We start from the raw sequence: 56152 nt of genomic DNA, 5'->3' as shown, positions 1-56152 counted from the left end.
GACGGTGTCGCAGCAAGCATCGAGTACGCCGTCGCCGTGCTGGGCGTGAACGACATCGTCGTCTGCGGTCACTCCGCGTGCGGAGCCATGACCGCCCTGGCCGAGGAACACGACCTCAGCGCCACGCCGGTGATCGCCGGCTGGCTGCGGCACGCGGACGCCGCGACCGCCCGCGCAGCTGCAGAACCTGGCACGCCCGAAGTCGCCACCCTGGTACGGGCCAACGTCCTCGCGCAGCTGCAGAACCTGGCCACCCACCCGTCGGTGGCTCGCGCCGTGGCCGACCGGACGCTCACCCTGCGCGGCTGGATATTCGACATCGCAACCGGAGCCGTCGAGATGATCGACGGCGCCGCGGCCGCGGCATGACCCACCACCCCACCGAACTCGCCGGCCGCTCCTCAAGGCCGGTATCGCAGAATGGAATCCCTCTCATGACACACGCCCAGTTCGACCCCACCGCACGCCAGATCCTTGCCGCCACCGCCGTCGAGGCCAAGACCCGCAAGGACCTGACCTGGCAGCAGATCGCCGATGCCGCAGGCCTGTCGGTCGCCTTCGTCACCGCGGCGGTGCTCGGCCAGCACGCTCTGCCGGAGAAGGCCGCCAACGCCGTCGCGGAGCTGCTGGGCCTGGATGCCGACGCGGTGTTGCTGCTGCAGACGATCCCGACCCGCGGATCGATCCCCGGCGGAGTTCCGACCGACCCGACCATCTACCGGTTCTACGAGATGCTCCAGGTCTACGGCACCACTCTCAAGGCCCTTGTCCACGAGCAGTTCGGAGACGGCATCATCAGCGCGATCAACTTCAAGCTGGATGTGAAGAAGGTCGCCGATCCCGAGGGCGGCGAGCGCGCCGTCATCACACTTGACGGCAAGTACCTTCCGACCAAGCCATTCTGACGGACCGTCCATTGATTGCGGCGGGCCGGAGCGCGACACGGTTCCCTCCAGCCCGCCCCCTCTCTCTTCCCCCCGGGACACCGCCTGCCCACCAGGCGCCCCCTTCCACCGGAGGCCTCCGCATGGACTTCGCCCAGCGCACCATCGACCTCGCCCGCCAGAACGTCGAAGAGGGCGGGCGCCCCTTCGCCACCGTCATCGTCAAGGACGGCGAGATCCTCGCCGAAAGCCCCAACAAGGTCGCCCAGACCTCCGACCCCACCGCACACGCGGAGATCCTCGCCATCCGCGAGGCCTGCAGGAAGCTCGGCACGGAGCACCTGGTCGGCGCCACCATCTACGTGCTCGCCCACCCCTGCCCCATGTGCCTGGGTTCGCTGTACTACTGCTCCCCCGACGAGGTCGTCTTCCTCACCACCCGCGATGCCTACGAGCCGCACTACGTGGACGTCCGCAAGTACTTCGAACTCGACACCCTCTACGACGAGTTCGCCAAGGACTACACCGAGCGCCGCCTGCCGATGCGCCACGAACCGCGGGACGCGGCCGTCGAGGTCTACCGGCTGTGGCAGAAGCACAACGGAGGCAATCGGCGTGTCACCGGGGCGCCGACCGCCGCGTAGGAGGCGACGGGCCGCACGTGCAGCGCGGTAGCCCGACGTCTCCGTTCGCGTTCCGGCGCGGTGGTCGCTTCGGCGTCCGCGGCGCCCGAGCGCCCTGCGCTCCCTTTGCCGTTCCTGCGGCCCCGGCCCGCCGGTCGTCGTCGGGCCCCTCCCTCTGCCAGCGCCTCGACGCCACCGTCCGCGCCCTCCGCCCCCGCCGGACAGCCGACCGCGGACCGCGCATTCCGGCACGGTGCCGCCGGCCTGCGTCCGCGTCCCGGCCAGGGCCGACAGCCCAGGCACCGCGACACGGCCGCGCCGCAGCCCCGCCGATGATGCCTCCGTCCGGCCTGCGGACGCGGCACATCAACCGTTCGGCCGACAGAACAGTCCACCGCACTGCTCCACTGTCCGAGCCACTTCACCCACCGCGGCGCCCGTGCGCGACGTGAGGGTGGATGGTGCAGATCACCTGCTTCCGCCCGGCGTCCCGCGGTGCTGCCGCTTCCCGCCCGTCGAAGGGCTCGGGAACCGGCGGCCATTCGAGCCGAAAGAGGATTAATGACACCTGTACGACGCTCCACCCGCCTGTTCGCGGCACTGGCGGGCGTGCTCGCGGTCACGACCGCCTGCACCACCCAATCCGGCAGCGACAACAGTGCCCAGCAGCGTTCCACCCCTGCCAAGGCCGGCACCCCCTCACCCGTGAAGTCTCCGGCGCGTTCGCCTTCCACGGCGCACTCCCCCGCAGAACCGGCCACCGGTCCGGACCTCCTCGAAGCGGCACGCTCCGGTGACACAGACGCCGTGCGCGAGGCCCTCCGACGCGGCGCCGATGTGGAAACCCGCGACGAGAACCGCCGGACCCCGCTCCTACTGGCGGTCACCGGCAACCACGTCAAGGCGGCCCAGACCCTCATCGAGGCCGGTGCAGACCCTGACGCGCTCGACCAGCAGCACGACACGCCGTGGTTGGTGACAGGAGTGACCGGCAGCGCCGCCATGGCACGGACCTTGACCGCCGCCCACCCCGACTACACCGTCGTCAATCGATACGGCGGCACCTCCCTCATCCCCGCATCGGAGCGAGGCCACGCCGAATACGTAAGGGAGGTCACCACCAATCCGCAGATCGACATCGATATCAACCACGTGAACAACCTCGGCTGGACCGCGCTCCTGGAGGCCGTCATCCTCGGCAACGGCGGCCAGGACCACCAGGAAGTCGTCAAACTGCTCCTTGAAGCAGGAGCCGACCGCTCCATCAGCGACAGGGACGGTGTCAGCCCACTACAGCATGCCCGGCGACACGGCTACACCGAGATCGCGCAACTGCTGCGTCAGTGAGAACGCCGACAAACCGCCACAGGGTTCTGTGGCACCCGCTCGCGCACCTTCCGCCCGTACCGGTCGGGCCTGCGGACCTGCCGCCAAGGCCTGAGGCCTCCTCAGGTGCGGCGATGGCGGGCCTGTGGGCCGCGAGGCGTGCCTCCTCGGCTGCGCGCACCCTGACGGCCTGGCGCAAGAACTCCTCCGCGGCTTGACGGCACGTACCGGCTGTCCTCGCGCCCGTCCAGCCGGCGCCTCCCGTCACGTACGCCCTCCCGCGCCTCCCACATCCGCCCCGGCATCCACGAGTCGCTGAGTCCTCCCGCCTGCAGCGGGCATCCCGTCACGTCGTGCGCGTACCGATGCGACGGGGCACTGCCGGGGCGGAAACGCAGAACCGGCCGTTAGGCCAGTTCGCCGTCCCGGGCCACCACCCGCCCGCCATGCACCACCATGTCACGCGTCGGCATGTCCACCACAACCTGCGGCAGGCATTCGGCGCGCATCAGGACGAAGTCGGCCGGGGAGCCCGGGGAGAGGTCGGCACGGGGCAGTCGCATGACGTCGGCGCCACCGTGCGCGCCCACCTCGTAACAGGCCGCCAGTTCCTTGTCGAGGCGCACGTCCGTGACCCAGCCGAGCAGGTGTGCCCGGTGCAGCATGTCCGCGTTTCCGAACGGGCTCCAGGAGTCGCGTACTCCGTCCGAGCCGAGCCCGACCCGCACGCCGTGCTCCCGCAGCTTCGCAATCGGCAGGACGAGCGACTCGTTGGGCGCCACAGTGGTCAGGGAGATGTCCAGGCTGCCCAGCTCCTCCGCCGTCTCCGCCAGTTCGGTGTCGGAGAGACCGGGCAGGCAGAAGACGTGGCTGACAGTCACCTTGCCCTGGAGGGATAGGGCCCGGGTGCGGTCGATGATGCCGCGCAGCACCGTCAGGCCCGTCTCGCCCCGGTCGTGCAAATGGATGTCCACGCCGACGCCGTACCGGTCCGCAAGGTCGAAGACGAGGTCCAACTGCTCGTCCAGGGCCTGGTCGAAGCTGATCGGATCGATGCCACCGATCATGTCCACGAGCCCACTGCGAGCCGCCTCCTTCAGCAGTGCCGCCGTGCCGGGAGCGCGGACGACGCCGTGCTGCGGGAAGGCCACGATCTGCACGTCAAGCGCGTGCTCGAGCCGTTCGCGTGCCTGCGCGACACCTTCCACGCAGGTGAGACCGTAGGCCGGAGCTATGTCGGCGTGGGCCCGCATGGCCCGCGTCCCGCGGGTCACGGCGTGCGCCATGAGCCCGTGGGCCCGCTCGGCCACCGGCCGCCGCTGACTGCGGAACAGCTCCACGTCCTGGGCGGTGAAGTCGGCGATGGTGTTCGCCGGCCTGCGTGAGACCCAGGGACCGCCCCACGTCGTCTTGTCGGGGTGGATGTGCGCGTCCACGAGGGACGGCAGGGCGATACGGCCGCCGCCGTCGATCACCTTGGCGCCTCGGGGGGCCCGGGCGCGGGTGATCAGGCCGTCGACGACGGTGAGATCCACGGGGTTCGTCGCGCCGAAGGGCCGCACATCACGGAAGACCACTGCGTTGCCGGGCCGGCTCCTGGAATCGGCCCGGGCCGAGGGTGCGGCCGCGGACAGTGCGACACCGGTGCCCGCCAGAGAGGCGGCGCCGGCGAGGACGCCTCGACGGGTGACACGACCGGGCGGGGGCGGGGCGGAATCGACACACATGGCGGGCTCCTCGACGCTCGATGTCCAATGAGGGCTAATTGGTATACCGAATATGGACACGGAACAAGGCCTCACGTATTTTTCGCGTGCGAGTGCTCGACACGCAGCAGCTCATCACCACTCGCCGCACATCTTTTGGTATACAGATTTATGATGGGGCACTGCTCAGCTCGTACCGCAGCCCGGGTGCAGGAACGCTCGAATGCCACCGCCGAGGGGCCGCTGCCGAACCACCGTCGCCGCGCGGCGATAGGCGCCGCCGATGGCTGCGATGGCTGACATCTCTTGGACGCCTCAGACCACGGCCTGGCACAGTGGGTGCCGTGGGATCTCCCCCTGACGGCGGGGGTGATCCCGTAGACGTAGGGAGCGATTCTTGTCATCTGCCGAACTGACCAGCGTGGAGCACCAGCACCTGGAGCGGACCGTCCAGCTGGCGGCCGAGGCACTGCGGGCCGGGGACCAGCCCTTCGGCTCCGTCCTGGTGAGTGCCGATGGCCAGATCCTCGCCGAAGACCGCAACCGCGTGCGCAGTCTCGGCGACAGCACGCGGCATCCGGAGTTCGAACTGGCCCGCTGGGCCGCCGTGCACCTCACGGCGGCCCAGCGGGCCGCGGCCACCGTCTTCACCTCCGGCGAGCACTGCGCCATGTGCTCGGCCGCACACGGCTGGGTCGGCCTCGGCCGCATCGTCTACGCCCACTCCGCGGCCCAGTTGACACAGTGGCTGACCGAGCTGGGCGTACCGTCATCACCGGTGCGTTCCTTGGCAGTACAGGACGTGGCGCCCGGCCTCGTGATCCAGGGCCCTGTCCCGGCTCTGGCCGACCGTCTGCGGGAAATGCACCGCGCCTTCCACCTGCCGCCCCGCTGAGAGGGCTGTCCAGATCCGGGCCGCAGCGGACGCGACCGGGGAAATCGACTGGGGTGTCCCGGCCGGCACCACCACCATCGTGCGTCCTCATCATCCCGCAGCAGGCGCCCGCACCGACCCACCGCCGGCCCGTGCGCCAAGAGGGAGCCTGAACAGCAGAACACCGGGGCGAAACACCCTGGCCGAGCCTGCTCGCCCGCCTGGTGGAGGTGGTGCGGGAAGCGAGGGACCGGGCCGCTCGAACGGTGGGCTCACCAGCGAGCTCCACCTGGGCGCGGACGGCCGCTGCCGCCCACCGTCCCTGGTTGTCACCCGCGGGCAGCGGGCGGACTGCATCCAGTTCCACACGGTGCTGGAGAAGATTCGCATACCGCGGCTCGGGCCGGGCAGTCCGCGCAAGAGCCCGACAGCCTCGCGGTCGGCAAGGCGTACAGCAACACCGCAGCAGCCGTGGTCATCCGGCTCCGCGCGGCGGCCGACATCTCACGCAAGGCCATGTTTGTGGGGCCGAACCTGAGGCAGTGGATGTCGGAGGCGTCGTCGGTCTGTTCGGCACACCGCTTCGCCTCGGCGATGTGGGCGTCGACCGCGGTCTGCTGGTCGGGGCGGGCGGCAATGACGGACGCCCCGAGGTGGAGCCGCCCGGTGACGGCAACGGCCTCGGCCGCTCGATCACCTCGATCGCCAAGCTGCTGGGCACCGTCCACCGAAGCCGGACGCTGTGCTGCCCCTCAACGGCGACAGCCGGCCTGGCGCCCGCCGAGGTGACCTGCGGCACGTACGGTCGCGCTCCGTGTTGGGTCGAGGTGAAGGCCGGAGCGGTCTGTTCGACGGGGCAGCGCGTGCGGTGGGGCGGGGTGATGGGTTCAGCGGCGGGAGTGAGGGCGCGGGCAGTTCGCCGGGGTCTGCCCGGCCGGGCGAATGAGCCGGAGAGATTTTGCGCTGGGATGGTTTGCCGATGCCTTGTCATGCACATTCATCCAGACGGGTCTACCCGCATAGACAGGACCCGCCCGTCACCGTAATGCACCACTTATTCAGCAGGAGATCGCCTTGAGTGCATCCACTCCGCTGCGTGCAGCCCTGACCGGGGTTGTTCTGGCCGCAACCGCTCTGATCCCCCTTCAGGGCACCGCGCTGGCAGCGCAGACCGAGACGGCCGAGACCGCCACCACCCCGGCGTCCTCGGTCTCCGGGATAGAGGACGCAACCGCTCTCGCCCTCGCCAGGTCCCTGGCCGATCCGGCCTGGAAGAGACAGGTCCGCACAGCCGCGGTGGCCGCGGACTCGGTGGACCTGCGGGCGCTCACCAGCGGCTCCACCACGGCCGCCGGCAAGAGCCTCGCCGCAGAGATGGCCACTGCCGACCAGGGCGTCGCCGCCGCCAAGGGCCTGGGCAGCGACGTCGGTTCGCTGCTGCGCCTGGGTCTGGCGGACGCCTCGATGAAGACCGGGCTCACCGCGGGTACGGCTCCGCTGGTTGCCGCCGCCCCGTCCGACGACGCCGCCACGTTCACCGCGTACGACAGCCGGGGCACCGCCCACGAGCTGGCCGTCGACACCGTCCCCGACCGGCCTGTCTACCTCGTCGACATCGACGGCGCCAAGGCCGTCACCGCAGGGCTGAAGGTCGTCAACGAGGTCCTGGAGTCGGAGGGGCTCGACGTCCCGGTCCCGGCCGCCGAAGTGAGAGCCGGAGCGCCCCTGGCCGCGACGGGCATCGACACCACCCTGATCAACTCGGTGCGGATCTCCGACGTCAAGGAGCCGGGAATCAAGGGTGATGCCGAGATCTTCACCCTCGTCACCGGCTTCGGCAAGGACGGCAAGCCGCGCGTCGATACCGTCGAGATGCCGTACCTGAACAAGGCCGCCACCACGTACTACCCGAACCAGGTCCTCGTGAACTGGTCGAACTACAAGTACAGCATGGCCGACGCGGTCATGATGGAGGACGACGGCGACACCAACTACCAGGCGCTCGCCAAGGCCATCGTCTCGGTCCTCCTGACGATCACCGACCAGGGCGCGTACATACCCCTCGCCGACGCACTCCTGGACGCCGTCCCCACCTCCTGGTGGACCGACGACCCGGACTACGTCGACTCCTGGTACACCCTGGCCAAGACCACCAGCGGCACGCGCAACGGCGCGGCAGCCAACGGCTGGATGAACGTCTCCCCGTACTACGTGCCGGCGCTCTGACCCGACACACACCGAACCAGCACCCCTTCCCCGCCGGCCGGCCTTCCCCCACGGGCCGGCCGGCCCTCGCTCAGCGCCAGAGAGGCGCCATCAGCTCCTCGCCCCCGACAGCCCTCCCCCGCCCTGGGAGAAGACCCGCCCACACCCGGCTCAGGCTTGCCCCGGCCCCTCGCCCGCGACCGGCGACACCCCGGGGAAAGCCGACCCCAACCCAGATGCCGGTACAGCGAGAACGGGCGCGGCGTGCGCTCGTTGCTCCGTCCGGCGGGCAGCACGGGCCCGTAGAAGAGGGACTGCGCGCTCGGCGCCTCGTTGGCCTTCTCCACGCGCAGGCTGAAGGGCATCGGCACGTCCACAACGTCGCCCGGCCGCCAGTTGCGGTGCAGCGTCCGCCGGTGCCGCGCCCCTCCAGTCGTCCAACAGGCCGACGCCACAGGTCAGGCCGACCCGAAGGCGACGCCGGTCAACCCTGCCTCGCATCCGGCCGCCCGGTCACCGGGTCCCAGGTGGGGCCCTCGCCCGACGCGGCCGGGCGCGCGTCATCGCGCGCCCGGAGCCCGGCTCGCCGTCGAGCAGCCAGGCGCGCGCCTCGTAGCGCAGAGATGGCCTCCCCTCGTGGCTGAAGGTGACCTCCTGGGCGTACACGAATTCCTCGGCGAGCGTCGGCTACCCGCCGCGGCCCCGACCGCCCAGGTGCCGAGGAATCCGATCAGCGGCGCCAGCAGTGCATGCGGCGCAGGTGCTTCATCCGGCCGGAAGGCGTCAGGACACGGGTGCTTCTGGGCGGGGTCGAACATGCTGTGCGCTCCTGGGGCGAGGCCGGTGCCGGATGGCAGCCCAAAGCGTGTTGACCTGAAGCGTCGTCGACGCGGCTGGTGGCTGGTTGGCGAGTGCGGTGTGGAGCGGTGGTGGTGCGTCGCCTGCCCTGGCTGCCCGGTGGGTCGACGGTGTCGATGCCGACGCCGAACGTCCCTGCGTACCGGTACACAGGTCCACGTACCCGGGGACCGCGGAGCGGGCCGCCAGCGTCGCGGCCTCGCCGATGTGGCCATGGCCGGGGTGGTGGCTGTCAGAGGCGGATGCGGTAGACGCGCCTGGTGTCTTCGTGTTCGGCGAGGCACCAGAGCGAGCCTCCCCCGGCCCGTGGCTGGTAGCTGAGGTCTTCCGGCCCCAGAGTGAGCTTGCCACGCGGCGCGGTCATCTTCGCGCCCCAGGGCCTCTGCAGCCAAAGACTTCCCTGCTTCGGGCCCTTGGGCGCAGCGGGTTTCACGGGGGCGTTGGCCGAGTAGTACGTCCGGTCACCGACGCAGACCGCGCCCTGCACCCTGGCGATGCGCAGCGGCCAAGTGGAGGCGGCCCGCTCTGCGGTGATGTAGCCGGCGCTGTTCAGGTTCCAGCGGACCGCCACGCCGTCGCGGCTCTTCTCGAAGTACTCGCTGACGACAAGCGACTGAGCGGCCCCCTGGGTGCGGTCCAGGGACACCTGGGAGTACGCCAGGTTCGCCGACCAGCCGGCGGGCCGATACACATGATGCAGGGGCATGACGTACCGGTAGCCGTGCGCGTAGTACTTCTTGTCTCCGGCGTGATAGCCGCACCAGCTCTTGGCGCGCTCCCGGGTCTCCCCCGTCGACCCGCGGGACACCTTGAGCATCCTGGTGGTGTCGAAGACATACAGGCCCCGGTTCCTGTCCGCCACGTACAGCCACTTCCCCACCCATGCGATGCCCCCGGCGTGGAGGGTGGTGACCTTGAAGTCGAAAGGCTCGCCCGACTCCTTGGTGGGCTCGACCAGCAGGACGTGGTCGTACCGCGGGCGGCTCGACGCCCCGGTTCGGGTGACGTCGATGACGGACACCTTGGCGCCCTGGTTGCCGGCCGTCTGCTTGTCGTACCAGGAGACGAGGGCGACCGTCTTGCCCCCACTGCCCGGTACGGAGCCGCCATAGGCGTCGTGGCTGGTGGTGATGCCCTGTGGGTACCAGCGCTTCCCGTGGGCGTCCTCGCGGTACGAGGACCTCGCGTCCCACCCGAAGGCGAAGTCGAACCGGTCGGGCTTCGGGGCGGAACCCGGGCCGTCGCGCCAGTCACCGGGCGCCGAGGCGCGCCGCTCGGCCCTGTCGAGCACGTCGTCGACGAGGTCGGCCACGCCGAGCCGCTGCCTCGTGATCAGCCCCTGAGTGGCGGCCGCCCACGTCGTGCCGGTCGGCGCTCCGTCACGGTCGTACATCCTCAGCCCGTACCCCGGCTCCGCCGCCCGCGCCACGGACGGTACGAGCAACCCTCCGGCCGTCACCGCGAGGGGAACGGCCGCGATGCCCTTGAACAGAGCTCTGCGTGTGGTGTCCATGCCCAGCGACAGTAGGGGCGCACCGGCCGTTCCGGCCCTGCCTGTCCCGTCCGGGACATGTCCGGGACAGGGGCGCCGGCCGCAGGACCGCCGACAATCCGGCCGCTGCCATCGAGTTCACCGGACCGCTTGAGCGGCTGGAGGCTACACGGACCGCCCGTGCCGTCCTGCACGAGGTACAGGCACCCCAGAGGATCACCACTCTCCTCAAGCGATACCGGGCCCTGAAGAGCCGGACCAGGGCCCGGCCCCGCCGCGCGGGCGGCTCCGGCTGAGCTGCACGGCCCGCTCCGGTTCCGCCCGCCCGCCGGCCCCGCCCGCCGCAGACCGGAGTCAGGCCCAGTACTGGTGGGCCGAGTAGGTCAGGTAGCCCGCATCACCGCCCTGGTAGTACGTGGCCTCGTCGACGGGGGCGATCGGAAGTCTGCCACGCAGCCGCTCGACCAGGTCGGGGTTGGCGATGAAGGCGCGGCCGAAGCTGATGAGGTCGGCACAGCCCGAGCCAGTGGTCGGCGGCCCCGACCCGGGTCATCGGGGGCATGACCACCCGGTTGGGCAGCGTCAGTCCGCCGAGCCGGTAGCTGATGAAAAGGGTCGCCACGTCAGGGCTCCTTCGCGGTCCGCAGCGCCCGGACCGTCCAACGGCTGTACGCCGCAGGCCTGTCCAGCCGCACCATCGTCGAACTGCTGCCCTGCGTCGACGCGCCCAGCGAGGAGAACTCCGACTCCGCGCCGGAGAGCGCGACCCGCTCTGCGCGCATATCGCCGATCTCGTACAGACCGGCAGCGGCGGCCGCGTGGCGCTGTCGGATCTGCCCGGCGCCGCACGCTCGGCTCAGGCCGTCGCAGCGGTGCTGCGGGAGAACTGCGGCATGGACAGCAGGGTCACCGAGGTCATCGACCCGGAGGGGCCGACCGAGGTGCTCGCCGCCGTGCAGACCGCCATCGACGCCTCCGAGGGCGGAGTCGTCCTCTTCTACTTCATCGGCCACGGTCTGGTCGGCCCCGGGCGGCAGTTGTACCTCGCCACATCGGGCACTTCCTCGGCCGACGACACCGTCCACGCCGTCCCCTACGACCAGGTGGGCAAGCGGCTCGGTGAGGCCGCGGCAAGCACGGTGGTCGTCCTGGACTGCTGCTTCTCGGGCCTCGCGCAGGCCGCGCCGCAGGAGTCGTACCGCGAAGTCATCACCTCGGCCCGCCCCGAGGGCAGCTTTCTGCTGGCCGCGGCGACGCACTACGCGGCCTCGTTCGCGCCCGCAGGCGCGGAACACACGCTCTTCAGCGGGGAGTTGCTGCGGCTGCTGACGGAAGGAGCCTCTACGCGGCCTATCTGACGGAGACGCCGGTCGAGGTCTCGGCAGGGCATCGTGAGCCGGTGCTCAACCTGGCGTTCAGCAAGGACGGAGATGTGCTGGCGACCAGCCAGCGCCGCGGGCGGATCCAGCTGTGGGACATCTCGCGCCGGAACGTGCCCGTGAAGGCGGGGACATTGAAGCTGAAGGGCAGCGCGGCCATCGCCTTCCACCCGCGCGCCCGTCTGCTGGCGGCGCAGACGGCCACGGAACTCGCCCTGTGGGGTCACCGACCCCCGGCGGCCCGAGAGACTCGCCGCGCGGGGCATCCCCGAAGGCACCACGTACACCCTGAGGTTCGCTCCGGACGGCCGGACGCTGGCGGCGGGGAGCGCCGAGGGCCGCCTGCGGCTGTGGGACGTTTCGAAGCCCTCGGCGCCGCTGCTGCGGACGGACCGTACGGTGGCTTCTGCCGCACTGATCTCGCTGGCGTTCCGCCACGACGGCCTGCTGGTCACGGGCAACGGCATCAGCGGGAAGGGCGCGGCGGAACGGCCGGGCGAAGTGCGGTTGTGGAACGTGCGCGACCGGGCGCGGGCACGGTTGCTGGACACCGCCACGACCCCCTCGGTGATGGCGGTCGCCGCCCACCCGACACGGGATCTGCTGGTCGCGACCGGTGCGGAAGGGAAGATGGCCTGGTGGACGGTGGAGGGCGGCCGCCGGCACCTCCGCAGCGCGGACACGGCCGAGGGGGCCGATCCGCGTCTGCGGTTCGCGCTGCCCAAACCGTGGGAAGCCCGTTACTTCCTTCCAGGGACCGATCGTCCGGTGCTGATGGCGCACCGGTGGACGGAGGGCACGGAGGACCACGCGTTCCGGCTGTGGGACTTCGGCGGGGACGCGAAGAGGCCTCCGGTGCCGGGAGCAGAGATCGCGGTGAAGGCCTCGGACGTGCGCACGGCGGTGTCCGCGGACGGCAGGCTACTGGTCGTCGGCGGCTGGGCCGCCGGCACGGTGCAGGTGTGGGACATACGGGACGTCCGCCGCCCGGTGCGGCGCGCAACGCTCCCCGCGGTGCCGGTCGCGGGGTGGGAGAGCCTGTTCTTCCTGGGCGACCGGGGGCTCGCGGTCGTGGACCGGGTCGAGCCGGGGCGGGGCAGGCCAATGGACCTGCGCATCTGGGACCTCACCGACCCCGCCGAGCCGGTCAAGGGCCCCCTCCTCAAGGACGCGGCCGTGGGGCAGGCAGGTTACGTGCCCTCGACACGGCTGCTGATGCACGACGCTCCAGCCCAGCGGACCCAGCTCTGGGACATGCGAGACATCCGCAACCCCGGAGAGGCGGCCCTGCTGCCCGCCGCGTCCGGCGGCTATCAGCCGGTCGGGAAAGGCGTCCTGGCGACGACGCTCACCGACGGAACCGTGAAGTTCTGGGATGTGAGCGACCCGTACAAGCCCCGGGAGATGGACGAGATGCGCTTCGACCGGGCCCTCACGGACATCAGGCCGTCGCCGGACGGAAGGTGGGTCCTGACGGGCGACCCCTACCGCATCTGGGCGGCAGAGAAGGACGGCAGATGGCGCACGCCGGCGATCGCCACCGTGGAAGGCGTGAAGGACCTGAAGCTGCTGCCCGACGGCAGCCCTTTCATGGCCGTGGTTCCGGACGGCGATCTGGAAGGGCGGTACTCGAAAGGACCCACCTACCTGATCGACTTCGACACCGACCGGATCTACCACCGGCTGTGCACCACCCACCCCCTCAGCGTCGAGAAGAAGCAGTGGAAGGCACTGCTCCCACACCTGGACCACCGGCCGTCCTGCGACTGACTGTTCTCACCACACGGGCAGAGGCTCACCGCAGGAGCGCGACCCGATTCCCCTGCGACAAAGCCATCAGGAATCCACGGCACCGTCACCGTCGCAGCCATCCGGCTCTGGCTCCGTTCGTGACCTGCCGAATACAGCGCGGCAATGCCGCAGACCTTCGCGTCTGATTCCCGCCAGCACGCCAAGGGCCGGCCGCCGACACTGGCCCCATGACCGCGTACACGCCTCTCCCCATCCCTCCCGCCGCACTCAAGGAACTCCGCGACATCGATGACGCCGGGCGGCCGCTGCGGCCGTACACCGCGCGCGAGGACGGCGTTCCCCTCGATTGCGTGGGCAGCCCGCTGCGCTGCTGCCTGCGGGCCATCGAGCCCGGCGAGCGGGTCGCCCTCGTCTCATACGCGCCGCTGCGCCGCTGGGCGACGGCAACTGGGGCCGACCCCGGAGCCTACGACGAAGCGGGGCCGGTATTCATCCACGCCGACGAATGCGCACAGCCACGGGAAGCCCAGGGCTACCCCTTCGCGCGACCGGGGGCACTGCGCACCATCCGCCGCTACAACGCCGAGGGACACATCGTCGGGGGCCTCTTCTTCGAGATCCCGGACAACGCCGACGTCGGGTTCGACCGGGTCTTCGGGGAAGCGTTCGCCGAGCCGGAGGTGGCACTGGTACACGTGCGGGCCCTGGAGTACGGCTGCTTCCAGTTCGAGGTAAGGCGACCGTAGGCGACGCCCTGCGGACGGCCGCCCGCAGGCTTCACGGCCATTGTCATTTCCGCCAGTACCAACACGTTGTCCGGCCTGAACCGCCGGACTGGCTGATGGTCTCGGCGTTGCGGATCGCGCTCATCGCGGGGGCCCTTTCTCGAAGTGGACTTCACCGATGTGCCAGCCCACCAGCACGCCCCCGGGGCCCGGCAAAAGAGGCATCGTGCCACCAGCAGCTCTACGCCCGCACCGTGTTCGGAGGACTCATCCCGAGAACCTGACGGCTCAGCAACTGGGTGTCTCCCGCTGCGCGGGGTCGGCGGCGGGCGAAGGCCGGCCGGCGCGGTTCGTCGCGCTTGCCCTGGGCGGCGGCAGCTCGTGCAGCCGTGCCAGCCGCTCCCGGGGAGGTACCTCGCCCAGCCATGACCAGTCGGCGATCAGCACACTGATGTCCAGTCCCATGGGCGTGAGCGTACTGACCGCCGCCGGCGTCAGCCGCCGCGGCGATGCTGCTGACCCGTCAAGAGTCGAACCGCAGGAATCCGCGGCCTGGCAATGACGGCACCGAGCCGGGAGCTCCCCCGCCGGGGAGTGACTGCGGCGGGTTCAGTCGAGGACGTCGTACTCGTCGGCCTTCCAGTCGGCAAACAGGGTCAGCGCCTTCTCGGTCTCCGCGCGCTCGGGCGAGGTGGAGGTGGCCGGCCACCAGTTCTCCACGTGTTCGGCGTTCACGAGCACGAAGTCGCGGTAGCCGTCGAAGTCGCCGGGGTCTTCGGCAACACCGATGTGGATGGGTGTGTCATCGGGCAGGTCTTTGATGGCTTCGCGGAGCTGTGCGGCGTTCCATACCTGCGGGGCGTGGTCAAAGGTGTCGGCCATGGGCACAGGATGCAGGACCACACCGGAAGTCCACGTGAGGACACGGCTGTATCCCGGGCCAGAGCGCTGATCCGGGGTACAGGGGGCCGGGGTGAAGAGCTGGTCACCGGGTAGTGAACCGAACCCCGCCGGTGGACACGGTACCGGGCCGGTCAGGCCGTGGTCGGCCCGTGTCGGGGAGGTCCCAGTCGTCGGGCAGGTTGAACAGGCGCTGTGCCCGGCGTTCGTTCTCCTGCCGTAGCGCGGTGGCCCACAGCGGGGGGTCTTCGCGCGGGAGGCAGGGGCAGACCATGCGGTGCGCGGTGCGCGATGCGGCACTGGGCGCCGGGGAGGGGTTCGGCGTCCCACAGGTTCCTTCGCCCGGTCGGATGTCCTGCGCGACCCCCAGCGCGTACGCCCTGGGGGGCTGCCCACTGGAAATGACCTCGATCAGTACGCGGCCCACCCGGACTGTCACCCGGGCGTCCTCGGGAAGATTTACTCCGTCCGAGGCGGCCGCAAGTCCGGCCCCGTGTTCAGACAGCGTTCCCCCTCGGCATGCGACATCGGTATCCCTGCCCCATTCGAGGGCTTCCCGCACTTCCAGGACTCTCCCGGGGTTCGGAGGTTCGTCTCCCACGAACCCGACGACGGGCTCGCGGCGGTCCTCGCCGACGCGACGCAGGCGATCACGGAGGCCGCGCTGGTGGTCGCCACCGGAGACCTGGCGGACATCGGCGAGCCGGGTGCGTACGAGCGGATGGGCGAGGTCCCGGACACGCCCCCCACCCCGGTCTACTGCCTCGCCGGCAACCACGACCGGCAGGACACGTTGCAGGCGTGCCTGCCCCGCCCCAACGTACACCTGGAGTCCGCCGTCGGTGTCGGGAACTGGCTGATGCTGTTCCTCGACAGCGACGCGCACGGCCGCGAGGTCATCGGCGAGGTCGTTGTGCAGGCTGGTGAGGCTGTTGTTGAGAGCAGCGTTTTCGGACTTGGCTCGCTGGAGTTGGTCGGCGAGCTGATGGTTGTGGTGGGTCAGTTCGCCGACGCGCGTGGTCAAGTCTCTGTTGCTGAGAGCGTCGAGTTGTTGTCCGAGCCGGCGACGCAGGGCGCGTGACGCAGCCGTTCTCGCTCTTCTCCGAGCTGTCGGATTCGGTGCGGAGAACGGCTGGAGCCGCGGGCTGGTCCGGGCCCGCTCTCCGGCGAGGCGCTCGTCGGGGCGCCGGCCTCGCCGACGCCTGTGCAGCGGCTGCGGGTAGCCGTCGGCTGAGAAAACGCTTGGACACCGCGGGCGCCCCGCGGGACACTGCGATTCCTGGCCTCCCCGTACTCGCGCGGATGCGTCGCCACGAGCAGCGCGGGGGCTCCGCCGTCGTGCCCCGCCTCCGGAAGACGACCTGGGCGAAGGCACTCACTCGAACCGAAGCTCCGCACGGACATGGGGCAACGGCTTCTCCCCGGAGAAGCGCGTGACGAGCTGCCGCACGACAACACAGGGGTGGATGGGATTGCCTGAATCACGCGAGGTTCCGCCCGGCGGGGGCTCGGTGCTCCTCGCCCTTCGTTACTACGGGCGGGAGTTGGCCCGGCTCCGGCGGCTGACGGTGCCCGCGATGCTGCTGCCGGCGCTGGGCAACATCGGCATCAACTACATCGCGCCGCTGCTCGTCGCGAAGCTGGTCGGCCGGATCGCCGGCGACGCCGGAATCGCCATCGGCCCGACGCTGCCCTACATCCTCGGCTTCGCCGGCGTCCTGCTGCTCGCGGAGGCGCTGTGGCGCGTCGGCCTGCACTGCCTGAACCGCCTTGACGCCCTCGGCATCGAGCACCTGTACGTGATCGGCATGGACGAGCTGTTCGCCAAGGACGCCACGTTCTTCCACGACAACTTCGCCGGGTCGCTGACAAAGCGGGTCCTGAGCTTCGCGTCCCGCTTCGAGGAGTTCGTCGACACGCTGACGTTCTCGGTCGTGGGCAGCTTCGTGCCCCTGGTGTTCGGGTCGGTGGTGCTCTGGCACTACGAACCGCTGCTCGTTGTCGGGCTCTTGGCGATGATCGCGCTGACGGCGCTGTGCGTGACGCCCCTCATCCGCCGCCGCCAGTCGCTCGTCGACCAGCGTGAGGAGGCGATCGCCCGGGTGTCTGGCCACGTCGCCGACAGCCTGATGAACATGGACACGGTCCGGGCGTTCGCCGCCGAGGAGCGCGAGGCCGCCGAGCACCGTTCCCGCGTCGCGGTCTCGCGGCGGCTCACGTTGCGGTCGTGGGACTACGGCAACCTGCGCATCGACACACTGGTCGCACCGATGTCCGTGCTGACCAACGCGCTGGGCCTGCTGCTCGCGGTCGCGATCGGCGGGGGCGGGCACGGCGTGGAGGCGATCGTGGTCGCCTTCACGTACTACACCAACGCAACGCGGATCATGTTCGAGTTCAACCAGATCTACCGCCGCCTGGAGAGCTCGATGACGGAGGCCGCGCAGTTCACCGAACTGCTGCTGCGGCCACCGACCGTTCTCGACCCGGCATCGCCGCAGCCGCTGCTGTCCCGGGCCGCCGACGTCCACTTCGAGCACGTGACCTTCGCCCATGCAGGCGCCGAGCCGCTCTTCGAGGGCCTCGACCTGGCTGTGCCCAGCGGGGCGAAAATCGGCCTCGTCGGCCGGTCCGGCGGGGGCAAGACCACGCTCAGCCGGCTGCTGCTGCGGATGACGGACATCGACGCCGGCCGGATCCTGATCGGGGGTCAGGACATCAGTGCGCTGCGCCAGGCCGACCTGCGCAGCCTGATCGCCTACGTGCCGCAGGACCCGGCGATGTTCCACCGCACGCTGCGGGACAACATCACGTTCGCCCGGCCGGACGCCACCGACGCCGAGATCCGCCGCGCGGCCGAGGCGGCGCATGTCACGGAGTTCGCCGACGCGCTGCCGGACGGCTTCGACACCATGGTGGGCGAGCGCGGTGTCAAGCTGTCCGGCGGACAGCGCCAGCGGGTAGCCCTCGCCAGGGCGATCCTTCGCGACGCGCCGATCCTGCTGCTCGACGAGGCGACCAGCGCCCTGGACTCCGAGAGCGAGATCCTCGTCCAGGAGGCGCTGTGGCGGCTCATGGAGGGGCGGACGGCGCTCGTGGTGGCGCACCGCCTGAGCACGGTCGCCACCATGGACCGGCTCGTCGTCCTCGACCGCGGACGGATCGTCGAGCAGGGCACGCACCAGGAGTTGCTCGCGTCGGACGGCGCCTACGCGAAGCTGTGGCAGCACCAGTCGGGCGGCTTCCTCGACGACACCCCCGCGCGGGCCGACCTGCACTGAACGCGAGCCCTGCGGGTGTGGCCCCGCGCGTGCCGACACCCTCGTCCGTACTGGTCGCACGGTTCTGCCTGGTTCGTGGGGGTTACCCCGGCCCGGTGCCGCTGCTGCCGGCCCGGGCGGTTCGACCCTCATGCCCGGCCGGCGCCGACGGGCCGCCACGCTTCATGAAGTGACCCCGCACAGGCAGCGCTGCAAGGCCCGACGAAGAGGGAGTCAAAACGGACGCGCCGGACAGCCCTGATGCCGGCGCTTTCGTGACGAGGAATCCGGCACGGAGCAGGACCACAGCCAGGAACGTCTCCACACAGGCACCGCCCGGCGGGGCCCATGTCGCGGCCCGGCGGTGCGGGACTCATCCACTGGCTCAGGCGCGCCCGTGGATCCGCCAGCCGTGGTCCACCGGCCCGATGCCGGCCCCCAGCGCGAACCCCGCCGCGATCGCCACGGTGACGTAGTCCTTGGCCCGGCGTACCGCATCCGGTACCGGGTGGCCCTGCGCCAGGCCTACCGCGATGGCCGAGGCGAGCGTGCAGCCCGTGCCGTGGGTGTGGCGGTTGTCGTGCCGCAGGGCGCGCAGCCAGTGCTCCTCCTCGCCGTCCGTCAGCAGGTCCGCCGCCTCGCCCTGCAGGTGTCCGCCCTTCACCACCACCCAGCGGGGCCCGTACGTGAGCAGCCGCGCGGCGGCACGGCGCATGCCTGCTTCGTCCGTCACCGTGATGCCGGTGAGCTGCGCGACCTCGTCGAGATTCGGCGTGGCCACCGTCGCGACCGGCAGCAGCGCGGTCCGTACGGCATCCAGCGCGTCATCGGCCAGCAGCTTGTCGCCGTGCTTGGACACGCTCACCGGGTCCACGACGACCGGGGCCGCCACGTCCGACAAGAGCTCGGCGACCACCGTGACCAGCTCGGGCGAGGAGAGCATCCCCGTCTTGACCGCCTGGACACCGATGTCGTCCACGACACTGCGGTACTGCGCGCGCACCGCCTCCACGGGGAGTTCCCATGCGCCCTGCACGCCCAGGGAGTTCTGTGCCGTGACCGCCGTGAGCACGCTCATTCCGTGGGCGCCGAGCGCCAGCATGGTCTTCAGGTCGGCCTGGATTCCGGCTCCTCCGCCGGAGTCGGATCCGGCGATCGTCAGCACGCGGGGCGGCGCGGTCATGCGTGGCTCTCCTCTCGGTTGCAGGTCCATGCCCGGGCGTATGCGCGGGCCGCTGTTCGGGGGTCCTCGGCGGCGCAGATGCCGGAGACGGCGGCGGCACCCATCGCCCCGGCATCTCGCAGGCGTGGCAGGTCGGCCGGGGTGACGCCGCCGATGGCCACGGCCGGCAGGTCACTGAGCCGGGCGAGGCGGGCGAAACCGGCATGGCCGAGTGCGGCCGGGGCATCCGCCTTGGTCCGGGTCGCGTGCAGCGCGCCGATGCCGATGTGGTGGACGCGTGCCGGATCCCCGGCGGCGGCGCGCAACTCGTCGGGGGTGGCGGCACTCAGGCCCAGGACCGCGTGCTCACCGATCAGTTCGCGTACCGCGGCCGGCGGCAGATCCGACTGGCCGACGTGGACCCCGGTGACGCGCGCCCCGGCTGCCCGGGCCGCCAGGAACACGTCCACACGGTCGTTGACGATCAGCGCCACCCGTTCGGGGACGACCGCGGCCACCTCCAGAACCGTACGCAGGAACGCCCTCCCGGCGGCGTGCTTCTCCCGGATCTGCACGGCGGTGACGCCTCCGGCCACCGCCAGGGCGACGGTCTCGGCCACGCTCCGGCCGCGGGCCGCGCACTGGGCTGCGTCCGTGACCAGGTAGACCGACAGATCCACCGGTGTCACGGTCACGAGAGCACCGCCGGCTCGGCGAGGTCGGATTCCTCCAGCGCGGCGAGCGCGTCCAGGAACGAGACGGCGAAACTGCCGGACCCGCAGGCCTCCTTCGCGGCGAGCTCGGCGGCGACCGTGTACACGGCCACGGCGGCCACCGTCGCGGCGAACCGGTCCTCGTCGACCGCCGCGAAGGCCGCCATCACCGCACCCAGCGCACAGCCGCCACCTGTCACCCGGGTCAACAGGGCATCCCCATGGGCGATCCGGGCACAGCGCACCCCGTCGGTGACGAAGTCGACGGGCCCCGACACGGCGACCACGCAGTCGGTCGTACGGGCCAGCGCGCGTGCTGATTCCTCGGCGGCCTCGACGCCGTGGGAGGAATCCACGCCGCGACCGCCATCGCCCGCGCCCGCGAGCGCGATGATCTCGGACGCGTTGCCCCGGATCACAGCCGGCCGCAGCTTCAGGAGCTCTCGTGCCAGCGCGGTGCGTACCGGCAGGGCGCCGACCGCCACCGGGTCGAGCACCCACGGCGTACCGGCCGAAGCCGCTGCCCGCGCGGCCTCGACCATGGCGGAGCGCTGCTCCGCGTGCGGGGTGCCGAGATTGACCAGGACGCCTGAGGCGATCCGGGCGAACGGGCCGGCCTCTTCGGGAATGTCGACCATGGCCGGTGAAGCGCCCAGCGCCAGCAGGACGTTGGCGGTGAATCCAGTGACCACCGAGTTGGTCAGGCACTGCACCAACGGGGAGTCCGCCCGCACGCGTGCGAGGGCCTGTGGGACGAAGACGGCGGGATCGGCAGATGTCGAGGGCATTCGGATTCGCTCCGTGCGGGAGGGGATGGTGTCGGGACGCCGGGGGACGGCGGTCAGTCCTGCGGTCGGTGACGCAGCCGCAGCGGGGCGTATACCGCCAGGGCCACGAGGAACGCCACGTAGTACGAGAGGTCGGCGCCGTGCAGGGCGGCCGACACCGGGCCCACGTACAGACTGGTGTCCATGAACGGTACGGCGGCGGCGAAGGCGACGACGAACGCCAGCAACGGGGGCCATCCGGGTTGTGCCCGGGCGGTCTCGGCGGCGAGGTCGATCGCGGCGCCGCCCCTCGCCCGGGCCCGGGCGAGCCAGTCGACGACGATGATCGCCACGAAACCGGGAATCCAGTAGCCGACGAACAGCAGCACGTTCTGGAAGCGGGCCGTGGTGTCGGCAGCGTGCATCCACAGCACCAGAGGGAAGCCGAGCACGGCGGCGAGGGCGGCCGCCGCCGGGCGCGGAAGGCGCACTCCCACGGTCTGCAGCGCCAAGGAACCGCTGTAGTCGTTCATGGCGTTGCTGCTGAGGGCCGCCAGCGCCACGGCGAGCAGCCCGAACGCGCCCAGCGCCCCGCCGCCCAGCAGCTCGTCCACACCCGCGGCGGTCTGGTCGGTCAGCACCGAGGCACCCCACAGGCCGAGTGTCTGGACGGCCACGAAGGACGCCACAAGGCCGAGCAGCGTGCACCAGAACATGCGTGGGCGCGAGGTGGTGCGCGGCAGGTAGCGGCTGAAGTCGCTGGCGTATGGAGCCCAGGACAGGGTCAGACTCAGCGCGATGGTACTGGTCAGGACGAACGCGCCGACCTGGTCGGCGCCGTGCGCGGTGCCGCTGCCGCTGCCGGCGGGGTGGACACCGTCGAGCAGCCGCCAGGCGATCAGCGCGAATGCGGCCGCGAGCACGAAGGTCATGACGATCTGAAGCCGGTGGATGGCCTCGTAGCCCAGCACGCCGAGGACGCCCTGGGCCACCAGCATGACCAGGACACCGAGCCAGAACGGCCAGCCGCACAGCCGCGCGAGCGCGTCCCCGCCGAACAGCCCGATCAGCGCGTCCCAGGCGACCGAGGACAGCCACTGCAGGATGCCGGGCACCGCCACGCCGCGGCCGAAGGCCAGCCGGGCCAGCGGCAGCTGCCCGGCACCGGTCTGGCTCCCCCAGGTGCCCAGGTAGGCGGTGGGCACCGCGCCGAGGACGGTGCCCAGCACGACGGCGGTGAGCGCGGCTGCGAAGTCCAGGCCGAGGGCGATGCCCACGGTGCCCGTGAACACGCCGGTCATGGTCAGATTGGGAGCGAACCATACGGTGAACAGGCGCCCGGGACCGCCGTAGCGGTTGCTCTCGGGGACCGGCTCTATACCGTGCGCTTCGACACGGAGGTCGCCGGGGGCCGCCGGCATCCGTCCGTCGAAGACGGTCTGCCGGCCGTCGGCGGGCAGACCGCCGGATACATGCGCCAAAGGCATGGAAGACATCCCTCCGCCAGTACGAACTGGTTCAGGTTCGACGGGTGTGATCTCAGCCCTCGGATGGGGCACCCCGTGTCCGGTACGACGGACAGACTAACCCGATCGCTCCGGCCCTCACATCGCCGGGACCAGGTACTCCGAAAGGATCTCCGACAGGAACAAGGGGCTGCTCGGCCCGGATGGTCTTGCCGTCGCGGTCGCAGCGGGCGCCCCAACGGGAGGCGAGCCGGGCCACCGGGAACAGTCCGCGGCCGCCCTCGTCGCTGGTGCGCGCAGCGCAGGTGCGGGGCGCTGAGACTGCCGTCGGAGACCTCGCGGATGCGCAGGGAGAGCGGGCCGCACGCGTGCCGGATGGCGTTTGCCGGCCAGCTGACTGACTGACCATCAGTTCGGTGGTGAGGACGGGTGGTTGCAGACCTTCGGTCGGCAAGCTGACGGGTGGTGAAGATACGCGCGCGGGCGACCTGCGCGGGGTCGACCGGCAGCTCCCGGTGGACGGCCCGTCCTGCTTCCAGAACGCGGGGGCGGGCAAGGAGCGGGGCCGCGTCACCGGTTCGGGGCCCTGACAGCAGGGTGGTCGCCACGGCACCGCAGAGCTGCTCGAGCGATCGTACGGGGCCGGCCATGGTACGGGGCAGCTGGTCGGGCCCGGCGTCCATATCCCGGTCCGGTGCCTGGAGGAGGCCGTCGGTGCACAGCACGGGGACGGAGCCTTCCCCGAGTCGGCGTTCAGCGGTCTCGAAGGGCAGCTCGCCGCGCGGCCTGCCCCAGCGCCTCAGCGTCATCGCAGCACATGACCACCGCGATGCCCTCCCTCCGCGTGCTCGCTCACTTCTGGCTGAGTTCGATGTGCTCGGTCAGGTTGCCGACCTCCCTGCCGAGTTTCTGCACGGGGTCGGCGAAAGCGGCCAGGGCGGACTCGATGTCGACCGCTACGGCCGTGTGATGCTCCATGATGGCTGCGTGCTCCAGCCGTGCCCACACGGCGGCTTCTGCCACCAGCGCGTCGCGCTGAGGACTGGCAACCGGGTGCTGGGATGCCTGGGTAAGCAGCTCGCGGGCTCTCTGGGCAGGGGTGATGTCGTTCATGGACCGAATCTTTCCAGCGGAGGCGGGGCGACGTGCGGATTCGGGGGCGGGACACCCGGAGCGAGCCGGTGGTGGAACTGGCGCAGCGTGCAGACGAGATCGCCGTGACCGGCGACGATCCCACGATCTCCCTTGGCCGGCCGGGGGCTCGTCCCAGACACGGCTGGCCATGGCGCGGCGGGGATGCCCGGGCGGATGATCTCGGCACATGACCGTTCAGCCGTCGGCCCGCAGGGCGTGGAGCAGCATCGGTAGCGAGGAGTGCAACTCACGCTGCCAGTACGGCCAGCCGTGGGTCCCCGGTCCGTAGAAGTGAGTGGTCACGCGCTTCGCACCCTGGCGTCCGAGCTCGCTCGCAAGGGCCTGGTTCTGCCTGTTGAAGTCCGCCTCGAGCGCGCTCGAGGTGCCCGGCGGGTCCAAGGGGCCGGTGGTGCCGTCGCCGCAGGACAGGTAGACGGGGATCGACTTGAGGCGCTTGGCCAGGTGGAATGGGTCGTGGTCCGCCCAGATGTCACGTTGCGCAACCGGGTCGCCCCAGACCCTCAGCGGGTCATTGCCCTGACCGGCGAAGAATCCCATGATGCGGTTCACCGACTCGTCGTTGAGCAGCGGGTGCACAGAGCCGGAGTACGCCGCAGCCGCCTTGAACATCCCGGGGTGCCGGGCGGCATACAGCAGGGCGCCCTGGCCACCCATCGAAAGTCCCGCCACGACGCGGTTCCTGCTCGCGCCCCAGTCGTGCTCAAGGAGGAGGCGCAGCTCCTTGGTGTGGAAGGTCTCCCACGCCGGGTCACCGCCCTGGCCGTAGTTCCACCAGTCGCTGTACCAGCCGTCCCAGCCGGCCTCCGGCATGACCACGAGGACGTCGCGCAGGCTTTCGGTCCGCGCGACGTCGGTCCGACTGGTCCACGACGTGTAGTCCCCGCAGCAGCCGTGCAGCAGCCAGAGGGTCGGCCAGCGCCGGCTCCGGTCGCCCGGATCCCAGCCATCGGGCGTGAGCAGACGAACGTTCACCGTCCGGCCGCCGAGGGCCGGTGAACGGACCGACAAGTCGACCTGCCGGTCGGCGACCTGGGTGACCGCGACCACCTCGGCACCCCGGGACGAGGGCCCGAACCCGCCCGCTCGCCCGGCAGGTGACACCGTCGACGCGGTAGCTGGCGCCGACGGGGTCGACGCCAGGGTGAGCAGCAGCGCGGCAAGGACGAGCAGGAGGCGGGCTCGGCGGATCGGGACGGCGGTCATGGCGGCTCCTGGCGGTCGAAGGTCGTCGGCTCGGGCGTTCTCGGACCGGGCCGGGTCAGCCCCGGTCGGGCAGGATCAGCAGTGCGTCCCCGACGGGGCGTTCACCGGCCGCGTCGGACGGGTCGTTGATCACTTCTCCGTCGACCACCATGGTGGTCGACCCGCCACCGTCAAGATTGACCGCGTCGCGCAGGCCGAGTGCCCGGGCGACGGCGGCACTCTCGGGGATGCTCAGCCCGAGCGCGTCCGTGCTGCGTCCGTCGGCCGTGACCAGTACGGTCCTGCCGGCGGCGTCCACCCCGGCCAGCGTGCGTGGATTGCGCTTGTGCACCCAGCCGTAGTAGAAGCTCGCGTTGCCTGGCTGCACCATCCCGTCGGTCGCAGCCGTGACGTGCAGGCGTCCGTCGCGGACCAGTTCGGGACCGCCGTTGAGAATGCTCGTCGCCGGTGACGGGGAGACTTTACGGCCGCTGCCGTCCCGCAACGTCCTCTCGACCCGCAGGGGCCGGCCGGCCTGCGCCAGGGCGGCCAGCTCGGCGACGCGGGTGCCGGTCGCCTGCACGGAGCTGCCGCCGGCCGGCAGCGGTCCGCCGCGTGGTGAGCGCAGCTCCAGGACCCGTCCGCGGGTGTCCAGTACGGCCTCGAGGCCGTCGCCCTGCGGCGTCTGCCGACCGTATTCAGGCGTGAAGGCGACGAGCTCGTCGCGGTCGGTGCAGGTCACGTCGTGCAGGGGCAGCGAGGTCGGAGTGTCGTCGGCGGTGCCGCCGCAGTTCCTGATCAAACCCGGCACGCGGTCGATGCCGTCCAGAGGTTGCGACGCGTCCCGGCCGACGACCCGTCCCTTCCAGGTGAACCGGGCGACCTCGCTGTGCCGGCCGGAGTCGCGCATCACCAGGCCGGGGCGCCCGTTCACCGGCTCGCTCAGCAGCCGGCCGTCGTAGACGCCGACGCCCGCCGGATCGCCCGGCGCTCCGGCTCGCGGGTCGAGGACGAAGAACCCGGCGTTGACCGCTGCGGTCGCGCCGGCCGCGGCCGCCAGCTCACTGGTCTTCTCGCGGTTCTCCAGATCGGGACCGTACGACGCCTTGAGCCCGCCGCGGAACCGGTCCGGGTCGATGGTGAGCACGTCGATCCGCCACGGGCCACGGTCCTCGGGGTTGCCGTCCCAGCCGGTGTACACGACGGACCCGGCGTGCCCGGCCCCTTTCAGCCGGGTGAGCTCGGCCGTCGCGGCGGACTGCGAGTCGAACTGCCCGACCCGGACCCGCCACCCAAGCGTTCCAGCGGTGTAGTCGGCGACGGCCGGAGTCGTGACTTCCTCGACCCGGGCGTCGAAGCCGTTCCCCTGAACATCGGCAGTCAGCTCGTCGGCGCTCGCCCGGTCCTTCAGCGCCGTCGGCGGCGCGTCGGGGTCCGGCGAGGTGGCACCGCCGGGTATGGAAACCTCGACCGTCCACGCAAGCGCCGGGGCGTCGCCACCGCGCACGATCCGCGTGAGGGTGACACCGGGCTGCAGCGTCCGCGTGCTGCGGGTCTCGGTCAAGCCGACGGCGCCCAGCGGCAGGGCACCTGAAGGCCGCGGCTCGGAGGAGGCAGGCGCCGGCAAGGCGCCCACCAAAGCCAAGAGGGCCAGGACCGTGGACGCGCCGAGCAACTTGCTGTTCACGTACCCCCCTTGGAAAGATCGGCCCAGCAACGGTGCGTGCGACAGTGACCACCAGTCAAGACGTGTGCACGTCAATACTCTCGGTTCGTTGTCCTGGATCCGCTTGAGCACGGACCGAGCTGGAACCTTGGCTGCACGTTCCCGTTCGCGGCGACGTACAAGTCGCCCGGATTCCCTGCCGCCAACAATGGCTTGAACCGGGCCAAGAACATCGGCTACGCCGGACTGGAGTGCGTGCGGACGGTTGGTGGCGAAGGGTGACGGCACCCGCGATCACCGTACAACGACACCACCTACGATGACCCGAAGTGGCCCGCGCTGCTCAATGAAGGACATGATGCGTGACGTTCTGCCTGCCTGGGCCGCCATCACTGACTGGCTGGCGGTGCACGCGCCCGCCTCGCACGCAACCTTGCGGCCGGGCGCGGCCGTGGCCGCCGTTCGTTCCGCCGAGGACGAGCTGGGGGTGGGCCTGCCCGCCGACCTGGTGACGCTGCTGATGATGTGCGACGGAACGGTCGACGCCTCAGCCCTGGATCGCGACCCTGACCAGTACGCCCCGGGTCTGTTCCTTGCCCAGCACCATCTGCTGCCGCTTGAGGCGATCGTGGCAGTCCGGAACAGCGGAGGGAATGCCGAGCAGTTCTGGGGTGCCTGGGTACCTTTCGCTGTCGCTGACTACTCCCTTGCCCCGTGGGGCGGCCTGGCAGTCGAGGCTGGAGGTCGCCTCGCCACCTTCAGCCAGGCCGACGGTGAGCCGCCGTCGGGACCGCTCACCTTCCCCGGGTACGGATGCCTCAGCGAGTTTCTGGACACCGTGGCTGAAGCCGTCACCCAAGGCACCGGCCCGCTGATGACCGAGGCCACTCCCGGGTTTCACCGGGGAGCGCTGGTGTGGGGGCCGTTGCCGGGTGACGGTGCTCCGTGGACGTCGGCACACCCGGAGAACGGCTCCACAGCCTGAAGGACGGCCTCCAGGTAAGCGGTGATGGACGGAAAGTGCAGGTCGGCTTTCCGTCCTGGGACCTGTCTACGCGTTCCGCCGCCGCTGGCGCGACCGGCCCCCCCTGGCGGTGCAGGCCGGGAAGCGGACCGGAGCACCGGGGAAGGGTGCCAACCCTGCACAGGGGTTGGGGCGCAACCGGACCACCGCCCGTAACCCGATCCTCACGCGGGGCGGGTGTGATCGCATACGGAGACACAGCGCACCACAGCAGGCCGAGCGCGGCATCCGAACGGCATGGCCTGCAGGCCAGGATTGCAGGGTTGTCGGACAGCACAAGACCTCCGCCCTCCGGCAGGAGAAGGGGGGCCGAAGGCAGTAACGCTACTCAGCCGTCGGATCACCGCTCGTTCCTGCCCGATGGCTGAAGAAGTCTCTCCTCGCCGGTCCCACCGTTCCCGATTGCTTGCCCGCGGCTCATAGCCGGCCCGCGCATCGGGGCCGTACACCCCCGACTTCCGCTATCAGCAGCGCAACGCCGGCCATCTGCTCGTCGTTCCACCCGATCACCTCCAGAAGCAGCCTGTTCAGCGAACCGCCTGTTCCGCGCGTTCATGGTCGGGGTTCGGGTCGTGGTCGCTTGGTCGGCGCGTCGCCACACCCGGTTCAAGTGGGGCGTCACGGTCCGGTCTGCCGCGTACTTCTGCCGTGGCGGGGAACAACTCCGATACGAGAGGTCGCCAGAACCTTGTGACCGCACGAGCCGACGCGCTCCGGGCATTTCCTCGTGTGTCGCCTCCCATGCAGTCGTGTACTGCAGCAGTGAGCGAATCCATTGGGCGACATGAGGATTCCGCCCTCCACACAGAGCCGCTCCTCGGAGGAGTACTCCGATGACCACCACACTCAAGATCACGTCTCTGCCGCCCGCACACCGTGACCATCTCCTGAGCCTTGCCGACAACGTCTTGTTCCCCGCGGCGCGGCGGCTTTTCGAGGAACACACCATCGCCGACCGCTTCTGGATCCTCAAGACCGGGGCGGTGACCCTCGATGCACAGCTTCCGCACCGTCGTCGCGCGGAGATTGAAACGCTGGTGCCGGGCGAGCTGGTCGGACTGTCCTGGCTCTTCCCGCCCTTCGAGTGGGAACTGGGCGCCGAGACATTGAGCCCCGTCCGCGCCTATGAATTCGACGCTCCCGAGGTCCGGGCGCTGTGTCAATCGGACCCCGAGTTCGGATTCGCCATCAGTCAATGGGTCGGCATGGTGCTCACCCGACGGCTGCATGCGACGCGCGGTCGGCTGCTCGATCTCTACGAAGCCGCCGCGCGGGCCTGAGCCTGCCCTTGAGAGTCAGGTCCGTTTCCAGATGGTCACTGCTCTCCTCCAGGCAATGAAGCACGGAAGACCGTCGCAGCTCACACGGACCTGCCGAGAGCTGGGCTGTGGGCGCGTCGGCTTCGTTCACTTCCAGGGGCAGCGTTTGTCTGCCGGTCTGGGCGGCAGTTGCGGATCTTGAGGCCCGTGATTGTTCACGAGAAATAGCAGCCCGGGCGACACGCAGTGCGCCTTGCCCACAGGTGACGTCATTGCCCGGCGTGCGACCGGTTGAGTCCGGTTCCGACCCTGGTCAGCATCTGGCCGAGGAGATGGAGGGCTCGCGCCAGTGCCGGCACTCCACGCGCGGTGCCCGTCCAGTAGGCGTCGGTGAACCTCTCCGTTTCCGCGAGGATCTGGTCGTCGTCCTGGGCGGCCAGCGCGAGGACGAAACGCACGTAGTCTCCGATGTCGGTGCCCGAGGGGTGCTGGTCTGCGAAGCCCCGCAGGCGCGGGGTCAGGGCGGGCAGAGTTCGGTCCGTCGGGAAGACCACAGCGAGGCCGCCCAAGGCCAGCCAGACCGCCGGGCATTCGGCCGGCCAGCGGGCCAGCAGGTCCGGCGTGCAGGACTGGACGGCGATCCGGGCCCGGGCCTCGCTGTCGGGATCGGCATGCCGGGGAGTGGCCGGCCAGCTCTCGGCGAGGTGTCGCTCGGCAACCGTGGCGGCGTTGAACAGCAAGTTCACCGCTTGGAACCGGTGTCGGGCGGGCACCCGGTCGTCGACGACCAGGGCCGCGAGCAGGGGGATGCCGTCGGCGGTGTCCGGCTGGCAAGTGTCCTGGTGGAGGATCTCGTTGCAGAAGTCGGCGAGGAAGCTCCGGTCGTTCCAGGACGGGTCGGCCTCGGAGCCGAACAGCATCGCCGCCTGTGGTGGCCTCCGGTCCGGCAGGCGGTCTGCGATGACGTCCCGGAAGAGCTGCCGGATCGGCGGACCGGGGATGATCGCGTCATGTGGCGGATCGTGCCGGATCGGCTCGGATGCGGCGTGCGTGTCCATCGCCAGCGCAGCCTACTGCAGCACCCCGGGCCGACGGCCCGTGGTGCTGGGCGACGGCTGGCGGGTCATGTTGCGCTGGGCGGCGTACGCTTGAGTGCTTCGTCCGTGCGCGACAGCACTGCCCCGACGAGGTTCAGACACGTGGCCGGTATCCCAGTGCCCTTGTGATCTCTCCAGCGTTCGCATACCGGTCGTCCATGGGAAGTTCTCGCACCGCGTCCATCAGCGCGTCCGGAGCGTACGCGTCGGAAAGAGTGCGCAAGAGGGACGCACGGTCCGCAGGGAAGACCGCGCGGCTCAGGCGACGCGCGAGTTCAGCTCTGAGTTCCTCGGCCTCGGCCTCGGCGCGCGCTCGCTCTCGTTCCGCACCTGGTGGGGGGACGGGACCGCCCGGGTCAACGCGCACGTCGTCGTCGGCGGGAGGCTCGGGGTCGTACGCCTCGTTTGCGCGGGTGGTGTGGCCGGACCGCAGGAGTCCCTGCAGTTCGTGCTTGCGCTGATCGTCCTCATGGGGGCTGAGACGGCTGCTTCCTCGGTCCATGGTGGGGACACCTCCTTGCCGGTCGGGTGTGCATCCGCCCGGTCAGTCCTTGGACAGCGCTTCAAGCAAGTCCCCGACGGCCGGGGTGGGCAAGGCGCGGGCGACGTCTGCCTGGGCAACCATGCCGACCAGGGTGTGGCCGTCGATGACGGGCAGCCGACGCACCTTGTGGGTACTCATCGTGCGCAGGACCTCCCATGCGTCGTCGTCGGCGCCGATCGTGATGGCTTTCCCCTGAGCCAGTTCACCGGCGGTGGTTGCCACGGGAACCTTGTCGGCCGCCAGAACCTTGGTCACGATGTCACGGTCGGTGAGCATTCCCTTCAGATGCTCGTCCTGACCACAGATGGGTAGGGCACCGACTCCCAGCTCCGCCATCCTGTGAGCCGCGAGCAGGACAGAATCGTTTGCGCCGCGCGAGCGACTGGTCGCGCAGACGGCAGTCACCATTCCACCCAACTGTGCGACCCGTACGGCCAAGTCCACCCCGCTTCCCGTTCCCAGGTCCAGCACAGCCGCCCGTGGTTCCAGGTTCCCCTCTGAAGACTCCGGTCGCCTCTTGAGACCACCGCCAGCGCTCATGGCCGGCCGGGCACTCCCGGTCCTGACCACTGAAGAAGTCGCAGGGCGGCGTGAGGGGTTCGGCTCGATCACTGTCGATTCCCTCCCGGGGCAGGTTGCGGCTGTTCCGCGCTGAGCTGAGCGGCTGTTCGTATTCGATGAGTGACCGCTTCGGCGCGGGCGGTACGTGGGCAGACACCCGAGAATGCAGATATGCGCTATGCCACTCCGGAATGCCACCGCGGATATCCTTGATCACAAGCCGGACGCGCCTGCCTGAAAGCTCCTTCCCAGCGTTCATCCAAAAGTTCGGTGGCGCACAACGCAAGGACGAGAGCGATGACCACAAAACCCTCCCCTGAAGGTCCGGGACCCGTCCCCAGCCAGCCGGATCCAGTGCCACACGACCCGCAATCGCCGTCCGTGCCAGGTCCCTGCGAACCCGAGCCCCGGCCGGACGCGGAGCCATCCCCAGCGCCAGGTCCGGGATCCCGCCCCGTCCCCGAGCCACCCGACTGATCAGAGATCTCCTGCCTGCGGCCGTGGGGGCTCGCATAAAAATTCGCGCATTCGGTAGAACGCGGACCTAGATGATCACGCTCAGTCATCACTGGAGGGGTCGTCGCCGCGTGGAGAACGAACTGGCGGGTTACAGAAACCCTGCCGCGTTGCGGAGGGATGCCGCTCTCAAAGCACGTCCGCAACGAGGCTCCGGCTCGGCCGGCCATGACGACATACATGCCCGTGGCTCCCCGCACCAGCGGGCCGGACCCCACGCGCCGACATGTGACCGGGGACCCGGCCGCCCTCTGCCGCATGACCGCTCATCAAGTACGGCAGATATCCATCGAAACCCAAACGAACGCGTCTGTCCAGCGGCGATGACCTGGACTTCGCAGCAGTTACTCCGGAGGCTGCGGACTCCGCCGAGGCCCGGGACAGCGGCTGCAGCAGAAGGTCGTAGCAGAGATCCGATGGGACACGTTCGAGGCAGAGCTTGCAAGGAGATCAAACCCAGCATCCCGCGGCCGAGCAGCTCAGTGCCAGCCTCTTCCGATGAGTCTGTCGCCTCGCCGACGATGCGATCAATGCCCGGAACCAAGAGACCACCGGACTACAAAAGATTCCGAACCCACCGACGCGAGACGCCCCGTCCCGGACAAGTCCGCGACGAGAGGACTCCATCGTCGGCAGGGCACTGCGGTGAAGAATCTGCGGGAGTGTGATGACTGAGGTCGGTTCCACGGCCGCACGGGCCCGTGCGGCCGTGGCCGGCCTTCGTGTCCTGGCCGGCCCTGCGGACGACGGGATTGGAGCCGTCGGATATGCCTGAGGTGGGATCTGCTGCCCCGGAGGAGTCGGAGGCTGAAGAAAGCCCTCGATGCCCGATCGATGTGTCATGACCGTGCATGACTGAGCCCGGCAACGCACCCCGGATGCCTACGGGCTCAGTCTTCAGTAATCGGCATCGGGTGACTGTCTCAGCACGTCGTGCTGAGGAAAATCTGACGGCACGGTGCAGACCTGGAACGGGTCTGAAGATCGCCACGCACCAAACCACGCCAACCTCGCAGCACCACAAAGAGAGGGAGAGTACATGGCGCGGGTGGTAATCGAGGGCACCGATATCGTCGTTGGCCTGTCCTGGCGGGAGAAGGCAGCGGCACGCCACCGCGATGTGCGGGTTCCGGTGTCGGCGCTGCGCCGGCTCCATGTCGAGCCCGACTGGTGGCGTGCGCTTCGCGGTGGGTGCGGTCGGGGCACCTGGATTCCCGGACGGCTGTGCGCGGGTATCCGGCATCTCCGGGAGGGACAGGACTTCGCGTTGGTACGGGCCGGCAGGCCGGTGCTGTGTGTGGAACTGCGTCGGGGTGCACCGTTCAGCCGGCTGGCGATCTCCGTCCCCGACCCCGAGGAGACGATGCGAGCTCTGCTGCCGCTGGTCCCACGGGATCGGCTGGGATGAAGGTGAGCGGGTGAACGCGTTCCTGTTCACTACCGCACGGTTGGAGGCGTTCTGCTCAGTGGCCGTCGAGGCCCAGGCCCACGGGCATGGCCGACGTGGCGACAGCAGCCGGCGTCGGCAAGGGACCGGTTCGAGTCGCGCTTCGTACAGCGTACGCATCAGCGTGATCGCCGAAGGCGCAGAGCGCTGTCGACGGGGCCCGCCACCCCGCCGCTACAGCGGGTACGCGCTCTTCGCTACCTCGTCCTGTGCTGGCTCGACCTCACGGGTGGCGAGCGCGTACTCCAGCGTGGTCAGCACCAGGTCGGCGTCCGCGCGGGCGGAGGTCTCCCGCGCAACGACGCGGCGGGAGAACGCATCGCGGATCACCGAGAGCCACAGCGGGCCCTCGGTGGTGGGGATCATCGTCAGGTCGGTGACCCGCAGCCGGTTCGGTGGATCGGCGGTGAAGTCGCGCTCGACCAGGTCCGGGGCGAGCGTGGCCTTGGGATCCCGGCGCGTGAAGCCCTTGCGGCGCGGGCTGATGCCCGCGAGACCGTCCTCTCGCATCAGGCGCTCGACCCGCTTACGCCCGACGTGGACTCCCTCGCGCTTGAGTACGGCGTGCACCCGCGGCAAGCCGTAGATCCCGCCGGAATCGGCGTGGATTTCGCGGATCTTCTCCGTCAGTTCGGCCCCGTCACCTGCGGCTGCGACTGTTCTCCGCCGCCGCCCACCTCGTCACCACCGGACGCCGCCGCATCCTCCGGTTCACCCGCCACCGGCCCTGGACCGACGTGATCACCACCGCGATCCAGCGACTCGTCGCCCTCCCGAACCCCGGCTGACCAGCACCAACGGCCTTGTCCTACGAGTCAACCCCATCCCGGATCCGTGAAATCCGGCGCCCTCCCGACGCGACAGCCGGGCCCTCGGACAAGACTTGGACGAGGTAGCCGATCACCGTGGTCTGCCACTGCGTCTTCCACGTTCTCTTGGCCTGCCCGGGGTCAGGTTCATCACCGGCATGACGAGTCCGGGATTCGGACGCTCACCGTGAGTCACTCTCCCGGGCCGCGAGCGTCGTCCGTCGGGGGGTCACATGTCTTGATGTCAGTGGTCCTGGGGACTGCTGCGCTCCGGCTCCTCCAGGTATTCGGGGCAGTCGGGGTTGTGGCAGGGGCCCGGGCCCCGCACGGGCACGAAGACTCCGAGAGTCTTGTGCCGTCTCATGATCGTGGGGGCCACGGGGTGCTTGCAAACTGGGCACACAAGCAGCCCCTGGGGACCGGTCTCATGCTCAACTTTGCTCATTCTTTAACAGTAGGCCGTGTGATCGGAGAAGGAGACGGGCCACGTGCCGCTCATCGTGCGGCCTTGATCTGTGCGCCGGTCGGGGCGGGTCCTCCGGCTGCTGGTCCTGCTCAGCAAGTTTGCACCGTCGAGTCCGGGGTTCCCGGTCGCGACGTCTGACAGGGAGGGTGCATCGGTGCGCCGACTGGTGGTCGACGACCCACCCCCTGGGCGAGCCGTCGGCCACCCGAAGGGTCCCTCAACCGGCACCGCCAAGGTGACGCGCGGCGGCTCGCACATGTGCCACGCGTCCTGCTGCAACCGCTACCGCGTAGCCGCCCACGCGGCCAACTCTCCTGACAGCACGAGCGGCCACACCGGCTTCCGCTGCGTCAGGACGTGTGAGCGCACCGGCTGCCCGTATCGGTGACGGCCATATCGAAGGGGCGAGCCCACCGCTCGCGCGCTGCTCAGGAGATCAACGGCCGGTGGCACGCGGCTGTGCGGCCCGGGGCGACCTCGCGCATCGCGGGTGTCTCTGCTGAGCAGCGGGCGTCGGCGAGTGGGCAGCGGGTTCGGAAGCGGCAGCCGGAGGGCGGGGCCAACGGGGACGGCGGGTCGGCGGGGAGTAGGCCGGTGTCGCCGAGGGGGCGGCCGGGTTCGGGGACGGCGGCGAGCAAGGCGGCGGTGTAGGGGTGGGCGGGGGCGGCGAGCACCTCCTCCGTTGGGCCCTGTTCACAGAGCCGGCCGAGCTGTAGCACGGCGACGTCGTCGCTGACCGCCCGCACCACGCCGAGGTCGTGCGAGATGAACAGGCTTGCCAGGCCGCGTTCCTCGGTGAGTCGGCGGAGCAGGTTGAGCACGGTGGCCTGGGCGGAGACGTCCAGTGCGGAGACCGCTTCGTCGGCGATCAGTACGCGGGGTTCGGCGGCGAGCGCCCGGGCGATGGCGACCCGCTGGGCCTGGCCGCCGGAGAGCTGGCCGGGGCGGCGGTCGCCGAACAGAGCGGGCGGGAGGCCCACCGCATCCAGCTGTCGTGCCACGACGGCCGTGCGGTCGCGCGCCGGATCCGGGTGGGCGTCAAGCGGTTCGGCAACCAGGTCGCTGACCCTGCGGCGTGGGTTGAGCGAGGAGAGCGGGTCCTGGAAGACCATCTGCATTCGGGGACGCAGCGCGCGCAGGGCGCGGGGCGTGAGGGTGGCGAGGTCGGTGCCGTTGAGAGTGACGGTGCCGGCAGTGGGCGGGGGCAGCCGGAGCATGGCCTTGGCAATGCTGCTCTTGCCTGAGCCGGACTCACCGACCAGGGCGAGGGTGCGGCGCTCGTGCAGGGTCAGGTCGACCTCGCTGACGGCGTGCAGGGGCCCGGATCGGGTGCGGTGGACCACGGAGAGTCCGGTGGCGTGCAGGACGGCGGTCATGCGGCGTTCTCCGACATGGTCAGGGGGAAGTGGCAGCTGGCTGTGTGCCCGGGACCGGCCAGGTGGACGGCGGCCGCCGCCGTGGCGCAGACGGCCTGGGCGCGCTCGCAGCGCGGCGCGAACGGGCAGCCCGCGGCTGGGTGGGAGAGGTCCGGTGGCGAGCCGGGGATGGCCGGCAGAGTGCGCCTCAGCGGTCCGGTGACGCGAGGAACGGAGCGCAGCAGCGCGGCGGTGTACGGGTGGGCGGGGCGTTCGGTGACCACCTCGGTAGGGCCGGTCTCGACGATCCGGCCGCCGTACATGACCGCGATCCGCCGGGCCCGGCCGTAAAGCAGGCCGATGTCGTGGGTGATCAGCAGGGTGGCCAGGCCGCGGGTCTCACGGTGGCGGTCGAGCAGGTCGAGGACGGTGCGCTGGACGGTGACGTCGAGGGCGGTGGTGGGTTCGTCGGCGAGCAGCAGGGCGGGGGAACCGGCCAGGGCTGCGGCGATGCCGGCGCGCTGGCGCAGACCGCCGGAGAGCTCATGCGGGTAGGCGCGGGCCCGCCGGGCCGGGTCGGGGACGTCGACGGCTGCGAGGAGTTCGGTGGCGGTATCGCGGCGGGCGCGGCGTGAGAGCCGGCGCCGGTTGGTGATCGATTCGGTGATCTGGTCGGCGATCCGGATGACGGGGTTGAGCGAGGTCATCGGGTCCTGGTGGACCATCGCGACGCCAGTGCCGAGGAGTTCGGCGCGTCGGTCGGGAGTGGCGGCGAGCAGCTCCTCGCCCTGGAACAGAACCTGCCCAGTGGTGGCGACCCGGGTGGTGCGGGGGTGGACGCCGAGGACGGTGCGGGCGAGGACGGACTTGCCTGAGCCGGACTCGCCAACCACGCCGAGGCATTCGCCGGCGTCGATGGTGAGGTCGATGCCGTGCAGGATGTGCAACGACCGGCCGTCGGGGGTGTCCAGGGTGGTGTCGAGCGAGCGGACGTCCAGCACTGGGGTGGTCATGCGCGTACTCCCTTCGCTGCGGGCGAACGCAGCTGTTCGCCGAGGTAGTTGAGGGCGAGGACGGTGAGGCAGAGCACGGCGGCTGGGGCGAGTGAGATCCAGGGCGCGCTGCCGAGAGTGGTACGGCCCTCGGCAATGACGCCGCCCCAGGACGGTTCCGGCGGGCGCAGCCCGAAGCCGAGGAAGCTGAGCGATCCCTCGGCGACGATGGCGACCGTGGTTGCGGTGAAGGCGAAGGTGAGTGAGGCCGGTGCGACGTGCGGGACGATCTCGCGGCGCATCATGCGCAGCGGGGCGGTGCCGATCATGCGGGCGGCCTGCACGAATCCACGCTCGCTGAGCGCGAGAACGACCGCCCGGACCACGCGGGTGAAGTGCGGGACGGTGAACAGGCCGATCAGTGCGCCGATCACGGGCAGGCTGGGGCCACGCAGGGACACCACGATCATCACCAGGATCAGCGTGGGTACGGACATCAGCAGGTCGGTGGCGAAGCCGATGGCCTTGTCGACCGGGCCGCGGAACCAGCCGGCGGCGAGGCCGAGTGCGCCGCCCCCGATGAGGCCGACGGCGATGGTCAGCGCGGCGACCGCGAAGGAGGCACGGGCGCCGGCGACGGTGCGCTGGAGGACGTCGCGGCCGGAGGCGTCGGTGCCCAGCCAGTGGCCCGGGCCGGGCGGGGCGGAGGGTGCGGTGAAATCTCCGTGCAGCGGGTCGAATCCTGGCAACAGCGGCAGCAGCAGCGCGGCGAGTGCGACCACGCCGAGCCAGGCGCCTGCAGCGAGGACGCCCGCCGGGGGCCGCCGCCGGGCCGGACGGGCGGTGCTGGCGGTCTTCGCCGGGGTGGTGTCAGCGGTGGTCATGGGCGATCCTCGGGTCGAGCTTGCGGTACAGCAGGTCCACCGCGAGGGTGGCGGCAACGACGGCGGCGGCGCTGACCACCGTGACGGCCTGGATGACGGGGAAGTCGCGGGCGTTGATGGAGCCCGCGGCGAGGCTTCCGACACCCGGTACCCCGAACAGCGTCTCCACCAGCACCGAGCCGCCGAGCGACGTCCCGATGCCGATCCCGATCAGAGTGACCAACGGCAGCGAGGACGGCCGAAGTGCGCGCCGCAGCAGCAGCCGCGTGGTGCCCATGCCGCGGCTGCGGGCGGCGGCGACGTACGTCTGGTCGAGGGTGTCGAGCAGTTGGCCGCGCAGGGTGCGGGTGAAGACAGCGGCCTCGGTGAGGCCGAGGGTGAGCGCGGGCAGCACCAGGTGCCTCAGGTTTTCCGCCGGGTCCTCGGTGAACGGCGTCCAGCCGGTGGCGGGCAGGATCCGCAGCTGCACGGCGGCGATCCAGATCAGCAACAGGCCGAGCACGAAGCCGGGTACGGCGAGCCAGACGAACGCCCCCGCGGTGGCGATCCGGTCCACCGGGCCGCCGGGCCGCCAGGCCGAGAGCAGGGCCACCGGCAGGGCCAGGCAGAGCGCCACCAGCTGGGCGGCGACGAAGAGTTCGAGCGTGACCGGGATCCGGTCGGCCAGCTCGGTGGTGACCGGGGCGCCGGTGCTCAGCGAGTGCCCGAGGTTGCCGTGCAGGGCGTCGCCGAGCCAGCGCCAGGTGGCGGCGAGCACGTTCTCGTCCAGCCCCAGCTTCGCCTCGTACGCGGTGATCTGCTCGGGGTGGCGGTGGGCCCGAGCGCGGCGAGCGCAGGGGATCCGGGCATCAGGTGCGGAAGGGCGAGCGCGGCGAGGGTGACCAGCAGCAGGACGGCGGCCGCGCGGCCGAGCCGCCCGGCGGCGCCGAGAGTCCCAGACGTCACTTCTTCACCCACAGGCCGGCCGGGGAGACGTTGACGACGGTCCGCCTGGACAGGTCGGGCAGTCCGCCGACCTCGGCGGAGGCGAGGAAACCGGCCGGATTCTCGGCGAGGAAGAGCATCGGGGCATCCGCGACGATCGCCTTGGCGGCCTCGTTGTAGTCGGCGCCGCGCTTGGCGGCATCCAGCTCGGCGCGTCCGGTCGTGATCGCCTGCTCGGTCTCCGGCTTGCTGTAGCCGGTGAAGTTGTAGGGCGAGTTGGTGGTGAAGAGGCTGTTCAGCGCGGAGTCGGTGTCGCCGAACATGCTCGTGACGAAATCCATCACCTGGAACTTGCGCTGAAACATCGCGGTGCCCAGGCCTGCGGCGTCCATTGGCTTGATGGTCATCTTCACCCCGACCTCCGCGAACATCTGCTGGAGCACGGTGGCTCGCTGCTGGGCCTCGGGGCGGTTGTCGACCAGGTAGTCGAAGGACAGGTCCGGGTGGCCGGCCTCTGCGAGCAGGGCGCGGGCCTTCGCCGGGTCGTGGGCCGGGTAAGTGTTCGCGGCATGGTACGGGGAGCGGGAACCGATCGGGCCGTCGGAGACCGTTCCCTGGCCGAGGAAGACGACCTTCTCCACGGCCTCGCGGTCGACGGCGTACTGGAGAGCCTGGCGCACACGGGGGTCGTCGAAGGGTGCGGCCTTGGTGTTGAACAGGACGGTGGAGGTGGAGCCGGGCCCGGTGGCGGTGCGCAGGCCGTCGCCGGCGGCCTGCTTGAACTGGGCGGGGGTCTCGGTCCAGATCAGGTTGGCATCGCCGGAGCGCAGGGACTGGTAGCGGCTGTCGGAGTCCGGCAGCACCTGGTAGACGATCTTGTCGGCGTGACCCTTGGCCCCCCAGTAGGCGGGGTTGCGCGCCACGGTGACCGAGACGCCCGGCTGGACGCTCTCCACGGTGTACGGGCCGGATCCGACCGCCGCTCCCTCGCCGTTGGGGGTCTCCGAGATGTAGCCGAGCGAGCGGGTGAAGAGGCCGGGGAAGGCGGCGTTGGGCGCCTTGAGGGTGAAGTCGACGGTGAAGGGGCCGTTGGCCTTCATCGCGCCGATGGTCGCCGCGTCGGCGGCGCAGGAGCACTTGCTCTCCGGCTTGGCAAGACGCTTCACGTGGTCGACGACCGCTTGGGCGTCCAGCGGCTTCCCGTCGCTGAACTTCACGCCCTCGCGCAGCTGAAGGGTCCAGCCGGTGGCGTCCGCGTTGGGGGTGAACGACTTGGCGAGGTAAGGCTGCACGACGCCGTTGTCGCCGTTGACCATCAGCGGGTCGTACAGCGCGTTGGCCAGGACCATCATCGGCATCGAGGTCAGTGTGCCGTCGGCCGGGTCGAGCTTGGTGAACGGCCGGTCCAGACCGACCTTGAGGGTTCCGCCGTCGACCGCCGGGCCGTCGGCCGCGGCGGCCTTGACGGGGCCTCCGCCGGACACCGCGTCGTCGGATGCCGTGCAGGCTCCGGCGGTCAGGGTGATGGCGAGCGCGCAGGTCGTCGCTGCCAGAACGTGCTTGTGCCGCTTCATGGTTCCTCTGGTTCCTCGGATCGCAGGGGCGGACGGCAGCACGGGGGCTGCCGACGCCCACACCATTTCGGAACTGGCAGTACTGCCAAAAGGCAGTCATGCAAACTTCCTGTGACCGGCCGCCGAAGACTTGGCGCGCGCCTTGAGCGGGCCTCGCCGGGCATGGTTCGGTACTGCTCGTGGCGGCGTACGACCCACCGTCACGACAACCGCCCGGCGACGGGCACACGACAAGGAGCGGCAGACCGATGCAGGAGACGGGCCCCGTGGCGGAGCTGGGAATGCGCGACCGTAAGAAGGCACGCACCCGCGAGACCATCCGCACGGCGGCGTTGGACCTCTTCGAGGAGCACGGCTTCGAACGCACCACGGTCGACCAGATCTGCCGCCGGGCCGACGTCGCCCACCGCACCTTCTTCCGCTATTACGCCACCAAAGAGGCCCTGCTCTTCGGCTACGACTTCGGTCAGGTCATCCTCGGCGCCTTCGCCGAGGCACCCGCCGATCTGGGTCTTTGGGATGCGTTCGGCCACGCCGTGACCATCACCGACGGCCGCCTGGAGGAGCCCGCCGATCACACCACCCGCCGCCGTCGGCTGCGTCGCCACTTCCTGGAGGTCCGCTCCGTCCGCGACTACGCCCTGATCCTGATCGACGACTTCGGACAGCAGGCTGCGGCCATCGCCGGTGAGCGAATCGGCGTCGACCCGCACACGGACCTGCGCCCCCTGGCGCTCGGCGCGATGCTCACCGGAATGATCCGGCGCCACGTGATGGTCGACTCCGAGGCCGCACTGCCGACCGACTGGAGCGAGGCGTACCGGGAAGTCCTGCGCTCCGGCCAGTGACCGGCCCGGGCCGCTGCCGGGGGCCTGCGTAGCCGTTCACCTTCTCTCGCACCGCCCGCTCGTACTACCCCCTTCTCTCACACGTCCAGATTCTCCCGAAAGGCCCCTTTATGTCCCTGGTCAATTTCCGCGACCCCATCCTCGGCGCCGATCCCGAGGGCAAGCGGATCCGTCCGGGCGTGCTCTACCGTTCCGCCCAGCCCTTCCCCCACGCCGACCACACCACGCTCACCCTGCTGGGCGACCACGGCATCCGCACCGTCGTCGACCTGCGGGGCATCGCCGAGTGCGAGCCCGCCGACTGGGCCGCCGCCGAGGCCGCGGGGATCACAGTCATAGCCGCCCGGATGGATCCCGCCACCGACACCATCATGGCGGCCATGCGGACCATGACCACCGCCGTAGACCTCGGCGCCTTCTACCTTCTGCTGGCCGAGCAGTCGCCCGATGCCGTCACCGCCGCGGTCGAAGCCGCCGCGCGCCCCGGCGGTGTCCTGCTGCACTGCGCCGCCGGCAAGGACCGCACCGGCCTGGTCACCGCACTGCTGCTCGGCCTGCTCGGCGTGCCCGCCGAGGCGATCGTCGCCGACTACGCCCGCACCGGCGAGGCCTTGCCGCAGATCTTCGCCAACCTTGCCGAGCGTCACCCCGCCGCTCTCAACGACCGCGCCGCCCGCGGCGCGGCCCCCGCTCCGCTGCTGGCGGCTCCCGCCGAGGCGATGACCGTCTTCCTCGACCTCATTCGTACCCGTCACGGCGGCTCCGCCGCCTTCCTCACCGCCTGCGGGACCACCGCAGACACCCTGGCCGCCTTCCGCTCCAAGACCTCCAAGGAGGCCATCGCATGCTGACGCTGCGCCACCACGACGGCACACCGTTCCGCGACCTCAACCACAACGGCACCATGGAGCCCTACGAGGACCCCCGACTGCCGGTCGAGGAACGTGTCGAGGACCTGGTGAGCCGGATGACCCTCGCCGAGAAGGCCGCCCTGATGTGCCACGGGCGGATGCTCGCCGGGAACGCCCGTCCGGCCCTGCCCGGTGCCACGGTCCCGTCCGGCGCCGAACTGATCACCGAACGGGGCCTCACCTCCTTCGCCATGATGGCCGTCCCTGACGCCCGCACGATGGCCGAGTGGAACAACCACGTCCAGGACCTCGCCGCAGCCGAACGCCTCGGCATCCCCGTCACCCTCTCCTCCGACCCCCGGCACGGCTTCACCGCCAACCCCGCCACCGCGCACATCGGCGGCGGCTTCAGCGCGGGCCCCGAGCCGATCGGCCTCGCGGCGACCGACGACCCCGCGCTGGTCGAGGAGTACGCCGCCCTGATCGGCAGGGAACTGCGCGCCGTCGGGATTCGGGTCGCCATCCACCCGATGGCCGACCTCGCCACCGAACCGCGATGGGCCCGTATCAGCGGCACTTTCGGCGAGGACGCCGACCGCGCGTGCCGGATGATCGCCGCCTACATCCGAGGACTCCAGGGGGAGCGGATCGGGCCGGACAGCATCGCCTGCATGACCAAGCACTTCCCCGGCGGCGGCCCCCAGGCACGTGGCGAAGACTCGCACTTCGCCGCCGGCCGCCGACTCGTCTACCCCGGCGGCTCGTTCGAGCACCACCTGCGCCCCTTCGAGGCTGCCTTCGAGGCCGGCACGGCGCAGATCATGCCCGCGTACGCGATCCCCTCGGGGACGGGCCTGTCCGAGGTCGGCGCCAACTTCAACCGGGACGTCATCACCGGCCTGCTGCGCGGCCGGTACGGCTTCGACGGGGTCGTCTGCACCGACTTCAACGCCATCACCGGCAATGACATCCCCGGCATCACCACCCTGCCGCCGCGCCACTGGGGCGTCGAGGAGCTGTCGGTGGCCGAGCAGGTTGTGCTGACCCTGGACGCAGGTGCCGACCAGCTCGGCGGCGAGACCGACCCCGAACTGATCCTTACCGCCGTCCGCTCCGGCGCGGTCGGCGAGGCACGGGTCGACGAGTCCGCCCGCCGCATTCTGCGCGACAAGTTCCGCCTCGGCCTCTTCGACGACCCGTACGTCGACCCGGACGCTGCCACCGAACGAGTCGGCGCTCCGGCCGGCGTCGAACTCGGCCGCCGGGTCCAGCAGCGGTCGCTGGTCCACCTCGCCGGGCAGCCGGTCGCCGGGCAGCGGCTGTACACAGAGGGAATCGATCCGGCCGTCGCCGCCCGCTACGGCACCGTCGTGGAGCGGGCCGAGGACGCGGACGCCGCCATCGTCCGGATCGCCGCACCGTACGAGAAGCGGGATGGCTTCATGGAGCAGTTCTTCCACAGCGGCTCCCTGGAATTCCCACATGAGGAGTCCGAGCGTCTGCGCTCCCTCGCCGCCACCGTGCCCACCTGCTTCGCCGTCCACCTCGACCGCCCCGCCGTCCTTACCCCGCTCGCAGACCACGCCGCCCTCCTCATCGGCGAGTTCGGCGCCGACGACGACCTCGTACTCGACGCGGCCCTCGGGAAGGCGGCGACACCCGGATCCCTCCCGTTCGACCTCCCCTCCTCCATGGCCGCCGTCGAGGCCGCCCGCGAGGACGTACCCTTCGACACCCACGCCCCGTTGTTCCGCTGCGGCCACCCGACAGACCGGTGAGCCACGCCCCCGCTGCGGGTGGCACCGCCTCGCGCCACCCACAGCGGGGCTGGGCTTTCCATCCCGCTGTCGGCCGCGAGGCCGACCGACCGCGCGATTCCGCCCTGCCAGAGACACGTCGTACCAGCCCAACCCACCGGACTCATCGGGCCCTCGCACGCCCGGGGCCCACCAGCTCCGGCTCGCCAGAGCAGCAGATCTCGCCTGACGCACCATCAGGAACGGTTGCCCTGGTCACGGCTGTCGCGGCGACCGGCGGGGGCGTCCGCGGCCCCACGCCGACATGCGCCTTCGCCGCCCGGCTCCGAAGCCCCCGGGCAACTTCCCCGAGGACCGAGAGCCCCGGACGCAGATCGTGCTGAAGGTGCCAGACGCAGACACGTTCCGTCCCGATCCTGCCGTCGAGGTGGTCACGCCGTTCGAGGACACCCATTACGGGACCAAGGAAATGACCGTCCGCCTGGTCAAACTCGGCTACGGCATCCCCGACTGGCTGCACCTGGTGCCGGTCGGCTTCGAAGCAAGCGAAGACTGGCTGAAGCAGCTGTCCGCTGCCGGCTTCGATTCCAGCCGACCGGCGGTCATCGTCTCCACCGGCGTCGCCATGTACCTCACCAAAGACGCCACCGCGGCCACCCTGCGCCAGATCACCGGGCTCGCACCCGGCTCGACGCTCGCCATGACCTCTCTGCTGCCGACCGAACTCCTCGACGACGCCGATCGCCCCGGCCTCCGGACGAGCAAGGAAGGCGCGCAAGCATCCGGAACGCCGTTCATCAGCTTCTACACCCCGCCCGAGATGCTGGCACTGGCCCGCGAAGCCGGCTTCGAAAACGTCCGACATCTGTCGGGAGATTCGCTTGCCGAGCGCTACTTCGCCAATCGCACCGACGGCCTCCGCCCGTCAAGCGCAGAGGACCTGCTGCTGGCCACCACCTGAAGCGGCTACCGCCAGCACCTCGTCGAACATGCCGCCCCCCCTCGGCATCGACACGGAAATCACCCAACGCAACCCCGGAACCAGGGACTTCACCCCCATCCCGAAGCGATGGGCAGACAAGTGAACCTACGGATGGCCGATGCTCCACCGCCGCCTGGTCCGCGACTACGAAACCCTGCCCACCCGATCCGAAGCCGTGATCCACCTCGCCATGACCGACCTCATGACCCGCCGCCTCACCGGCGAAGCCACCGTGATTCGGCGTCCAGGTCCACGCTGACGGCCTTGCCGCTGCTGCCGAGCCCGATGACCGGCGCGGACTCCGGGCCTGTCATCACCAGCTCCCGCACGGACGCATCCGTGAACAGGACCTTCTTCCGGGAGCGGCGGGTCTTCTTCACCAGCACGTTCGGCTTGCGCCCGGCCGGATGCCTCGAGAACACACTCCGGGTCCAACCCGGTGTCGCACGTCGCTGACCGGCTGTATCGTGCCGCATCCCGGTCCCTCCGAAGTGCGGTCATGTGATCGATAGCGCCTGCGTCATCCGGCGCGCAGACTGGAGACGTGGACACCATCACGCTTGGAAACGTGGAGATCACCCGCGTGGTTGAGCTACCCACCAGAGGCAGCGACCGCGACTACATTTTCCCCGACGTGCCCGTGGAGCACTGGCAGGCGCACGAGAATTGGCTCGCCCCCACCTTCCTGGACCTGGCCGCCGACGAGGTCCGCACCATGATGCAGACCTGGCTGATCCGCAGCGAGGGCCGAACAATCCTGATCGACACCGGAATCGGCAACGGCCGAGAACGCCCGGCCATGCCATCTTTCCACCATCTGAACACCGACTACCTCGGTGAGCTGGCCGCGGCAGGCGTCCGCCCGCAGGACGTGGACACGGTGATCTGCACCCATGTCCACGGCGACCACGTCGGCTGGAACACCCACCTGACGGACAACGGAGAGTGGCGGCCGACCTTCCCCAACGCCCAGTACGTGATCTCGCGTGCCGACTTCGACTACTGGAACCCGGCCAATGGACACCGGACCCGCTCCGGCCCCCAGATGGCCAACGTCTTCGAGGACAGCATCGCCCCCGTGCACCAGGCCGGGCAGACCGTGCTGTGGAAGGGTGACCACTACGACATCGACGCCCAGCTCCGTATCGAGCCCGCCCCCGGCCATACGCCCGGCTCCTCCGTCGTATGGCTGCGGTCGGGCACGGACTGGGCGGTGTTCGCCGGGGATCTGCTGCACAGCCCACTGCAGATCGTGGAGCCGGACGACTGCCCCTGCTTCGACGAGGACGAGCCCCGCGCACGGGACAGCCGGCGCCGCGTGCTGGGGCAGGCCGCGGACCGCGGAGCCCTGCTGTTCCCCGCGCATTTCCCCGGGCCGGGCGCAGCCGAAGTGCGGCGCGTAGGCAACCGGTTCGCGGTGAAGGAGTGGGCAGCATGGCGATGAGGGTGTGCGGCCACGCCCGGCCGTGCAGGAAGGCGCGGAAGAGGAACTCCGCGTCGTCGTACGGGTGGTAGCCGTACGAGGCGGATCTCCCACCACATAGACCGTGTCCTATGTGGTGAGCCGGAGAAGTCGCTTGCAGCAGCACAGTGCTGCGGCGAGGCCGAGAAAGGCCAGGTAGTCGCGCGGTTGGCGTTCGTAGCGGTGGTTGAGACCTCGTGCCGGCAGGGACAGCCGCTGGCCACGGCCCAGTCCCGCAGAAGCGAAAGCGGCCGCAACGGGGATGTCAGAGGCCCGACCACGCCAAGCGCCCGCGGTGTCCTGCACGAATTCCCGGGCGTCAGCTTGATGAGGGCAACCAATGTCGAATAGCTGGTGCACCCGTAGATGCAACCTCTGGTGCAACAGATGGTGCCGCCATTCGGGCAGCGGTGAGGTGTCCAGCGGTCTGTGTCAATTGCTGAATCGTTCGACCGAAGTGTCCGGGTCAGGGACGGCATGTGACGTGCAGGCGAGCCGCGGCGTTGTTGGCGTACCCCCTGGGGTTCCAGACGGTGGCCGGGGACTCAGGCTGCACAGCCGCCGTGGAGTCCCAGGCGCGCGCGATGAGCTCGGCCTCGCCCGGGGGCAGGGTAAGCGTGGCGCGCCAGTGCTGCCACGTCCAGGGGTTCTCCGGCGGGTCCAGGTCGGCGTGGGCCCAGGTGACGCCGTGGTCGGCGGAGACATCCACGCGTTTCACGGTTCTATCGTCCCCGGCGAAGGCGAAGCCGGCGACCTCGGTCGGCCCGGACGGCAGCTGGGCGTCCTTGCCGGGCTGCAGGATGGCGCAGTGGATGGCGATCGGGCCGAGGGTGATGCCGTCTGCCTGCTTGGCCTGGTGAGGGTCGGCTTCGGCGGGCAGGATGCTGTATTCGATCTGGAAGTAGTTGTCGGACGGTTCGGCCTGAACGGTAATGCGCTTGAGCCACTTGACGCTGCGGGCGCCGATCCACCCGGGGACGACCACGCGCAGCGGCGCGCCGTGCGCGGTGGGCAGTGCCTGATCGTTCATGGCCCAGGCCAGCAGCACCTCGCTGGAGGTTGCCTTCGCCACCGGTATCGAGCCGCCGAAGGGCTGCGGTGGCTCGGCCTGCTGTGACACGTCAGCACCGGTGAAGGCGATGTGGGCCGCCTCCGGCTGCACTCCGGCCTCGGCCAGCACATCCGCCAGGCTTACCCCGCTCCAGCACGCGGTGGATATGGCTCCGGGGCCCCAGGAGACCTGGCCGGGTATGTCGCGGACCTCGATGAGGTCCGCGCGGCGGTTGCCCGCGCATTGCAGTGTTGCCACCAGCCTCCGCTCGGGGAAGCGGCGCCGTAGTTCGTCCATCGACAGCTCAAGTGGGCGATCGACCAGACCGTCCACTCGCAGCCGCCAGCGCTCCGGGTCTATGCGGGGGATCGGCGCGTGGTTGCGGCCGTAGAAGCTGTCCAGGGGGGTGATCTGACTTGCGAGGGCGCCGGGCAGCGACTCGGCGTTGTACGGCTCGGCCTGGTGTACGAGTACATTATTCCATTTGCCCCATATGACCATATAGCTACTGTTCATCATGTCTGGTGCTTACGCCAAGCCGACCACGAGGAGCGCAGGCTTCCAGGTCTCGCCCACCACAGCTCAGCGGTGGGCGGGCCGCTACCGCGAACCGGGCGAGGCCGGGATGGCCGACCGCTCCTCACGCCCGCACCACAGCCCGGGCCGAACGCCGACCCGTACCGAGCGGCAGATCACCAAGGTCCGCGTCCCGCGCCGCTGCCCCTGCTCGAACGCGCCCGCACCGAGTAGGCCACAAGCCAATGGAGAGCACGCTACGGGGCCGGAGCCGGCATCGGAGGGACCATCCACCAGGCCGTAGCGATCAGCGGCATGCGCCGCACTCGATATCGCGGCCTCCGCAAGACCCATCTCGCACACGTACTCACAGCCGCCGCCGTCAACCTGATCCGGCTTGACGCTTGGTGGAACGAAACCACGCTCGCCCGCACCCGAACGTCCCGCCTCGCAGCCCTCGCTCTCGCAGCCTGCGCGAATTGAGCAACAGGGTCTCTCGATGAAGTCGAGGATCGCGGTGCGGGCCAGTGCCCGGCTCGGCCAGGGTTTCGTGCCGAGCGGTTCCCGTTTGATCGTCGCGAAGAAGGACTCGGCGAGGGCGTTGTCCCAGCACTGTCCGGTGCGGCCGACTGAGAGACGGACTGCGAACTCGTCGGCCAGGACGGCGAATTGTTTGCTGGTGTACTGCCCAGACTCAATGGGCCCGGGTCCAAGGACGTCGACGTCGATGCCGACGGCTTCGTCTCCGCGCGGAGGCAGTCGCAGCCGCCGCGCCTCCGGCGCGGGAAGGCGCCGGGGCATGGCCGCCGACGACCGGTCGGCCGGTGGGCCTCTATGCCTGGTAGGCCGCGGAGATCTGGTCGACCAGGACGGCGAACGGCATGTCGAGGGCGGCATAGAGGTCACCAGCCTCGGGGAGCGCGTTGTCGGCCAGGGCCTCGACCATGCAGGTGGCGTAGTCGCTGACGATGACGCCCGCCTGCTGCATGCGCAGCAGTCCGGCCTCCCGCTTGGCCTGGCTGAAGGTGCCGGAAGCGTCCACGGCGACGTACGCGTCGTACCCGGCGGCCGTCGCGGAGATCGCGGGCAGTGCCGCGCACACCTCCAGGGACACCCCGGCCAAGATCAGCTTCTGTCGCCCTGTGGCCTCGATGGCTTCGCGGACCCGGTCGTCATGCCAGGCGTTGACCGTACTGCGGTCAATGATCTTTTGTTCGCCGGGCAGCGCCTGGACCAGCTCGGGGATGGTCGGCCCCCACATGCTGTCGGCCGCGGTGGTGGTGGCGACCAGCGGGATGCCCAGCACGGTCGCCGCCCGTGCCAGCGCCACCACGTTGTGCTTCAGCTCGCCGACCGGGATGTCCCGCACGCCGGACAGAAGGCCCACCTGGTGGTCGACCAGCACCACGGCGGCGTTCTCCCGAGTGATCGACTCAAGGAACTTGCTGCGCTCGCTCATCTTCCGCTCCTTTGGGGGTTGAGCCACAGCGCCATTGGCCATCAAACTCGATAGTCAATTTTGATGACAACTTGAAGCTATAACCCGGAGGATTGCCCCGCGAGCGGGTTCCAGCGGGCGGACCGCTCCCCGATCCGCGCCCCATGGCGGCTCCCGTCCGAAGCCATGGTTCGCCTCCCGCCCGCATGACCGCCTGCGGCCGCGGTTGCCGTCCGTGGGCCATATGGGTCGTGGAGTGCCGCCGTTCGATGGATGCGGCGGTCGGGTCGTGCACGACACCGCGCACCAGAAGACATCTGCCGTGCGGGTCATGTGATGCGTCACGACCCCGGCACCGACCCTGATCCCTACATCGCCGGAACCCTGCTGGCAGTACGCCGAGTGAACGAGACGGTGGGTGTGCGCCGGGGCCTCGACTCCCTGCTGTTCGGCGATCAGGACCAGCGCTGAGCTCGGGCGGCCGCGTGGTCGAGACCCGGGCCGCGGCCATCCACAACCGGCGCTTGGGCCGGGGCGGCAGGTCGTTGGCCGCAGCGGCCTGCCCGGCTTCGGCGAGGAGAGCGAGGCGATCGACTGGGACTCGCCCGCGTTCTTGCCGGTCTTGATGGTGAGCCTCTTCGCAATGTCCCGAACGGGGACGCCCCTGTCCTTCAGCGCGACGGCGAAGGTGAGCATGTCGTCGTCGATGGCCTTCGGCCGTCCGCCGTGGTTGCCCTTGGCGGCGGCGATGACTTGGCTTTCGAGGGGTCTTCTCCCGCATGTGGTTGCGCTCGATCTGCCCGGTGACGGCGAGCACGGCGAAGAACATGGCCGCCCATCCCGTTGGGGTCGTAGATGCTCGGCGGCGAGTGCCGGGCCCTGCTTCCACGCGCGGCCGGGGCCGCGGTCGGCGGGCACCACTGCGAGTTCCTCGCGCAGTGCGGGCACGAGGAGGAAGCGCGGGGTGTGGCACTTCGCGGCGGTCTTCCCGCCCCTCGTGCGACAGGCGCTGCCGGCGGGCGCGTCATAGTTCGGGCAGTCGTGACGTTCTACCGCCAACGCGGCCTGATCTGGCGTCAATTCCGCGGTGGCAGTCTCTCAGAAGTGCCTCGCACAACATGCATGTTTTGAGGGGCCTTTTACGAGCAGCGACCTGCGGCAATCGCTCACGTTCCGGAGCACTCGCAGAACTCTCACAGATGGTCATTTCTTCCAGCTCGGGGACTTGTGCTCCTCGCGGTAGAGGTCGATGGCGAGGGCGACTGCCGCGTGGGTCGCGGGGTGGGGGTCCGGGCGGCGCCAGATGAGGTGGACGGGGACGGGGGCGGCGTTGCGCAGGGGGCGGTAGACGATGCCGTCGCGGCGGTACTGGGCGGCGGTGGCCTGGGGGGTGAGGCCGACACAGCGGCTGGTGGCGATGGCGGCGAGCCAGTCGTCGATGTCGTGGGTGTAGATGACGGCGGGCCGCCCGTCCTCGGGCCACAGGTCCAGAGCGGTGGTGCCGGTGCGGCGGTCGATGACGAGGGTGCGGGTGGGGATCTCGTCCAGGCGGATGCTGCGCCGGCGGGCCCAGGGGTCGTCGGAGGCGAGCGCGACGACGCGGTGTTCGTGGCCCACCAGGGCGTGCGACCAGGGCTTCAGGTCAAGTGGGGCGCGGACGACAGCCAGGTCGCACATTCCTTCGGCCAGCCCGCCGGTGGGGGAGTTGTGGCGGACGAGCCGGAGCTCGACCTCGGGGTGGCTCTCGTGCCAGCGGCGCTGGAATTCGGTGGTGTGGCGACCGAAGGCGGACCAGGCATGGCCGATGTGGAGCCGGGCGTGGCCGGCGGTCGCTTCCGCGACGAGATCATCGGCACCGGCGAGCAGGATGCGTGCGCGTGCGAGGACCCGCACGCCTGCGGACGTGGGCGCGACCGTGCGGCTGGTGCGGTGCAGCAGCCGCACTCCGAGGATTTGTTCCAGGGCGTGCAGGTTGCGGGAGACGGCGGCCTGGGAAATGCCCAGCTCAAGGCCCGCGTCGGTGAAGCTGCCGGTGTCGATGATGGCGACCAGGCAGCGCAGGTGCTTCAACTCCAGGTCCGCGGGGCTTCGTCGTCGCTCATCCATACGTCCAGCGTATCAATGGACCGGTGAATGCATCTTGCGTATCGCTGCGACGGCTCCACTGTGGAAGGCATGGTGCTGAAGACTTCTCATGACGGCGCCGGACGTACTTCCGGCGCCACCCACGGCGGTGGTACCGCCCGCACCCTGCTCCACGAACGCGGCCTGCACGGCCGCATCGCGCACAAGGGCGAGAAGGCACCCGTTCAGGCAAGTCAGAGGTGGCACGTCGAACGCACCCACGCCTGGCAGAATGCCTTCCATCGCCTCGCCCGCTGCTACGAGCGCCGGGCCACCGTCATCGACGTCTTCTTCGACCTCACACCGTGCGTAGCCTGATGCGCCGAGCGTGGACCACTCACCGCTGGGAGGACCGCCCCCACCGCCGCCTGTGACGGACCGCCATCTGCGCCAGTGGTCGGCTGGTAGCTTGACTTCCATGATGGTGGCATTGATCGACTCAGGGCTTGGCCTCCTCTCCACCACAGGATGGCTTCGGCACCTCGCCCCGGAACTCGATCTGCTTCTGTTTCTGGACCCCGACGGCGCCCCCTGGGGATCGAGAACTGCCTCCTTCGTCACGGACCGTCTGTTCAGTGCCGCCCAATTGGCCGTCCAGCGAGGTGCGGAGGCCATCGTGGTCCCCTGCAACACCGCCACCGTCACCGCGATCGACGCTCTGCGTGAGAGTTTTGAACCCCGTGTGCCTGTGATCGGAACCGTGCCCGCCGTGAAGTCGGCCGCAGCGGCCGGCCAAGGCATCGCCGTGTGGGCAACCGTCCGGACCACGGCGAGTGACTACCAGGATCGCCTGATCGCGGACTTCGCGAACGGCCGGCCTGTCGCGCGTGTCGCATGCCCCGGTCTGGCCGAGGCTATCGACCACGGAGACATGGCCGCAGCAGCAGAAGCGATCGCCGACGCGGCCGAGCGGACCCCCCAGAATTGCGACTCCGTGGTGCTGGGATGCACGCACTACCCCCTGGTGGCACCAGAGATTCTGCAGAGCCTGCCCACCGGAACCACCCTGTACGACAGCGCGGAGGCAGTCGCCCGCCAAGCACTTCGGCGATTGGACCGAACCACGGAATCGCACAGCACCACGGGCTCCATCGACGTGGTACTCAGCGGGCGCCGCGGAAATCTCCCAGCAGGCGCCCACGCCTACCCGGTGGGTCGCGCCCTTGCCGCTGCAGCGCGGGTGCCCCGCGACATTCTCATCTCCGCCGCGACTCGCGCCTCGATGAACGCTCCGGCAATCTGAGAAAGCCCCGGAACCTTTACAGCTTGCCGGCCAGGCGTGCAGCCACTCCGTTTCGCGGTAGAACCCGGGAAATCACAGAGCATGACAACTATGTGATCGCCCAGGATCTGTGTCTGCCTAGCGCTGGGCTCCCCACCGCGCCTATCTGCGCGACCTCTTATTTTCATCGGTCAGCGTTGCCCGCAAGCACGGTGCCAGACACGGAAACGCCGCCCAAGCTCTGCTGATCGAGTGCATCACCACCGGCCGTGGCGACGGAAAGGCCCCAGTGAGCGCCGAGCTCGCAGTCGCCAGTGCTCCCACAGACCGCACCCCGAGTTGTGGCAGCCCAGGGAGTAGGTATCCACGTGCTCGGGCAGCAGGGCTGCGCATTGGTTCCACAAGGGTTCGAGCAGGCATGGTGGCAGGACAGGCAGGAGCCCTCCGGTGATCACTGAGCGTAGAAAACTCCATGATCGCCCCGGCTCGTGCCTGCTCCGCATCCGGGGAGCCAGTCCGACTACCAGTGCACGCCTACTGCCAGGCGCTCTTAAACGGTCGGACCGACTTGCCAGTGCTGTCAGGACGGCCGGGCCCAACCCGAATGATCTTCGAGGAGGTCATGCGAGGCAGAGACTTGCCGCAGGGCAAGGCAGCCTCGGTCGTGATCGTCAGACGTGAACGTGGCCGACCACAGATGAGACAGTCAAGGATCCGCAGGTCAGGTGCGCGGGTCCGGCCTGCCCGCGTCGCGTGGCCGTGGCTCATCCGGTGCGCCCTGCGAGCCCGTCGGCCCAGGCGCGGACCGCCCGGGCCGTGGTGACGGCGTGTTCCTCCACGATCGTCCAGTGATCGCCCGGGACCTCCATGGTGTCGTACGGACCGGGCCAGGAGGCCTGCCCCGCGCGCCCGGCGGGGGTGCCGCCGTGGGTGTCCGCCTCCGGCGGCCGGTCGGCGGCGCGGACCAGCAGGACGGGCACGTCCGGGGGTTCGGGGCGCCACCCCCGGAGCATCCGGGTGTAGGAGCCGAACGCGGCCAGGGCCATGTCGTCCACCGCCGTGTCGAACTCCTCTCCCATGGCCAGGGCCGCGCGGGCGGGCATGGCTAGCAGCCACGGCTCGGCCTCCCGTTCGGGGGTCACGTGGTAGGTGTCGAGGAGGACCAGGCCGGCGGGCGGAGTGCCGGTGGCCGCAAGCCGCGCGGCGACCGCGTGGGCCGGGCACCCGCCCATCGACCACCCCAGCAGGACGGGGCGGCGCCCGCCCAGCCGCTCGCGCAGGGCGGCCGTGTGCAGGTCCACCAGTGTCCGCCAGTCGCGCGGCGGCGCATCGCCCGAGGTGACCCCTGGGTGCCGCATCTCCAGCACGTCCCGGTCCTCCTCGAAGTGGCGGGCGAGCGTGGCGTACCAAGGCCTACCGAGGGCCGGGGAGAAGCCGGGGAAGCACACCAGCGGCGGCCGGCCGGCCTCACCCTTGGCCAGGTGGAGCGGGTCCAGGGCGTGCGCGGCGGTGTCCTCGGGGCCGAAGCCGGGGACCGCCAGTGAGGCGGTCACGAGCAGGTGCATCGCCGAGACGACGTCGCCCGTCGCGCACACGCGGCGGTAGAGGGAGGCGAGGGTCTGGGGGGACCGGGCCTTCGCGGGACGCGCCGGCCCGGCGGCGGCCGCCTCCCGGTGGGGCGGCGCCTCGGGCAGCCCGGCGAGCAGATGCTCCGTCAGCTGCTCGCAGGTGGGCAGGTCGAAGGTGAGGGTGGGGGGCAGCTCCAGACCGGTGAGCAGGCTCAGCCGGTTGCGCAGCTGAACGGCGGCCAGGGAGTCGAGGCCGAGTTCGCTGAGGGCGCGGTCGGCCGTGACCGCGGCCGCGCCGGTGTGCCCGAGCACGTCGGCGACCGCCTCGCGGACCAGTGCGAGCAGAGCGGGGGCATGGTCGGCGACGGGCAGCCGCGCCAGCCGTTCGCGCCACGCACCCGGCGTCTCGACCGGCACCCGGCCGGTACCGGAGGCGGGTCCCCCGCCGTCACCGGGTTCCCCGGAAGCGGACGACGGAGGGCCGGACGGACCGGACAGGTCCCGCAGGGGCGGCGGGAGGGGCCGTCGGGCCCGGGAGGCCGCCGGGTCCAGCGGCAGCGGCGCAAGGACGGGCTCGCCCGCCGCCAGGGCGGCGTCGAACAGCGCCAGGCCCTCGGCCGCGGTGACGGCTCGGACCACGCCGTCACCCGTCCGGCCGGTGCGGGCGGCCATCCCCTCGCTTCCCGCCCACGGTCCCCACACCAGCGAGAGCGCGGGCAGTCCCCGGGCCGTCCGGTGTAGCGCGAGGGCGTCGAGGAAGGCGTTCGCGGCGGCGTAGCCGGCCTGGCCGGGGTTTCCGAGCAGGCCCGCCGCAGAGGAGAAGAGCACGAACCGCGACAGGGGCAGATCCTCCGTCAGCTCGTGCAGATGCCAGGCCGCGTCCGCCTTCGGCCGCAGAACGGCCGCGACACGCCCGGGTGTCTGGCCCTCCAGCACACCGTCGTCGAGGACCCCCGCCGCGTGCACCACGGCGGTCAGGTCGGCAGAGCACGCGGCGATCACCCCGGCCAGCGCGGAGCGGTCGGCGGCGTCGCAGGCGACCACGTCGACCCGGCCGCCGGCCCGCTCGATCCGCTCCCTCAGCCGCCGCGCGCCGGGCGCGTCCGGGCCGCTACGGCTGGTGAGCAGCAGCCGACGTACCCCGTGACGCTCCACCAGATGACCGGCCAGCAGGGCGCCGAGCGCCCCCGTCCCGCCGGTGACCAGCACCGTGCCGTCCGCCTCGAACCCGGCTGCCCGGGCGGGCTCGGCGGCCGCCGGCCGGGTCAGCCGGGGCACGTGCGCCCTGCCCGCGTGCACAGCGAGCTGCGGTTCGCCCGTCGCCAGGACGGCCGGCAGCCGGTGCACCGACTCCGGGTGGCCGTCGACGTCGACGAGGGTGAGGAGGCCGGGGTACTCGGACTGGGCGCTGCGCGCCAGCCCCCAGACCGCGGAGGCGGCCAGGTCGGGGTCCGCGCCGGTGGCACCCCGGGTCACCAGGACCAGGCGCGTTCCCGGGGCCAGGGCGGGCAGCCGACCGCGCAGCAGCTCCAGGGCCCGCGTGACCAGGCCGTGCGTGCCGGCCACCGGGCCGGTGGACGGGCCGGTCGGGGCCAGGGAGACGACGAGGGCGGGGGCGGCCGCCGCAGAGGGCACCCCGGGCTCCGGTGGCCCGGGGACGGACGCGCCGCCGCCCGGGGCCGTGTCCGCGGCCGACGTGGGCAGCCCGGCGCCGGACAACGCCGCGGCCAGGCCGAGGTCATCCGGCGTGCCCACCTCCCAGGCGGGCGAGGCCGAGCGGGCCGGGTCGGCGGGCGTCCAGTGCGGCCGGTACAGCGGCTCGGGCCGCGGCATCCCGCCGGTGCCGTCGGGGGCGGGTACCGCGCGGGTGGTCAGTTCCGCCACCCGCAGCACCGGCCGCCCGGCCGGATCGGTGAGGTCCGCCGCGACGGTGTGGTCCCCGGTGGGGCGGAGCCGGACCCGCAGGGCGGTGACGCCCGCAGCGTGGCGGCTGACGCCCCGCCAGGCGAACGGCAGCCGGCCGGTCCCGCCGGGCTGTCCCGGATCCGCAGGGAGCAGCAGCGACGCGTGCAGGGCGGCGTCGAACAGCGCGGGATGGAGGCCGTAGCGCTGCGCCTCGGCCACGGCCTCGTCGGGAAGCCGTACGTCGGCCAGCAGGTCGTCGCCCTGCCGCCACATCGCCCGCACGCAGCGGAACGCCGGGCCGTACGCGTGACCCGCCTCTGCCACGCGCTCGTAGGCTCCGGTCAGGTCGACGGGCACCGCGTCCGGGGGCGGCCAGGACTCCTCGTCGCCGTGCGCCGGGCCGGGACCGCCGGCCGGCGGTCCCAGACGGCCGGTGGCGTGGTGGGTCCACGCCCCGAGGGGGCCGCCGTCCCCGGGGCGCGCGTGCAGGTCGACGGTCCTGCAGCCGGACGGGTCCGGCGCGCCGAGCATCACCTGCACCTCGACGCGCTCGTCGGAGCCGGACAGGTGCAGCGGGAGCAGCAGCGTCAGCTCCTCCAGTTCCGTCAGGCCGCAGGCCGCGCCGGTGTGGAGCGCCAGGTCGGCGAGGACGGTGGCGGGCACCAGCACCCGGCCGTGCACGACGTGGTCGCGCAGCCAGGGCTGCCCGGCCTCCGACAGGTGGCCGGTGCTCAGCAGGCGGTCCGTGTCCGGGAGGCTCGTCGTCGCGGTCACCACCGGGTGGCCGGTGGCGTGCGCGGTCGTGTCCGCGGGGCCTGCCGCGGTGGCGGAGGGCTCGGCCAGCCAGTGGCGCTCGCGTTGGAAGGGGTAGGTGGGCAGGC

Annotated in this window: 48 protein-coding genes, 12 pseudogenes and 1 riboswitch (2 of these 61 cut by a window edge); of the genes and pseudogenes, 29 read left to right on the top strand and 31 right to left on the bottom strand. The window is 70.7% G+C overall.

Annotation, left to right across the window (positions count from 1 at the left end):
* The 4 genes from OG609_RS42125 to OG609_RS42110 form a co-directional block, all read left to right on the top strand.
* On the top strand, nucleotides 1-369 hold the 3' portion of the coding sequence (locus OG609_RS42125; protein WP_327277589.1) for a carbonic anhydrase. The gene continues 222 nt to the left of window position 1, outside the view; the window shows 369 of its 591 coding nt (coding positions 223-591); the start codon falls outside the window, past its left edge; it ends in the stop codon at nucleotides 367-369.
* Nucleotides 370-434: 65 nt separating this feature from the next.
* Nucleotides 435-905, top strand: coding sequence for a cyanase (cynS, locus tag OG609_RS42120; protein WP_327277588.1), 471 nt, complete (start codon nucleotides 435-437; stop codon nucleotides 903-905).
* Between the two features lie 122 nt (nucleotides 906-1027).
* Nucleotides 1028-1528, top strand: a complete 501-nt coding sequence (locus tag OG609_RS42115) for a nucleoside deaminase (RefSeq protein ID WP_327277587.1) — start codon at nucleotides 1028-1030, stop codon at nucleotides 1526-1528.
* Between the two features lie 540 nt (nucleotides 1529-2068).
* Nucleotides 2069-2854 (top strand): ankyrin repeat domain-containing protein, encoded by a 786-nt coding sequence (locus OG609_RS42110; protein ID WP_442818047.1) that lies wholly within the window; start codon nucleotides 2069-2071, stop codon nucleotides 2852-2854.
* Between the two features lie 386 nt (nucleotides 2855-3240).
* On the opposite strand, the gene OG609_RS42105 is transcribed toward OG609_RS42110, so the two are convergent.
* Nucleotides 3241-4560, bottom strand: coding sequence for an amidohydrolase family protein (locus OG609_RS42105; RefSeq protein ID WP_327277586.1), 1320 nt, complete (start codon nucleotides 4558-4560; stop codon nucleotides 3241-3243).
* A 376-nt stretch (nucleotides 4561-4936) separates the two neighbouring features.
* Between OG609_RS42105 and OG609_RS42100 the strand changes: the two genes are divergently transcribed.
* Both OG609_RS42100 and OG609_RS42095 read left to right on the top strand, forming a co-directional pair.
* The gene (locus OG609_RS42100) at nucleotides 4937-5434 is read left to right on the top strand and encodes a nucleoside deaminase (protein WP_327277585.1); all 498 of its coding nucleotides are present in this window, start codon (nucleotides 4937-4939) and stop codon (nucleotides 5432-5434) included.
* Between the two features lie 1053 nt (nucleotides 5435-6487).
* Nucleotides 6488-7639 carry a DUF3103 family protein gene (locus OG609_RS42095; RefSeq protein ID WP_327277584.1) on the top strand — a complete coding sequence of 384 codons (1152 nt, stop codon included), beginning with the start codon at nucleotides 6488-6490 and terminating at the stop codon, nucleotides 7637-7639.
* Between the two features lie 558 nt (nucleotides 7640-8197).
* On the opposite strand, the pseudogene OG609_RS42090 reads toward OG609_RS42095, so the two are convergent.
* The 4 genes and pseudogenes from OG609_RS42090 to OG609_RS46565 all read right to left on the bottom strand — a co-directional run.
* A pseudogene (locus OG609_RS42090) lies at nucleotides 8198-8436 on the bottom strand (heme-binding beta-barrel domain-containing protein); the annotation flags it as partial.
* 272 nt (nucleotides 8437-8708) lie between these two features.
* Nucleotides 8709-9989, bottom strand: coding sequence for a hypothetical protein (locus OG609_RS42085; RefSeq protein ID WP_327277583.1), 1281 nt, complete (start codon nucleotides 9987-9989; stop codon nucleotides 8709-8711).
* 333 nt (nucleotides 9990-10322) lie between these two features.
* Nucleotides 10323-10509 (bottom strand): annotated as a pseudogene (locus OG609_RS42080) (alkene reductase); the annotation flags it as partial.
* An 82-nt stretch (nucleotides 10510-10591) separates the two neighbouring features.
* Nucleotides 10592-10750, bottom strand: a complete 159-nt coding sequence (locus tag OG609_RS46565) for a hypothetical protein (protein WP_442818046.1) — start codon at nucleotides 10748-10750, stop codon at nucleotides 10592-10594.
* 36 nt (nucleotides 10751-10786) lie between these two features.
* Here OG609_RS46565 and OG609_RS42070 point away from each other — a divergent pair, with 36 nt between their 5' ends.
* The 4 genes and pseudogenes from OG609_RS42070 to OG609_RS42060 all read left to right on the top strand — a co-directional run bounded on the left by OG609_RS42070 (nucleotide 10787) and on the right by OG609_RS42060 (nucleotide 13845).
* Nucleotides 10787-11326, top strand: a complete 540-nt coding sequence (locus tag OG609_RS42070) for a caspase, EACC1-associated type (protein ID WP_327277582.1) — start codon at nucleotides 10787-10789, stop codon at nucleotides 11324-11326.
* Nucleotides 11327-11611: 285 nt separating this feature from the next.
* Nucleotides 11612-11695 (top strand): annotated as a pseudogene (locus tag OG609_RS46560) (hypothetical protein); the annotation flags it as partial.
* A gap of 51 nt (nucleotides 11696-11746) precedes the next feature.
* Entirely contained in the window at nucleotides 11747-13117 is a 1371-nt protein-coding gene (locus OG609_RS42065) for a WD40 repeat domain-containing protein (RefSeq protein WP_327277581.1), read from the top strand.
* A gap of 209 nt (nucleotides 13118-13326) precedes the next feature.
* Nucleotides 13327-13845 (top strand): DUF1203 domain-containing protein, encoded by a 519-nt coding sequence (locus OG609_RS42060; protein WP_327277580.1) that lies wholly within the window; start codon nucleotides 13327-13329, stop codon nucleotides 13843-13845.
* 267 nt (nucleotides 13846-14112) lie between these two features.
* Here OG609_RS42060 and OG609_RS42055 read toward each other — a convergent pair whose 3' ends face one another.
* Nucleotides 14113-14289: a hypothetical protein gene (locus OG609_RS42055; RefSeq protein WP_327277579.1), complete on the bottom strand. Its 177-nt coding sequence runs from the start codon at nucleotides 14287-14289 to the stop codon at nucleotides 14113-14115.
* A 144-nt stretch (nucleotides 14290-14433) separates the two neighbouring features.
* The gene (locus OG609_RS42050) at nucleotides 14434-14706 is read right to left on the bottom strand and encodes a DUF6225 family protein (protein ID WP_327277578.1); all 273 of its coding nucleotides are present in this window, start codon (nucleotides 14704-14706) and stop codon (nucleotides 14434-14436) included.
* 511 nt (nucleotides 14707-15217) lie between these two features.
* Between OG609_RS42050 and OG609_RS42045 the strand changes: the two genes are divergently transcribed.
* Together OG609_RS42045 and OG609_RS42040 are read left to right on the top strand one after the other, a co-directional pair.
* Nucleotides 15218-15805, top strand: a complete 588-nt coding sequence (locus tag OG609_RS42045; protein WP_327277577.1) for a metallophosphoesterase — start codon at nucleotides 15218-15220, stop codon at nucleotides 15803-15805.
* Nucleotides 15806-16190: 385 nt separating this feature from the next.
* A complete protein-coding gene (locus OG609_RS42040) occupies nucleotides 16191-18005 on the top strand; it encodes an ABC transporter ATP-binding protein (RefSeq protein ID WP_327277576.1) in 1815 nt (604 codons plus the stop codon).
* Between the two features lie 364 nt (nucleotides 18006-18369).
* On the opposite strand, the gene thiD is transcribed toward OG609_RS42040, so the two are convergent.
* The 4 genes from thiD to OG609_RS42020 all read right to left on the bottom strand — a co-directional run bounded on the left by thiD (nucleotide 18370) and on the right by OG609_RS42020 (nucleotide 22113).
* Nucleotides 18370-19167 (bottom strand): bifunctional hydroxymethylpyrimidine kinase/phosphomethylpyrimidine kinase, encoded by a 798-nt coding sequence (gene thiD / locus OG609_RS42035; protein WP_327277575.1) that lies wholly within the window; start codon nucleotides 19165-19167, stop codon nucleotides 18370-18372.
* On the bottom strand, nucleotides 19164-19841 hold the full coding sequence (gene thiE / locus OG609_RS42030; protein WP_327277574.1) for a thiamine phosphate synthase: 678 nt from the start codon (nucleotides 19839-19841) through the stop codon (nucleotides 19164-19166). The genes thiD and thiE overlap by 4 nt, the downstream gene beginning before the upstream one ends.
* Nucleotides 19838-20647, bottom strand: coding sequence for a hydroxyethylthiazole kinase (thiM, locus tag OG609_RS42025; RefSeq protein ID WP_327277573.1), 810 nt, complete (start codon nucleotides 20645-20647; stop codon nucleotides 19838-19840). Before thiM ends, thiE begins: the two co-directional genes overlap by 4 nt.
* A gap of 53 nt (nucleotides 20648-20700) precedes the next feature.
* Nucleotides 20701-22113 carry a purine-cytosine permease family protein gene (locus tag OG609_RS42020; RefSeq protein WP_327277572.1) on the bottom strand — a complete coding sequence of 471 codons (1413 nt, stop codon included), beginning with the start codon at nucleotides 22111-22113 and terminating at the stop codon, nucleotides 20701-20703.
* Nucleotides 22105-22199: riboswitch (TPP riboswitch) on the bottom strand. It overlaps the preceding gene by 9 nt.
* Before the next feature lie 309 nt (nucleotides 22200-22508).
* On the opposite strand from OG609_RS42020, the gene OG609_RS42015 reads away from it, so the two are divergent.
* The gene (locus OG609_RS42015; RefSeq protein ID WP_327277571.1) at nucleotides 22509-22682 is read left to right on the top strand and encodes a hypothetical protein; all 174 of its coding nucleotides are present in this window, start codon (nucleotides 22509-22511) and stop codon (nucleotides 22680-22682) included.
* A 262-nt stretch (nucleotides 22683-22944) separates the two neighbouring features.
* Here OG609_RS42015 and OG609_RS42010 read toward each other — a convergent pair whose 3' ends face one another.
* The 3 genes from OG609_RS42010 to OG609_RS42000 form a co-directional block, all read right to left on the bottom strand.
* Nucleotides 22945-23205, bottom strand: a complete 261-nt coding sequence (locus OG609_RS42010) for a hypothetical protein (protein WP_327277570.1) — start codon at nucleotides 23203-23205, stop codon at nucleotides 22945-22947.
* A 216-nt stretch (nucleotides 23206-23421) separates the two neighbouring features.
* Nucleotides 23422-24450, bottom strand: a complete 1029-nt coding sequence (locus OG609_RS42005) for an alpha/beta hydrolase (protein WP_327277569.1) — start codon at nucleotides 24448-24450, stop codon at nucleotides 23422-23424.
* A 55-nt stretch (nucleotides 24451-24505) separates the two neighbouring features.
* Nucleotides 24506-26116, bottom strand: a complete 1611-nt coding sequence (locus OG609_RS42000; protein WP_327277568.1) for a phosphodiester glycosidase family protein — start codon at nucleotides 26114-26116, stop codon at nucleotides 24506-24508.
* 334 nt (nucleotides 26117-26450) lie between these two features.
* Between OG609_RS42000 and OG609_RS41995 the strand changes: the two genes are divergently transcribed.
* Both OG609_RS41995 and OG609_RS41990 read left to right on the top strand, forming a co-directional pair.
* Nucleotides 26451-27080 carry a hypothetical protein gene (locus OG609_RS41995; RefSeq protein WP_327277567.1) on the top strand — a complete coding sequence of 210 codons (630 nt, stop codon included), beginning with the start codon at nucleotides 26451-26453 and terminating at the stop codon, nucleotides 27078-27080.
* Between the two features lie 872 nt (nucleotides 27081-27952).
* Nucleotides 27953-28399, top strand: a complete 447-nt coding sequence (locus tag OG609_RS41990) for a Crp/Fnr family transcriptional regulator (protein WP_327277566.1) — start codon at nucleotides 27953-27955, stop codon at nucleotides 28397-28399.
* A gap of 248 nt (nucleotides 28400-28647) precedes the next feature.
* Here the strand turns inward: OG609_RS41990 and OG609_RS41985 are convergent, their stop codons facing one another.
* From OG609_RS41985 to OG609_RS41975, 3 genes are all read right to left on the bottom strand, one after another.
* A complete protein-coding gene (locus OG609_RS41985) occupies nucleotides 28648-29436 on the bottom strand; it encodes a hypothetical protein (protein ID WP_327277565.1) in 789 nt (262 codons plus the stop codon).
* 133 nt (nucleotides 29437-29569) lie between these two features.
* Nucleotides 29570-29977 carry a DUF2795 domain-containing protein gene (locus tag OG609_RS41980; RefSeq protein ID WP_327277564.1) on the bottom strand — a complete coding sequence of 136 codons (408 nt, stop codon included), beginning with the start codon at nucleotides 29975-29977 and terminating at the stop codon, nucleotides 29570-29572.
* A 42-nt stretch (nucleotides 29978-30019) separates the two neighbouring features.
* Nucleotides 30020-30427 (bottom strand): CBS domain-containing protein, encoded by a 408-nt coding sequence (locus OG609_RS41975; RefSeq protein WP_327277563.1) that lies wholly within the window; start codon nucleotides 30425-30427, stop codon nucleotides 30020-30022.
* 1708 nt (nucleotides 30428-32135) lie between these two features.
* On the opposite strand from OG609_RS41975, the gene OG609_RS41970 reads away from it, so the two are divergent.
* Nucleotides 32136-32504 (top strand): hypothetical protein, encoded by a 369-nt coding sequence (locus OG609_RS41970; RefSeq protein WP_327277562.1) that lies wholly within the window; start codon nucleotides 32136-32138, stop codon nucleotides 32502-32504.
* 213 nt (nucleotides 32505-32717) lie between these two features.
* Here the strand turns inward: OG609_RS41970 and OG609_RS41965 are convergent, their stop codons facing one another.
* Nucleotides 32718-33173: an IS3 family transposase gene (locus OG609_RS41965; protein WP_327278365.1), complete on the bottom strand. Its 456-nt coding sequence runs from the start codon at nucleotides 33171-33173 to the stop codon at nucleotides 32718-32720.
* 5 nt (nucleotides 33174-33178) lie between these two features.
* Between OG609_RS41965 and OG609_RS41960 the strand changes: the two are divergent.
* Nucleotides 33179-33331: pseudogene (locus tag OG609_RS41960) on the top strand (IS1380 family transposase); the annotation flags it as partial.
* 743 nt (nucleotides 33332-34074) lie between these two features.
* Nucleotides 34075-34206, top strand: coding sequence for a hypothetical protein (locus OG609_RS41955; RefSeq protein WP_382910148.1), 132 nt, complete (start codon nucleotides 34075-34077; stop codon nucleotides 34204-34206).
* 40 nt (nucleotides 34207-34246) lie between these two features.
* Here OG609_RS41955 and OG609_RS41950 read toward each other — a convergent pair whose 3' ends face one another.
* The 5 genes from OG609_RS41950 to OG609_RS41930 all read right to left on the bottom strand — a co-directional run bounded on the left by OG609_RS41950 (nucleotide 34247) and on the right by OG609_RS41930 (nucleotide 39547).
* Nucleotides 34247-35194 (bottom strand): ABC transporter ATP-binding protein, encoded by a 948-nt coding sequence (locus OG609_RS41950; RefSeq protein ID WP_327277561.1) that lies wholly within the window; start codon nucleotides 35192-35194, stop codon nucleotides 34247-34249.
* On the bottom strand, nucleotides 35191-36186 hold the full coding sequence (locus tag OG609_RS41945; RefSeq protein ID WP_327277560.1) for an ABC transporter ATP-binding protein: 996 nt from the start codon (nucleotides 36184-36186) through the stop codon (nucleotides 35191-35193). Before OG609_RS41945 ends, OG609_RS41950 begins: the two co-directional genes overlap by 4 nt.
* Nucleotides 36183-37049 carry an ABC transporter permease gene (locus OG609_RS41940; protein ID WP_327277559.1) on the bottom strand — a complete coding sequence of 289 codons (867 nt, stop codon included), beginning with the start codon at nucleotides 37047-37049 and terminating at the stop codon, nucleotides 36183-36185. The genes OG609_RS41945 and OG609_RS41940 overlap by 4 nt, the downstream gene beginning before the upstream one ends.
* Nucleotides 37036-37806, bottom strand: coding sequence for an ABC transporter permease (locus OG609_RS41935; RefSeq protein ID WP_327277558.1), 771 nt, complete (start codon nucleotides 37804-37806; stop codon nucleotides 37036-37038). The genes OG609_RS41940 and OG609_RS41935 overlap by 14 nt, the downstream gene beginning before the upstream one ends.
* A gap of 184 nt (nucleotides 37807-37990) precedes the next feature.
* Nucleotides 37991-39547 carry an ABC transporter substrate-binding protein gene (locus OG609_RS41930; protein WP_327277557.1) on the bottom strand — a complete coding sequence of 519 codons (1557 nt, stop codon included), beginning with the start codon at nucleotides 39545-39547 and terminating at the stop codon, nucleotides 37991-37993.
* Nucleotides 39548-39795: 248 nt separating this feature from the next.
* On the opposite strand from OG609_RS41930, the gene OG609_RS41925 reads away from it, so the two are divergent.
* From OG609_RS41925 to OG609_RS41905, 5 genes and pseudogenes are all read left to right on the top strand, one after another.
* Nucleotides 39796-40395: a TetR family transcriptional regulator gene (locus OG609_RS41925; protein ID WP_327277556.1), complete on the top strand. Its 600-nt coding sequence runs from the start codon at nucleotides 39796-39798 to the stop codon at nucleotides 40393-40395.
* 110 nt (nucleotides 40396-40505) lie between these two features.
* Nucleotides 40506-41246, top strand: a complete 741-nt coding sequence (locus tag OG609_RS41920) for a tyrosine-protein phosphatase (RefSeq protein WP_327277555.1) — start codon at nucleotides 40506-40508, stop codon at nucleotides 41244-41246.
* On the top strand, nucleotides 41240-43024 hold the full coding sequence (locus OG609_RS41915) for a glycoside hydrolase family 3 protein (protein ID WP_327277554.1): 1785 nt from the start codon (nucleotides 41240-41242) through the stop codon (nucleotides 43022-43024). The genes OG609_RS41920 and OG609_RS41915 overlap by 7 nt, the downstream gene beginning before the upstream one ends.
* A 454-nt stretch (nucleotides 43025-43478) precedes the next feature.
* A pseudogene (locus tag OG609_RS41910) lies at nucleotides 43479-43964 on the top strand (class I SAM-dependent methyltransferase); the annotation flags it as partial.
* Between the two features lie 3 nt (nucleotides 43965-43967).
* Nucleotides 43968-44244, top strand: a pseudogene (locus OG609_RS41905) (IS5 family transposase); the annotation flags it as partial.
* On the opposite strand, the gene OG609_RS41900 reads toward OG609_RS41905, so the two are convergent.
* Nucleotides 44201-44407 carry a hypothetical protein gene (locus OG609_RS41900; protein WP_327277553.1) on the bottom strand — a complete coding sequence of 69 codons (207 nt, stop codon included), beginning with the start codon at nucleotides 44405-44407 and terminating at the stop codon, nucleotides 44201-44203. The pseudogene OG609_RS41905 and the gene OG609_RS41900 sit on opposite strands and share 44 nt — an antisense overlap.
* 122 nt (nucleotides 44408-44529) lie before the next feature.
* On the opposite strand from OG609_RS41900, the gene OG609_RS41895 reads away from it, so the two are divergent.
* Entirely contained in the window at nucleotides 44530-45429 is a 900-nt protein-coding gene (locus tag OG609_RS41895; protein WP_327277552.1) for an MBL fold metallo-hydrolase, read from the top strand.
* 108 nt (nucleotides 45430-45537) lie between these two features.
* Here OG609_RS41895 and OG609_RS41890 read toward each other — a convergent pair.
* Nucleotides 45538-45645 (bottom strand): annotated as a pseudogene (locus OG609_RS41890) (IS5/IS1182 family transposase); the annotation flags it as partial.
* Between the two features lie 268 nt (nucleotides 45646-45913).
* The gene (locus tag OG609_RS41885) at nucleotides 45914-47017 is read right to left on the bottom strand and encodes a sulfite oxidase (RefSeq protein WP_327277551.1); all 1104 of its coding nucleotides are present in this window, start codon (nucleotides 47015-47017) and stop codon (nucleotides 45914-45916) included.
* Between the two features lie 40 nt (nucleotides 47018-47057).
* On the opposite strand from OG609_RS41885, the pseudogene OG609_RS41880 reads away from it, so the two are divergent.
* Both OG609_RS41880 and OG609_RS41875 read left to right on the top strand, forming a co-directional pair.
* Nucleotides 47058-47216 (top strand): annotated as a pseudogene (locus OG609_RS41880) (leucine zipper domain-containing protein); the annotation flags it as partial.
* 47 nt (nucleotides 47217-47263) lie between these two features.
* Nucleotides 47264-47497 (top strand): annotated as a pseudogene (locus tag OG609_RS41875) (transposase); the annotation flags it as partial.
* Nucleotides 47498-47521: 24 nt separating this feature from the next.
* Here OG609_RS41875 and OG609_RS46555 read toward each other — a convergent pair.
* Nucleotides 47522-47815, bottom strand: a pseudogene (locus OG609_RS46555) (integrase core domain-containing protein); the annotation flags it as partial.
* A gap of 31 nt (nucleotides 47816-47846) precedes the next feature.
* Complete coding sequence (locus OG609_RS41870; protein WP_327277550.1) at nucleotides 47847-48473, bottom strand: isochorismatase family protein; 627 nt, start codon at nucleotides 48471-48473, stop codon at nucleotides 47847-47849.
* Between the two features lie 315 nt (nucleotides 48474-48788).
* Between OG609_RS41870 and OG609_RS41865 the strand changes: the two genes are divergently transcribed.
* Nucleotides 48789-48923 carry a hypothetical protein gene (locus tag OG609_RS41865; protein WP_327277549.1) on the top strand — a complete coding sequence of 45 codons (135 nt, stop codon included), beginning with the start codon at nucleotides 48789-48791 and terminating at the stop codon, nucleotides 48921-48923.
* 732 nt (nucleotides 48924-49655) lie between these two features.
* Here OG609_RS41865 and OG609_RS41860 read toward each other — a convergent pair.
* Nucleotides 49656-50558, bottom strand: a complete 903-nt coding sequence (locus tag OG609_RS41860) for a LysR family transcriptional regulator (RefSeq protein ID WP_327277548.1) — start codon at nucleotides 50556-50558, stop codon at nucleotides 49656-49658.
* Nucleotides 50559-50702: 144 nt separating this feature from the next.
* On the opposite strand from OG609_RS41860, the pseudogene OG609_RS41855 reads away from it, so the two are divergent.
* Together OG609_RS41855 and OG609_RS41850 are read left to right on the top strand one after the other, a co-directional pair.
* Nucleotides 50703-50950: pseudogene (locus OG609_RS41855) on the top strand (IS5/IS1182 family transposase); the annotation flags it as partial.
* 44 nt (nucleotides 50951-50994) lie between these two features.
* Nucleotides 50995-51819, top strand: a complete 825-nt coding sequence (locus tag OG609_RS41850; RefSeq protein WP_327278364.1) for a glutamate racemase — start codon at nucleotides 50995-50997, stop codon at nucleotides 51817-51819.
* Between the two features lie 317 nt (nucleotides 51820-52136).
* On the opposite strand, the pseudogene OG609_RS41845 reads toward OG609_RS41850, so the two are convergent.
* Nucleotides 52137-52235, bottom strand: a pseudogene (locus tag OG609_RS41845) (IS5/IS1182 family transposase); the annotation flags it as partial.
* A 327-nt stretch (nucleotides 52236-52562) separates the two neighbouring features.
* Nucleotides 52563-56152 carry the 3' end of a type I polyketide synthase gene (locus tag OG609_RS41840; RefSeq protein WP_327277547.1) on the bottom strand. It continues 4564 nt past the right edge of the window, so only the last 3590 of its 8154 coding nucleotides appear in the window; the start codon falls outside the window, past its right edge — the gene reads right to left on this strand; it ends in the stop codon at nucleotides 52563-52565.

It is taken from the genome of Streptomyces sp. NBC_01224 (assembly GCF_036002945.1).
Lineage (GTDB): Bacteria > Actinomycetota > Actinomycetes > Streptomycetales > Streptomycetaceae > Streptomyces.
The sequence above is the reverse complement of the archived record's forward strand: the minus strand, read 5'-3'. Positions and strand labels throughout refer to the sequence as shown.

Coding starts and splice junctions, on each gene's coding strand:
- cynS (WP_327277588.1), top strand. CDS start 435: ATGACACACGCCCAGTTCGACCCCACCGCACGCCAGATCCTTGCCGCC.
- OG609_RS42115 (WP_327277587.1), top strand. CDS start 1,028: ATGGACTTCGCCCAGCGCACCATCGACCTCGCCCGCCAGAACGTCGAA.
- OG609_RS42110 (WP_442818047.1), top strand. CDS start 2,069: ATGACACCTGTACGACGCTCCACCCGCCTGTTCGCGGCACTGGCGGGC.
- OG609_RS42105 (WP_327277586.1), bottom strand. CDS start 4,560: ATGTGTGTCGATTCCGCCCCGCCCCCGCCCGGTCGTGTCACCCGTCGA.
- OG609_RS42085 (WP_327277583.1), bottom strand. CDS start 9,989: ATGGACACCACACGCAGAGCTCTGTTCAAGGGCATCGCGGCCGTTCCC.
- OG609_RS46565 (WP_442818046.1), bottom strand. CDS start 10,750: ATGCGCGCAGAGCGGGTCGCGCTCTCCGGCGCGGAGTCGGAGTTCTCC.
- OG609_RS42060 (WP_327277580.1), top strand. CDS start 13,327: ATGACCGCGTACACGCCTCTCCCCATCCCTCCCGCCGCACTCAAGGAA.
- OG609_RS42055 (WP_327277579.1), bottom strand. CDS start 14,289: ATGGGACTGGACATCAGTGTGCTGATCGCCGACTGGTCATGGCTGGGC.
- OG609_RS42050 (WP_327277578.1), bottom strand. CDS start 14,706: ATGGCCGACACCTTTGACCACGCCCCGCAGGTATGGAACGCCGCACAG.
- OG609_RS42040 (WP_327277576.1), top strand. CDS start 16,191: ATGGGATTGCCTGAATCACGCGAGGTTCCGCCCGGCGGGGGCTCGGTG.
- thiD (WP_327277575.1), bottom strand. CDS start 19,167: ATGACCGCGCCGCCCCGCGTGCTGACGATCGCCGGATCCGACTCCGGC.
- thiM (WP_327277573.1), bottom strand. CDS start 20,647: ATGCCCTCGACATCTGCCGATCCCGCCGTCTTCGTCCCACAGGCCCTC.
- OG609_RS42020 (WP_327277572.1), bottom strand. CDS start 22,113: ATGCCTTTGGCGCATGTATCCGGCGGTCTGCCCGCCGACGGCCGGCAG.
- OG609_RS42010 (WP_327277570.1), bottom strand. CDS start 23,205: ATGAACGACATCACCCCTGCCCAGAGAGCCCGCGAGCTGCTTACCCAG.
- OG609_RS42005 (WP_327277569.1), bottom strand. CDS start 24,450: ATGACCGCCGTCCCGATCCGCCGAGCCCGCCTCCTGCTCGTCCTTGCC.
- OG609_RS41995 (WP_327277567.1), top strand. CDS start 26,451: ATGATGCGTGACGTTCTGCCTGCCTGGGCCGCCATCACTGACTGGCTG.
- OG609_RS41990 (WP_327277566.1), top strand. CDS start 27,953: ATGACCACCACACTCAAGATCACGTCTCTGCCGCCCGCACACCGTGAC.
- OG609_RS41985 (WP_327277565.1), bottom strand. CDS start 29,436: ATGGACACGCACGCCGCATCCGAGCCGATCCGGCACGATCCGCCACAT.
- OG609_RS41980 (WP_327277564.1), bottom strand. CDS start 29,977: ATGGACCGAGGAAGCAGCCGTCTCAGCCCCCATGAGGACGATCAGCGC.
- OG609_RS41975 (WP_327277563.1), bottom strand. CDS start 30,427: ATGGTGACTGCCGTCTGCGCGACCAGTCGCTCGCGCGGCGCAAACGAT.
- OG609_RS41970 (WP_327277562.1), top strand. CDS start 32,136: ATGGCGCGGGTGGTAATCGAGGGCACCGATATCGTCGTTGGCCTGTCC.
- OG609_RS41955 (WP_382910148.1), top strand. CDS start 34,075: ATGTGCCACGCGTCCTGCTGCAACCGCTACCGCGTAGCCGCCCACGCG.
- OG609_RS41950 (WP_327277561.1), bottom strand. CDS start 35,194: ATGACCGCCGTCCTGCACGCCACCGGACTCTCCGTGGTCCACCGCACC.
- OG609_RS41945 (WP_327277560.1), bottom strand. CDS start 36,186: ATGACCACCCCAGTGCTGGACGTCCGCTCGCTCGACACCACCCTGGAC.
- OG609_RS41940 (WP_327277559.1), bottom strand. CDS start 37,049: ATGACCACCGCTGACACCACCCCGGCGAAGACCGCCAGCACCGCCCGT.
- OG609_RS41930 (WP_327277557.1), bottom strand. CDS start 39,547: ATGAAGCGGCACAAGCACGTTCTGGCAGCGACGACCTGCGCGCTCGCC.
- OG609_RS41925 (WP_327277556.1), top strand. CDS start 39,796: ATGCAGGAGACGGGCCCCGTGGCGGAGCTGGGAATGCGCGACCGTAAG.
- OG609_RS41920 (WP_327277555.1), top strand. CDS start 40,506: ATGTCCCTGGTCAATTTCCGCGACCCCATCCTCGGCGCCGATCCCGAG.
- OG609_RS41915 (WP_327277554.1), top strand. CDS start 41,240: ATGCTGACGCTGCGCCACCACGACGGCACACCGTTCCGCGACCTCAAC.
- OG609_RS41885 (WP_327277551.1), bottom strand. CDS start 47,017: ATGATGAACAGTAGCTATATGGTCATATGGGGCAAATGGAATAATGTA.
- OG609_RS41870 (WP_327277550.1), bottom strand. CDS start 48,473: ATGAGCGAGCGCAGCAAGTTCCTTGAGTCGATCACTCGGGAGAACGCC.
- OG609_RS41865 (WP_327277549.1), top strand. CDS start 48,789: ATGCGTCACGACCCCGGCACCGACCCTGATCCCTACATCGCCGGAACC.
- OG609_RS41860 (WP_327277548.1), bottom strand. CDS start 50,558: ATGGATGAGCGACGACGAAGCCCCGCGGACCTGGAGTTGAAGCACCTG.
- OG609_RS41850 (WP_327278364.1), top strand. CDS start 50,995: ATGATGGTGGCATTGATCGACTCAGGGCTTGGCCTCCTCTCCACCACA.